The following is a 57,671-nucleotide window of genomic DNA, read 5'->3' as shown; positions in this document are numbered from 1 at the left end:
GTAACCCAGTTTAATAAAGGACAACTCAATACAGCTCTTGAAGCCTTTACGCAAGCATTTAGGGTTATGCCCAAAAATGCCAGCATCGCACTTAATTTATTACAATGTTTGTTCGATACTAATAATCAAGGCCAGTCTTTTAATTTATCACTTGCTAGAAAATGCTTTACTTTACTTGCTAGCCAAGAGCTCGAATATGAGCAAGCAATACGATTTGAAAAAATTAAAGCACAAGCTGATAAGTTAAATATTAAGTTAACGGAGTAACCGAAAGATGGCACCGCGTTTGTCAAAACTTATCAAGCCTTTTATTACAGCAGCGATTTTTTTTTACAGTGCCAACAGTTTTGCTTCCTCTACACTGCATTACTGGCAACAAGCAAACATAGATTGGCGCAGTGAAGCCGGAAGTCATATAAATATTCTTGCAGACGAACAACCAGCATTCACAGCGTTAAAGCCTTATATACCATTATTTGAACAGCTAACGGGGATCTCGGTTGGCTTTCATGCCTTAGAACAATCACAAATGCGAGCGCGCCGCCATCAAGATTTGAGTGAGGGCTTAGGCTTGTACGATGTATTGCCTATGGGAATTACTTTTTTAGGAGAAGCGCAAAGCCAAGGTTGGATAGAGCCTCTTCAACCCTATTTAGATAATCCCAAGATAACTGATAAAACATGGTATCAGCTAGACGACATTAGCGATCGAAGCTTAGCACTATGTAAGATCAATGATATTTTGTATTCATTGCCCTTTGATTTTTCGGCGCCAATCTATTTTTACAGAAAAGATCTATTTGAACGGTTTAACCTTAAAGTACCTGATACTTATGAAGAGCTCTACGCTACAAAGATAAAGTTACAACGCGCTATTGATGCAACGCCAGATCTTATTGGAATGCATGCATTTGCGGCGCGCACATTGCCAGGTGCGGGGCTAAACACCTGGACAGTTTTGCCAGTAATGCGTGCATACGGGGCACAAGTTATCGATGAGCAAAATATGTCTGTGTTTAATAGCACTGAAACAGCGCAGAGTCTAAGAGTGTACCGAGATTTAGCGACAGGGTAAGGAAATCCTGATAATAGCCGCTTGCTGCACTTTTATGAAATCCGCCGCTTATTTAAACAAGGTAAGCTGGCATCCGCATTTTTAGCTTCCCATTTTTACAATGAAATAGACACAGCTGAAGAGTCTAATATTTGGAATAAATGGGAAGCAGCCCCTTTGCCCAAAGGTCCCATAGCAAGAGAAACCTCCCCTTGGGCATGGGCGTTTGCTATAAATAGCAAGTCCAACAAAAAAACTGCGGCTTGGCTTTTTATTCAATGGGCGACAAGCGAGCAAACGTCATCGCTACTTAGTACTGGCGGCTCCCCTCCCAGAAAAAAAGTGTGGCACGAAAAGTTGTTTACCTTGGTAAATAAACCCGGGTTTAATACTACAATGTTGTGGGTATTTGATCATGCCACAGCTGATCGCCTACAAGCTGGAATGGTAGAGTTCCCTGTCATTGGTGAAATTATCTCGCAAGCATTTAGCCAAATATTCTATGGTGCAGATATAAACCAGACAATTAAAACAACTGATAAAAAAATTAATGAAACAATGCACACATTCAAGTCAAGGAGTGAAAACTAGCAATGAGGATAAGCATTGCCCACAAAATTCTGATGATAATCGGATTCACCATTACCCTCATTTTAGGGGCGAGTACCTCATTGCATGTGATGGAGTTAAAAGAACAAACACTTCTAAACATGAGTGAAAAAGCAGATGCTATTGTGTCCCCTATGCTGTCAGAGATAAAAAAGCTAACGAAAGATAATAGTGTCGGTAGTTGGGTGATGAAAGTTCAAGGTATCTCCTTAAAAAATATTCTAAAAAATAATACATTTGATGATCTCAAAACTATTTACTTTATCGATCAAAATAACTTTATTGCTGCACACCCTGATAACAGTAAGGTTGATACTTTAGAAACTAACCAGCAAATCCTGAAGCAATTGAACCCTGCACTAAACACAATCATTCCACTGGATGAACAATATGTAGTTTCGGTCCCCATTAATAGTTACCAAAACGAAAATATTGGCTACGTGATTGTTAGTTTTTCAGATACTGACTTAGCTGCAAAGACAAAAGCTATCATCAGCAATGCTGTTTCATTATTTGCGATATACTTACTCACAGCGCTCATCATTGCTTACATCATTATTCGAAGAATCATTTTGCAGCCCATTGAGCAGCTAGTCGAGTTTTCGCATGCAGTGACCACAGGTGATTTAAATTGCCCTATAAATATTAAAAGCCAAGACGAAATTGGTACTCTTGCAAGTGGTTTTAAAATGATGCGTGCTGCAGTTAGGCAACAAATCAATAGTATGCATGAGCAACATAGCTTACTTGAAGAAACCGTTGCTAAACGCACCCAAGAGTATCTTGATGCTAAAGAGCAAGCTGAGCAATCGAATCAAGCTAAGAGCCGCTTTTTAGCTAATATGTCGCATGAATTAAGAACACCACTTAATGCCGTATTGGGCTTTAGCCAATTATTACAAGACAGTGAAACTGATAAAAATAAGCGTCGTTATCTAGAAGCTATTTCAATATCGGGTAACTCATTACTTAACGTATTGAACGATATTCTTGATTTATCAAAAGTGGATGCCGGTAAAATGCAACTTGATATTGATCGAGTTGAGATCCCTACCATGTGTCACGAACTCAACATGATGTTCTTACAATTAAGCGCTCAGAAAGATCTTGAGTTACAAGTTACTGCTCATCCTGATCTAACAACACCTGTGCTGCTAGACAGTAATAAACTTCGTCAAGTACTAACAAACTTAATCGGTAATGCTATTAAATTCACCTCGCAAGGTAGTGTAAAAGTGTTTTTTGATTTTAAAGCGCATAATGACAATAGCCATATTGATATTAAAGTACATGTTAAAGACACAGGTAAAGGCATTCCTAGTGATCAACAAGAGCTCATTTTTAATGATTTTGAGCAAGTACAAGGGCAACGTAGCTCTGAGTTTGGTGGCACAGGACTTGGCTTAGCTATTTCATTGCGCTTTATCAAGTTAATGGGTGGAGAGTTATCGGTGATCAGCGAAAAAGATCGAGGCAGTGAATTTATTGTGTCGATACCGAATGTTGAATTAGCCGAATCTAAAAACGAAGTTGAACATCGTAATTACCCTGCTATATCAAGCTATCATTTTAATCCAGCGCGCATTTTGATTGTTGATGATATTCCTTACAACCGGGAATATTTAGAATCCTTCTTATCACGCTGGAGCTTTACAATAGATACAGCTATTAATGGTGAAGATGCTCTAATGAAAATTGAGCAAAACCAACCTGACCTTATCATAATGGATTTAAAAATGCCGGTAATGGGTGGATTAGAGGCAAGCCAGTTAATTCGCAGTGATGATCGTTTTAAACATATTCCAATAATCGCGGTAACGGCTTCAGCGATAAGGGATGATAAGGTGCAATCAAGTATTTTGACTGACTACATTATTAGCAAGCCAATTTACCGTGAGCACCTTATTTTTATCATCGCACAGTATTTAGATTAATCACGTTTTTTCATCGCTATGGCATTCATGCAATAGCGCAGACCACTAGGCGCTGGGCCATCAGGAAATACATGGCCCAAATGCGCGTCACAGACATTGCAAATCGCTTCAATACGCTGCATACCATGGCTAGAGTCAGCTACATAAGCAATGCTTTCAACACTGCTAGGCTGAGTAAATGACGGCCAACCAGTGCCACTGTCGAACTTTTCATCACCATCAAATAATAAATTGTCGCAACAGACGCAGGCATATTGACCAGGTTCAAATATCGTACATGAATCAGAGCTGTGCGGACGCTCAGTCCCTTTTAAACGAGTAACATAGAATGCATCTTGTTCGAGCTCAGCTTGCCACTCAGATGGTGACTTTTCGACTCGACGCGGAGGTGTTGGGTTACCGTTATGGGCAAACTCTAAAATATCTTGCCAAGTTAACATAGTGCTCCCTCAAGGTTGAATACAACTATTGCACAGTACATCACAAGCACAGCCAAGAGCAAGTGGCATTAATTCGCTTGTAAACGGATATCTATTTGCGCACGTTCGCGCTCAGAAAGCAGTTGCGATAAATGGCTATTAATTTTGTCACTACTAACACTCAATACTGCTGTGCTTTTTTGTCCGTTGACGTCAGTAATATGGATAATACCTTCACCCACTTCAATCTGCTTAATTTGACCAATTAACACAAACTCAGCCTTGCGTTTAAAATCAAACAGCCCAGAAAGGCTAATGAGTGCTAGCTGATTAACATCGCGTTTTAATAAGTCAGTAATGGGGTTACGCGCTACAAATAGCGGCGTCACTCGATAAATGCTTGATAGTGTTATAAAGCCCCATAACATCACAAACAGTGAAAATGCAGCACTGTGCCAAAGTGGCGTAAATACCCATATAGCGATTAATACGAATGCGATAGTAAATGAGATTTTTGCTAAAAGCTTATTAATTGCCAACATATTGCTGCCCTATTTTTTTGTTATTGGATCTGGCCAATCATTGAAAAAGACAGACAAGTATCTGCTTTTTAATAAATATAACAGTACCCATAACACCAGTACCATTTGGCAAGCTAAGAACAACGAAAACTGATAGTGGCTGTGAGCAGCCTGATAGGTTAACCAACTTAAATCTGTGATTGCACATAGAATTAATGGCCAGCGCATATAACGCCAAATCGACGCAAAACGTTTTGCACTATCTGGGTTTTCTTGTGGCCGGCGCAAGCAAAAGATCACCGCAGGTAATAAAGCAATCGCAGCAATGGCAATAGCGATAAAAAAATCAGCTTTAGATTTAAAGAACAACGACATGATATCTAGATCAGGGCGACGACTCAGCGCCGCCATCAGCCAAATAAAATAACTACGCAAAAGCACAAGTAAGGTTAAGTGGAACGCCACAGGCGTCCGGTAAGTGCCGTGTTTATCCCAGTATTCTGGGCCGTAGCGATTCATATTTGGTTCTTCTTATCAGCAATGATGCCAAGTACCAAAAAGGCTGCTGTAAGTGTAAGCGCCAGCCATTTAACACCGAGTAGCATTAGCAATTTACTTAAAAAAGGCGTCACAAACACCACAAGTAAGCCCATACCAAACCCTGTGACCAGCACAAAGCAAAGCACACGAATAATAAAGTGACGACGCGCCACAAAGCGCTTGGTCACTTTAATAATATCGTTTGCATACAAGGATATAAAACACACCACCAGCAATAATGAAATATTGTAAAGGTGTGGTTGTAGCCAACTGCCGATTGTTAAAGCAACTGACGACAATGCCTGCAATAAACTATCCATTGTGCTCACTTAAAAGCGCAATGAGGTCTGCCTCTGTTAATACATCAATGCCTAAATCTTGTGCTTTGGTTAATTTTGAGCCCGCTTTTTCGCCCGCGATCAGTGCATCTGTTTTCGCCGAAACACTGCCCGACACTTTCGCACCTAACGCTTGTAAACGTGCTTTTGCATCATTACGGTTAAGCTCACTCAATGTGCCGGTCAGTACGTAGGTTAAACCCGCTAATGGCTGCGCATCGGCACTTGGGGCTGTTAGCGCGGGCCAGTTAATACCTTGCTCAATTAGCGCGTTAACCACGTCCATATTATGCTCTTCAGTAAAAAAGCCACGAACGTGCTTGGCAACAATTTCACCTACGTCGCTTACTTCAGTTAACGCATCAACACTTGCTTGGGTGATTTTTTCTAGGGTTAAAAAATGGTTTGCTAGGTTTTGCGCTGTTGCTTCACCAACCTCGCGAATACCTAACGAATATAAGAATTTAGCTAATGTTGTTTGCTTAGCTTCTTGCAGCGCGTTAACTAAGTTCTTAGCAGACTTAGGGCCCATTCGCTCAAGTGATTCAAAATGACCTTGTTTAAGGGTAAATAAATCAGCAGGTGTTTTGATAAGCTCACGATCAACAAGCTGATCAACAATCTTGTCGCCTAGCCCATCAATATCAAGCGCTTTACGTGACGCAAAGTGCTTAATGGCTTGCTTACGCTGCGCTTGGCAAACTAAGCCACCTGTACAACGGGCAACCGCTTCACCTTCAATGCGTTCCACATGTGACTCACAAATTGGGCATGTAGCAGGGAAAACAATATCTTTGGCGTCTTCAGGACGGCGCTCAAGCACAACTTGGGTAATTTGCGGGATAACATCACCTGCTCGGCGAATAATTACTGTATCGCCAATTTTAACGCCTAAACGGGCAATTTCATCGCCGTTATGAAGCGTTGCGTTAGACACGGTCACGCCTCCCACAAATACCGGCTCTAAACGTGCAACAGGCGTAATTGCGCCAGTACGGCCTACCTGAAACTCAACATCAAGTAATTGTGTGATTTCTTCTTGTGCAGGAAATTTAAAGGCAATAGCCCAGCGCGGCGCACGTGCCACAAAGCCTAAACGCTCTTGCAGCTTTTTGTCGTTTACTTTAATTACCACACCGTCAATTTCGTAAGCCAGCTCACTACGACGTGCTAAAATGTCTTGGTAATAATCAAGTGCAGCTTGCTGTCCTTCAACCAGTTTAGTTTCTGGGCAAAGTGGTAAACCCCAATCTGTCAGTTTAGCAAGCTGTTGGTAATGATCTTCTGGTAACTGACCATCCGCAACAAGCCCTGTACTGTAAGCGTAAAACATCAGCGGGCGTTTTGCTGTTACTTTAGAATCAAGCTGGCGTAAGCTACCTGCAGCAGCATTGCGCGGGTTTACAAATACTTTCTCGCCACGTTTGTCGGCTTCACTGTTAAGCTTGGCAAACCCGGCACTATCCATAAATACTTCACCGCGCACTTCAAGCTCTGCCGGGAAGTCATTGCCACGTAACTTAAGCGGCACATTACGTATTGTTTTCACGTTTTGGGTGATGTTTTCACCCACCATGCCATCACCACGGGTAGCTGCTTGCACTAACACACCGTCACGGTAAATAATCGATACTGCAAGACCATCAAGCTTTGGCTCACAACAAAAAGTTAACTCACTGCTGTTCATTAAACGTTCTTTAATACGGCGATTAAAGGCAGCAAACTCCTCTTCAGAAAACGCATTATCAAGTGACAGCATAGGTACTTGGTGAGTGACTTGCTCAAACTTATCAAGTGCAGCACCACCAACTTTTTGTGATGGCGAGTCAGGGCTTTGGAACTCTGGATTAGCTTGCTCAAGAGCGCTTAATTCACGCATTAAACGGTCATATTCAGCATCAGGAATGCTTGGTGCATCCAGCACATAATAATTATGGTTATGCTCTTCTAACTGGGCTCGAAGTTGGCTAATTTGCTCAAAGATAGGGCTGGACATGAAAACCTCAAAAATCTACATAAAAAAGCCACTTAGACGACTTAACGCCAAGTGGCCTAAAACTTATTATCTGTGCGTGCGATTAAGCTGAGAAGCTGCGAACTTTCTCAACATATTCACGTACGCTTTCAACCGTCATCTCTTCACGGTTGCTATCTAAAATAGTCGCACCAAATTCATCAGCTAGCTTTTTAGCTGCACTGTGCAACATATTAAATGCACTTAAACCGTCACCATCACATGGTAAGGTCATAAATAAACTGATACCCGCTGTACTAAACTGCTCCATGTTATCGATATCAAACGTACCTGGGTTATACATATTCACTAAACGAAATAACACCGGACCTGTACCAGCAGGGTCTAAATGGCGGTTAAAGAAGCCCTCTTCAGAATACTTAAAGCCTAACATATTAACGGCTGGCAATAGCTGGCTGCCATTCATAACTGCATCTTCAGGCATCTGCAAATGCACAATAATGAAGTCAGTTGGAGCTTGTGCTTCTTGCTCTTCGTCAGTTTCAGTCTGCTCTGCTTCAGGTGATTCTGAAATCTCATCTGAAACAACGGGTTCATCATTATGTTGCGCGGAAAAGCTTAAATCTCCAAACTCAGGCTCGTCACGTTCTTGCGACTGAACTGGAGCAGGCTCTGATATCTCAGAAGTTGTTTCATTCGGTTCGACCCGTTCTTGCGCTGGCGCATCTGGACTGTCCTTTTTACGCACCGACCATAAGCCGTGAATTAATAAACCACCAATGACAAATACACTGATTACGATTAAAGCCCATCTTAATTCTTCGGCCATCCCCTCACCTTTATTATTTGATATGCCTAACTAAATTTATGCATGTGCCATTTGCACAGCTTGTTCTATATCTACAGCAACCATTCGTGAAACACCCGGTTCAGCCATAGTTACACCGGTCAATCTGCCTGCCATTTCCATGGCAATCTTGTTATGACTGATATAAATAAATTGTACTGATTGTGACATCTCTTCTACCAAACGGCAAAAACGACCCACATTTGCATCATCCAATGGCGCATCCACTTCATCAAGCATACAGAATGGAGCTGGATTGAGCCTGAATATTGAAAACACTAATGATAATGCGGTCAGCGCTTTTTCTCCACCACTAAGCAGGTGAATTGTCGAATTTTTCTTGCCTGGTGGCCTTGCCATGATGCTTACCCCACTTTCGAGTAGATCATCACTGGTCAATTCAAGGTAGGCACTACCACCGCCAAACACTTTCGGGAATAATTCCCCAAAGTCTGTATTTACTTGTTCAAACGTGGCCTTAAAACGATTTTTTGTTTCTCGGTCAATTTTTTGAATCGCCCCTTCAAGGGTATTTAACGCTTGTGTTAAATCATCAAGCTGCTGATTTAAATAATCACTACGCTGCTTGGCCTGCTCAAATTCATCAATTGCTGCTAAGTTTACTGCGCCAAGCTCATTTAAAGCTTGGGTGGTTTTAGTCAACATAGCTTGCATACTATTTAAATTGGCACTGTCAGGCAGTTCTTCAAGTACTGTTTTTAAATTTTGTTCCAGTTCTTCAAGTGGCTCTAACGCAGCTTGTGCTTTAACGATTAAACTTTGCTCATCCAGTGCCAATGCTTGCAACTGCTCTTGTAATGTAACCAACTCAGATTGCGACGATTTCAGCGCTGTTTGCTTATCAGCAAGCTCCTTTTTAGCTTGACTCAAGGCCGCTTGCAAGTTTTTCAGCTCAACGTCACTTTGTTGATGCTTTTCAAGCAATAGCATGATTTGCTCTGCCACCTCTTCAAGCGGGATCACTAACTCTTCTAGTTGCTCATTAAGTTCTAACACAGCCTCACTTGCAGCACTTTGGGCTGCATTGGCGTGTTGCAATTTGGTTTCGCTAAGTTGACACTCACTGCGAGCTTTTTGCTCAGCCAAATTTGCTTGGTGAGCCTGCGTTTTATATTGCTCAAGCTGAGACGCAACTTGGCGATAGTTGTTATTTGCCTCAGTTTGTCGTTGTTTAGCCTGCTCGAGTTCTGTTTCCAGCGTTAATTGCTGTTCTAGCAATTGCTCAAGTAAACTCTGCTGGGCTTGTTGCTGCTCATCGGCATTTTGCTTTTGCTCAGCCAGTAAGGTTTCACGCTGTTGTAACTTAACAAGCTGGTTTTGCCACTGCGTTTGCTGCTCAAGCAACATATCGCGTCGAGTGCTAGCCGATGCAATCTGCTGAGCCGCTTGGTGAATTCGCTCTCTGTGTTGCTCTTTGTCAACGATGAGCGTTTTCTTATATGCCAGATGCTCGTTTAGCAATTGTTGCTTGGTTTCTAATTGCTCGTTGAGCTCTTCATCTAACTGCTGTGCATCGCTAAGCTGAGCATGCTTTAAAAGCAAAGAATTGTCGGCGTCTTTATTGGCATCGGTGTGAAAGTTACGACCATGAATACAGCCTTCTTCATCAATCACTGCCAGCCAATATGGATCCGCCAAAATAGCGTCATCAAAACAAGGTTGAAATGCAAACCGTGCTAATAAATCAGGGTAAGCACCCGATTCGATATAATTAGCTAATGACTCTTTTGGTAACTCATCATCAGATGCAGGCCAAACACTGTTAGCCTCTTTATGTTGACTGACCTTTAGATGCTCAAGGCCAAGTAGGGCTTGTTCAACTAACGGCTCAAAGCCTGGTGTCACTTTTAGCTGCGCTAATAAAGAAACACTCCCGCTATCAGCTTGCTCTGATAACAAAGAGTTAAGCGCTGCAATACTGGCTTTGTTTTCATTACTATGCTGTTGAACCCGTCTAAAATCTTGCTCTAAATGCTGTTGCTCTTTATCAGCTTGTTCTAGATTCTGAGTGAGCTTATTAAGCGCACTTTGCTGCTGAGCAAGCTCTTTAGTCAGTGTTTGAATATGCTGTTGTTGCTCAGCAATTTGCGCTGCAACAGGAGTTGCTTCAAGCTCACTAATTTCAGCGGCAAGTTGTGCCTGCTGAGATTCAAGTTGCGCAAGAGTCTGTGCAAAGTGAGCCTGTTGACTCTTTGCAACGGTAATATCACTAGCATGAGTTTGATTCTTTTGTAAGGTGCTTTGGTATTGCTCATCAGCACTTTGTTTAAACTGATGTTGTTCAGCAACTTGTTGCTCTACTTCTGCAACTTGCTCAGTGCACAGTAAACTTTGCTCAATCGCTTCTTGTAGCAGCTCTTGTAACATTACAGCCGATGCATGTTGCTCTTCTTGCAGCTCTTTGTTTTGTAACTGCAGTTGTTGCTGTTTGATAAGGTTTTGGCTAAGTGTTTGCTGTTGCTGCTTTAGGCTAATATGTTGCTGCTCTTTGCGCGTTAACTCAGTGTGTGTTTGATGCTGAGTCTGCTGGGCGTCTTGCAATTTTTGCTGCTCAAGCTGCACCTGATTTTCAAGACTTGCTAACACATCATCATGGCCAGAATGCGCTTCTTTAAAGAACTGGATTTGCTCTTTAAGTTTATTGATTTGCTCGGCTTTATCGATTTGTTGTTGGTGTAGCTTCTGCCACTTTAAGACCGCAATTTGTCCTTTTAAGGTGCGCTCAGTGGCTTTTAACTCTCGGTACTTTTTTGCATCGACTGATTGCACTGCAAGCTTATCGAGCTGTGTTTGTAACTCTTGCCTTACATCGAGCAAACGTTCAAGGTTTTCGCGGGTACTTTTAATGCGGGTTTGTGTCTCACGACGACGCTCTTTGTATTTTGAAACGCCTGCGGCTTCTTCTAAAAAAACTCGTAAATCAGCCGGTTTACTCTCAATTAAACGCGAGATCATACCCTGCTCTATAATCGCATAGCTGCGCGGGCCAAGACCTGTGCCTAAAAAGATATCGGTAATATCACGCTTACGGCATTTACTACCATTTAGAAAATAAATTGACTGGCCATCACGGGTCACTAAGCGCTTAATCGCCACTTGGTTTCGATCAGCAAAGGTATTCGGAAGATGGCCACTGGTGTTATCAAACACCAACTCAACAGAGGCTTGCGAAATAGGTTTTCGATTAGTAGAGCCATTAAAAATAACATCGGTCATGGCATCGCCACGTAAGTTTTTAGCTGAGCTTTCACCTAGCACCCAACGCACTGCATCGATGACATTTGATTTGCCACAGCCGTTCGGGCCGACAACACATGTCATCTGATCAGGAAATGGGATCTTAGTGGGTTCAACAAACGATTTGAAACCCGCTAATTTTATGGTGCTTAAGCGCATCTAATTGTTTTACCGATTTTTATTGTTATTCTTCAATTTAACCCATTTTAGGGTAAAAGGTTAAGCGTGGCGCTTAAAATTATCTAAAATAATACCCGTTGCCATGGCTACATTAAGCGATTCTGCTTGGCCATAAGCCGGAATGGTTATTTTATCAGTAACTAAGCTTTCGCAATCAGCACGTATACCGTGGGATTCACTGCCCATAAGTAATACGGCATCTTGCTTAAGAGCAGTTTTGTGAATGTTCTCACCTTCTAAAAATGCACCATACACAGGAAGATTTAAGCTAGGTAAGTAACTGGTTAAGTCGGTTTGTGAGACACACACGCGAGCAAATGAGCCCATGGTTGCGCTGATGGTTTTCGGGTTATAAGCATCCGCACTGTCTGTGCTGGTAACAATATGCTTAATACCATACCAATCTGCAACACGAATAATGGTACCTAAATTACCCGGATCCGACACACCATCAAGGGCTAAAATAAGCCCTGATGTTGGTAATGCTTGCTGGCTTGGCATATCAACAACAGCAATGGCTGCGTTGTTACTAATAAGCGTACTGGCTTTAGTTAGGCTTTCTTCGTCTGCTTCAATGACTTGATGGGCTGCAAGCGCTGTTTGATGCGCAGAAATAAATGCAGGAGTCGCAAAAATATGAGCAATACTTAAACCACTGTTTAGTAATTCAAGTACATTTTTTTCGCCTTGAACAAGGTACTGGTTATATTGTTTTCGGTACTTCTTTTGACCTAATGCACGAATTAGTTTCAGTTGGTTTTTTGAAATCATAACAGCCTCATAAAATGATGGTTTAGTATATCAGATTCTGTACTCGAAAAACCAAGGGGAAAGTGCCAATTGCTTATTCAATCAGCACTTTTAAGAGACACTAGCTAATAAGAGTTATTAACTAATTTTCGTCAGCCATTCATTTAACCATGGCTCAGTAACAGGCCAAGGCTCAAAATCTTCGCAAGCATCAATTTCTAAACGATGACCAACAGGTTTTGCCTGTAAATCGCGAAATAGCTCATCAAAGCTGCGACCTGCACCACAAAACGTATCGCCATAACTGCGGTCGCCCATAGCAATAATGCCGTATTGCTTGCCTGTTAACATAGGGAATTGATCGTTTAATTGGCTATATAAAGCGACTAAGTTATCAGGAATATCACCCTGACCCGTCGTTGATGTGATCACCAAAATATGTGATGCAGCCAGCATGTCATCGACCGTGCCATTTTCAACTAGTTGCGCTTGATGCTCTGACTTTTCAATAACTTCAATAACCTGTTCGCTTAAACGCTCAGCACCGCCGTAGACACTGCCGACAAAAATACTAATGGTTGCCATAATAATCCTTTTCTTCTGTTGGCCAGCCAAGTTGCTGGCAAATCGTTAACATTGCATCGCCTAATGGCGCTCTAATTGTTATTGGTTGCTTGCTATAAGGGTGCACAAACTTTAATTCAGAGGCAAATAACATTAAACGACGAAGCTGAAAATGCTCTCTAAAAAATTGATTATGCTGATTATCACCATGATTTACATCACCAATAATAGGCAATGATAAATGTTTTAAATGACGACGAATTTGATGCTTGCGACCAGTTTTTGGAAAACACTCCACCAGCGAGTAACGAACTGTTGGGTATTTACCAATTGGAATAGGTAGGCTTGCTTGGTGCAGGCAATGAAATTGCGTTTGTGCTTCTTGTGGTGCTTTATCTTGATCAGCAAACTTATCAGCAATTTTATCAAGCTCTTCTTTTAAAGGTTTATCTAAGAAGATTGATTCGTTTAAAAAGCCTCTTACTAAAGCCAAGTAACGTTTTTCAATTTGCCCATCAATAAATATCTGGTTCATGTCACGGGCTGCTTCTGAACTTAACGCAAACAGTAATACGCCTGAGGTTGGTCTATCTAAACGATGTACAGGAAACACGTGTTGACCAATTTGGTCACGCAGCATCTGCATCGCAAATTGGGTTTCGTGTTTATCTAAAAACGAACGGTGAACCAATAAACCAGATGGTTTATCAATCGCAACGTAATTTTCATCGCGGTACAGAATCGTTAACTCGTCAAATTGTGGCTTAACAATCTCTTGCATGTTAGTTATCACTTAAAAGTTGATCGAGTTTTTCTAAAACGGTAATCACATCATTTCCGCCACTATGTTGTGCCAGCATCATTTCAGCCATAGGCGCAATTGCAAAATTACGGGGTAAAGGCTGAGCATGTGCTATGAGGGCGTGCATTTTTTCAAGAAAAACAAATTGCAGCCATTGCTCAAAAGCCATAGTGTCGTGGCAAAACGGTACACTAGAATTGAGCGCACTTGGGTCAATAGCTGTTGTTTGCCAAAGTGAATGGCGTTGTAATGTGGATTCTAATTCGCGCAGCAGCGCCAAAGTCTGTTGATGCATTGTAAAACTCTTAATACCTTTTTACTTAGGGAAGGTAAACAGACCCTAGTATACCCTGTTCCAAGGCGCCATGGTATGGCGTATAATTCGCGGCTGATATAGATTAATAACGGTAATTGAGATTTTATGACTGAGCAGATCGCCACACTAGGGCAACTTCTGGATGCAGCAGGTACCACTTGGCGTGCCTTCGATATTGGCAGACACATCACGAAATTAGACAAAAAACAATTTCTTGCCATTGAAGAAACAAAAATCCCTTACCCATACCCGCTTGCTGGTCATGCTTGGCTTGCTATTCAATTTTGGGATGTAAAAGCATCTAAAGAACCTTATGTATGGTTTTTAAAATTCCCACTTGATGAGCAAAGCCGTCTTGTAAGCGCAAGCCGCGACCATTTCGCTAATATGGTTATTGAAGCACTTGGTACAGAAATTACCGGCGAAAATGCCGAAGGCAAACTTGATAACAACCCGTATGTATTTACGCCAAACGCTAACAAGCTAGCAGCATTTAATGCGCAGGTTAAATGTTTACTTAAGCAAAGTGCTTCACAGTATTACGAATATGCTCAGCTGTATTTTTCAGGCAAACTGGGTTTTGATAATTGGCAAAGTGTTGCAGTACAAGGTATTGCTGACTTTGCGATGCGTTTAGATAACGACACCAATTTAGCAAATCTACAAGCCGCTTGGGGGCAATTACCAGTCGAAGTATTACAGCCGCTGAGTGCAATGCTTGAACATGTGGCAATCGAACCCGTGTTTGCAGAGCAATTGTTAGCCTATGGTTTAAATGCGATAGAGCAAAAAGATGACATCGCCCTTGTTGCAGCCCTCAGAAGTTTATCAAAAACACCAGCGCAAGGTTTAACTGCGCAACTGGTTGATGCTGTATTGCGCTCTGATATGAACACCCAGTCAGATGTACTATTAACGATTGCAGGGCGTTGTTTTAGCACCCTTGAAGACCCAGAACGCTTACATGTGTTTATGGATTGCTGTGCGCACCATACTGAGATTGAACAACTGTTTGTGAGTATTTTCACCGATTTAGTTGCAATTCCTAGTATTCGCCCTCACCTACTAGGTATATTAAGAAAAGAAAATCGTAGCGAAACACTCGCTCGCGCAATTGGAAGGTTATTCTCGTAAATGGCAGGCTTGTGGACACTCATCATCATTGGCAGCATCATCTACTTTTTTTGGTTAAACAGAAAAGTAGCCGAAGCAGCTAACCTTCATGCACAAAGACAAATTGAGCAATTGAATGTGCAATTGATGAGTGTTGCTTGCAATAAACGCAGAGTGGGCATTTTAAAAAGCGGTAAACCTGGTATTAAAAGCGAGTTTATTTTTGAGTTCTCAAGTGATGGGCAAAGCGTGTATCAAGGCGTTTTGATCATGGAAAATGAATTACTTAAAAGCGTAGTAATACCGCCGCACAAAATTTAAGTTGCGAGTTGCGAGTTGCGAGTTGCGAGTTGCGAGTTGCGAGTTGCGAGTTGCGAGTTGCGAGTTGCGAGTTTTACAAAGTAATTGTTGGTGCGAGAAGTACAACCCCCAGAAAGAACTAAGGCGTAGCTATTAGCCACGCCCCAATCTTGCTACTTCCATGATTAAGTATCCGTACTTATGCCGAAGCTGCCTTTTTATCTATCCCCTGAACGGGTATACATCCGATACACCCACCATGCTACATCTTGTAACATTTAACACATCCTAGTGCCGTCCTCTTGCCATCAATGGCTATCCACTTCGTTTTCCAAACGCTCCTTTAGCTTCCTGCTAAATCATCCTTTGGTCAGTCCTTTTCAATCGCTCCGCGATCGTACTGCATCCTGGCAGTGTCCTTGTTCATCCTTGCTTCCCTAGCACTTGTCCCTTTGCTTCCTGCTAAGCATCTTGCTTTGTTGCCATAATCCTAATCCTTGGCATCAGTTCAATCATTGAACCTGTGTCTTCTTGACATGATTGAGTTTAGAGAAAAGAGGAAATCTTGATAGGCATAAAAATGAATTTTTTCTTAGTCACAAAAATGCAAAAAAATAATAAATCGTTTAAAATCATTAGAATAAGCTTTTTTGGGTACAGATTTAAAGGCATTAAACTGACAAAGCGCACAGCAATGTGAGACTTATCTCACATTGCTATTTCCAAAACGTCCTTTCGTCAATTTACTGCTTTAAACATTAAGTCTCCTTCGACTTGGTTAAAGCTTAGGGCTTTGAATACCTCAAACCCTTCAGAACTAAAGAATTCGCGCTGCTCAGGGCGAGTAACAAATACTGCTAAACCACTTGTTTGACTGCTTGACTCAACTAAATCATCAAGACCTCGTAGCAGATATCTGCCGAAACCTTGCCCCTGAAAATGTGGATCAACGGCAATGAAGGCTAAAAACAAATAATGGCCCTTGCTCGAAAGCGCTTCACGGATAGTTCGCTCTTTTTCTATAAGCTGATTAGTCTGCAGATAACCCGCACTGAGCATTAATTTTAAGCGCCAATGCCAATATCGTTCAGCTTGTAGTTCACTTGCAGAATCAAATACACAGGCAATCGCTTTTAATCTACTTTGCGAGTAAAGGCCTATTAATGGCTGTTTTTCTTGCCAGAAACTTGCTAGCTCTTCACGTACCAAAGCACGTAATTTAGTTTCATATTTACTTGGGTTATCTTGTTGAAAACCTAGTACATTCTGAAGAACAGGGTCGTCATGATAGGCTTGATAAATAAGGCTTGCGGCAGTGCTGATGTCTTCAGCACTAAGGTATTGCACACTTAAGGTTTCGGGTTCAGCAACTGTCAAAATACTCATCCTTTTATTTGTTTTATTATTTTCGTACTAGACTATAAGGTATATACCTAACAGCGATTAAAGACAAATTCAGCGTAAGTTAAACTGCGGTTCATCATCATTAAGTTCAAGCAGTAATAAATATCGCCATACACAAGGAGCAGAACTATGGATACGACAAAACATGACATTTCGACCTTATTTGCACAACTTGGTTTACCAAGCAAAGAAAGTGAAATAGATGCTTTCATAGCATCGCATCAACTGTCAGATACCACCCTCTTACAGGATGCTCCATTCTGGGATGAATCTCAGCAGCATTTTTTAGCTGAATCGCTAGCTGAAGATGGGGCTTGGAGTGAGGTGATTGATGAATTAGACGCGCGACTGCGTCAATAAAAACATGAATGCTTATTTGTGGCCTAAATTGCATCTGCTTTTCGGCCACAAATAAGGAAAGTAATTTCACAACACCTCTATTATTGCTACCATACGCGCGCATCGCAGCCATACACTGTGATGTATTTTATGCTTGCTCGTTTATTTCATTATGTATTTTTACGAGTTGGTATTAGTCTTTATTAAAGAGTTTATACAAAAATGAATGCCGTTGTATTTGATGCAATTAAAACCCTTCTTGATGAAGGTAAAACCCCAACAGTTGCCTTAACCAAAAGTAAGCTAACACAACCTATGCCGATGCCTGTGATCATCGCCGCGGTTAGCCAATATAAAAACAATCCGGATTCAATTAATAACTTCATCAATAACCCGTCAAATGAACAACTGAGTACACCAAAAGAAAGTCAATTGGACCGTATTGAAGCTAAATTAGACAGGTTATTAGCACTGCTTGAGAAAAAATAATGTTTGTTGTCGATCTGACTTTTGATTGCTACCAAGATACTACCCTAGAGCTTGCTGAGCAGGCAATAAACCGCCTAGTTAATGCACTTCGTTTTAACGGCCAAATCATTGGTGATGAATTTCCAACGGTTTTAAAAGATGGATTTTTCATTACCCGTGTGATGTGCCCGACCGAAGATGCGATGCATCCGCTCAATCATAGTCCGTTTGTAAAGCACAGTATTGAGCAATTACACACCGCGGGCTTACTTGCACCAAAAGTTAAAGTGGTCGGCCAAGATATTCACTCAAATGGCGCTGACATGTGCCATGATCCGTCGTGCTATATCTTATACACTACGTATGTGCATACCTGTAGCCCGCTCTATTGTGGTGATGACTTTTTACCTGTGCCGTTATTTCGCATTCCGGCCATTGCCAATGGCGATTATAAAACACTAATAAAATGGCAAGAAGACTGGCAAGCGTGCGATCAAATTCAGATCAATGGTGCAACCCGTTGTGAATTTCCTGCGCTTGAAGAGCTAACTAGTATCAATAGTGACTTATATCGCCGTGGTCGCGATATCACTAAGCGTATTAGTTTTCTAACCAAGAAGCCGGTTTATTACTATTTATACCGTGTTGGTGGCGTTGATAAAGAGTCAGAGCTTAAACGTCGCTGCCCAAGTTGCGATGGCGAGTGGAAATTACCTGAGCCATGGTTTGGCTTATTTGATTTTCGTTGTGAGCCTTGTGGGATTGTTTCGAATATCTCGTGGGACTTTCAATAACCAAATATAGGCAATAACCAGATACACGAAAGGGGCAATCGCCCCTTTTTACTTATTAAGTTTATACCGTTACTTTGTCTAAAAACTCACTGATGCTATTTGCTAATACATGATGCGGTTTTTTACCCACGTACTCTAAGCAAACCTCACCGCTTTCGACTAATACAGTAATAAGCAGATCATCTTGCTCTGTTAGGCCTATAAACACGGTTTCTGGCTGCTTTAACTTACGCTTCATCAGTACGTGACCCGTAATATTTTGCTGTAAGCGGCTAAAATCATCTTCATTCCATGCTTGTAGCAATTCAATGTGATGATCATCAACATTCAATAACAAGTTACCCGCATAAAGATGACCAAATAAGGGGTTTAAGTCTTCAGGAAAAGATAACTCGAGCGCCTTGGCTAGGTCATCTAAACTGCCAGCAGGTTGTTGTGGGACTGGACACCACTGAATAAGCCCCTGCTCATCAACTTCGCCCTGCTCACATGGACTTGGCCATGCTGTATCATGTTCAATAACAGGAAGTTTTCCTGTGCGTTCTAGGCATTTTTCACTAAATGCTTGATGTAACTTATCTAGTTTTATAGAAACAGACATACTGCGAAACTCATTGGCTTTAGGTATAATGCCAACATTGTAACTACAAAAGTGTAAAGATGACAGATTACAGCAACTCACCCGAACTAAAAGACAGTGTTCTTGGTAAAAGCACAGAATATGTTGATACCTATACGCCAAGTTTGTTGTTTCCTATTGCCCGCAAACTAAACCGTGATGCTTTAGGTGTTAGCGAAGATAACTTACCGTTTAAAGGCCAAGATATTTGGACTGGCTATGAATTATCGTGGCTAAATAGCAAGGGTAAGCCAATGGTCGCTGTGGCTACTTTTGTATTTCCTTGCCAAAGCAGTCACATCATTGAGTCTAAGTCATTCAAGTTGTATCTGAATAGCTTTAATCAGACACGCTTTGAGACGCTAGAAGACGTACATCAAGCGCTTAGCAAAGACTTATCAGATGCGGTAAATGCACAGGTGTTAGTTACATTATACCAAGCAGACGATTTCAACTGTTTACCTTTTACAGCGTTACCGGGTGAGTGTATTGATGATCTTGATATCGAAATCACCAGCTATGATATTGATGCAAGCTCACTTCGCCATAATGGTGATGAGGTTGTCTCAGAAACCTTACACAGCCATTTACTAAAATCGAACTGTTTGATCACTTCACAGCCTGATTGGGCGAGTGTGATTATTCGTTATAAAGGCCAAGCTATTTGCCATGAAGCCTTATTAAAATATTTAATTTCGTTTCGTACTCATAACGAATTTCATGAGCAATGTGTAGAGCGTATCTACTGCGATTTAATGCAGCAGTTAAACCTCGAAGAGTTAGAAGTATATGCGCGTTACACACGCCGTGGCGGTTTAGATATCAACCCTTATCGCTCAACTAATCAAGATGAAACTCCCTTCAAGGTGAAAATTAATCGGCAATAACGTTGGTGACAATAAAAAACCGAGTTCAACTCGGTTTATTATTGTCTGAAGATTCATTACTCGTCTTTAAAAATCCCCACATACGTTGGTGATGTATTTGATTTACTCGCACGATACATACCAGCGGTGTTAAACGGCAAGCTGATGTTCCCTTTAGCATCAATGATGATCACACCGCCTGTGCCACCTATAGGCATTAATACATCGTGGATCACTTCGTTACCCGCTTCAACAATGGTTTTACCTTGGTATTTTACGCGAGCACAAATATCAGCTGCCACATTGTAGCGAATAAAATACTCACCATGCCCTGTCGCAGATACTGCACATGATTCATTTTCAGCAAACGTACCTGCACCAATCACGGGTGAATCGCCCACACGGCCAAAGCGTTTTGCAGTCATACCACCTGTTGAAGTACCTGCAGCAATATTGCCGTTTTTATCAAGTGCAACTGCACCAACGGTGCCCATTTTGTAATTAACAGGCAGGGCTTTATGTGCTGCTTGGTAGTCTTTGCTAGTTACTTTTTGTTTATCGAGTTTTTCTTTGGCTTTTAATAATGCCTTGTAGCGATGATCTGTATCGAATAGATTGTTTTCAACCAGCGGCATACCTTGGGTTTTTGCAAACTCTTCGGCACCTTGACCGCTGAGCATGACATGCACTGATTTTTCCATCACTAGGCGTGCCAGATTAATAGGGTTTTCAATATGTTTAACCCCTGCAACAGCACCTGCTTGACGTGTACGGCCATCCATAATTGATGCGTCAAGCTCATGAGCACCATCATAAGTATACACAGCACCGCGACCTGCGTTGAAATACGGTGAGTTCTCAAGCACATTAATTGCCGCAGTGATGGCATCTAAGCTCTCGCCGCCCTTTTCGAGTACCGCATAGCCGGTTTCAACGGCTTCTTTTAGTTTTTCACGATAGGCTTTTTCTTGTTCTGGTGTGAAGCGACTCTTTTCTATGGTGCCTGCACCACCATGAATAGCGATAGCAAAAGGTTGATCACTACTGTGGCTTAGGGTACTAAATGATAATGCGCTAAGCGCAATAGCTGAGGTAAGTAATGTTTTTAGCATAAGGGCACTTATATTTATTTTAGTTTGTAAGCCCAATGTGAATAATTCAGCGCTGTATTTCAAGCTTTAACCGATAAAAGAAACAAAAAAAGCGCCTAATGGCGCTTTTTTCAGCAGTTTAAAATTAAGCTTGCGCTGCTTTTAAACGTGCTAAACGAGCTACTTGGTGAGTAGACGTTAAGAAAGAGTAGATAGGTGCTAGGTAGCCACGTTTACGAAGTTCTAAGAACTCTTCATCGCTTAGTGAGTTAAGTTTTTTCTCATCAACAAGGTAGATACCGTTGATGTCTTTTTTCTCACCTTTAATTTCTACTGTTAGCGTTTGCGCTACTAATAATTCTTTGTCTGCTAAGAATTTAGTAAATGCTTCTGTTACTTGCGAAAACTCAATGTAAGAAACAAGTGCTTCTTTACGACGCTTAAGATAATCGGTCTCTTCACCGTTTTCGAAAAGTGCGTTACCCGCTTCTTCACTTACTAATGGGCTTGCTTCGTCAATTACGATACCAAATTGATCAGCTTCTGGGTGCTTAACAAGACCAAGTGGATAACGAGTCATTGCCATTGGAGCAAATGCCGCAGTCCATTTGCCATCTTGGATGAAAAGGTTTTCGCCTGGCTCTAGACCAAATAACGCAACTGCTTGGAATTGACCTGATTCGTTGTTTTTAACAAATGCCATTGGGAATTCATTTGCGATGCGTGCAAATTCGTGTGCAACCACAGGTACTAAGTGCTGAGTTTTCATAAACTCGATATTGATGCCATTTTGGATTTTAGTGTTGGCATGTTTTTCGTTATGTAAAGGCTGTACTTGTTGCTCCGCCATGATACTGCTCCATTAATTTTATAATATGTTTTTGCTGTTAGTGCCCAAAGCCTATAGGTTTTGGCAACAAAAAGGAAGTGAAAATTTTGTGGCAGTTTGTACATTATAGATTAACAAAACTACCCACCTTACCAATCAATCCCAAATGATGAAAAAACAAACTATAAACAAGTAAATATTATCACGCATAAGCCACTATTTTTGTTAGTATATTCAACAATTATGGAAATAATGAGGCAAACAATGGAAGGCTATCATTTAAATAAAGACTATAAAATAAGCAGCGTTTTCATTGCTGAAATTAATGAAACTGTCATTATTATTGATGACTTTTTACACAGCCTTGAGCCTATTTATCAATTTGCTACAGAAACAGCTTATTTCCAGCCTTTCGGTAGTGATGGAACGCTCTACCCCGGCAAGCGTGATGAAATGCCAGCGCCTTACTATCGTGCTTTTGAGCAGTTAATTAATGAGCTTTTAGAGCAAGGGATAATTACAAGCGGTGAAAATAATTTATATCTTCACCGCTGCAAGCTTTCATTAGTTACACAAAATGCGGACGAACTAAATACCTTACAGCGTATGCCACATATTGACTCGACGGACGATAAAACATTTGCAGCAGTGCATTATTTATCTGCTAAAGAATGGGGTGGTACGGGCATTTACAAATACCGCCCTGACAACATCATTAAAGTGACAGCTGATAATCAAAATAGCGTACATAAAATGATTGCTGATACTAAAAAGCACAGCGCAACTCATCAGGGCTATTTAAATGAAACAACAGAGCTCTTTGAAAAAGTGGTGAATATTGAAGCAAAGGTAAATAGGTTAGTAATTTATAAGAGCAACCTACTGCATAGCGCAGCTCTTTTTAATAACAAAAAGTACAACAATGATATTAACAACAGCCGTTTATCTATCTCCTCATTTTTTAGAATTAACTGAACTGGCTAGTGGTTTTTAGCCAGCTCAGTTAATGAAAACTAGTTTTTCTGTAAGCCAAATTTCTTTATTTTATCTAGCAGCTCTCTGTGCTTAGGTAGCTCATTTAATAACTGCTTGACGCGCTGCTGTTTAAATTCAGCAACGTGTTGATTGTCGTTCTGCTTAGATTGCTGCTTGACTGGTACATAATGCATACCAAACAGTACATATAAGTAGTTTTCTAAGTCGAATAAATCGAACTTACTGGCAAAGTCTTCTCGTACCGGTGTAAAGCGCTGCCAACGTGCTAGGTTATTTTTTAGTTTTTCTGATAGCTGCTCGGTTTTTTTGTTATCACGCCAAAAGGCCGAATCGGTTCTATCCGAAATACAGTAATGCATTTTTATAAAATCAAAGGTTTGCTGCCATACATAATTCACGTGCTGATTGTAATCATCAGCAACTAATTTAATGTCATCGCGGCTGCGCGGAAAACGTTTAGCTAATAACCCTGCAGAAAAGTCCGCAATTAAAATGGCTGTGGCTTCGAGTGGCTCAACAAAGCCTTGCGATAACCCTATAGCAACACAGTTTTTGTGCCACATTTTTTCTCTATGCCCTACTTTCATCGGGATTTTTCTTGGCGTTAAATGCTCAAATTTATTACCTAAGTAACGATGTAATTTTTCGTGAGCTTGCTCATCGCTCATATACTTAGATGAATAAACAAACCCCACTCCTCTTCGCTCTGTAAGCGCAATATCCCAGATCCAGCCAGCTTGGTGTGCTGTGGCGATAGTATAAGGCGGTATTTCATCATCACTTTGTGTAGGCACTTGCAAGGTGATTGCTGTGTCGGTTAATAAGCTATCTGATTTATCGACAAAACCGACCCCTAGTTTTTGCCCGATAAAGGCAGCCGAAAAACCAGAACAATCAATAATAAAGTCAAACTCTAAGGCGTTACCTTCTGAGTCAATTAGATGTGTAATAAAGCCTTGCTGATCACAGGTTATATCTTTAATTTCAGTAAAAAGGTGTTTTACGGAAAAATGTTGCGTGGCATGACTTCCTAAGAATGAAGCAAACTTTTTAGCGTCAAAATGATAAGCATAACCGTTGATACCGGCATATTGCGGTGTTGCGATTGTTTTTGGCGCTAGATTATTTTCACAGCACACATGCTGTTTAGAAACAAATTCAGCGTAGTCATTGCCGTTACCGTCAGCAAGCCACTGCAGCGTTAATTGCTCACCAAAAATATGTGGATGATCAAATAAATGATGGTAAAAGTTAGCACCATGTTTGTGTTTATCTAGCCAATTTACAAACTTGATTGACTGCTTAAAAGTAACATCACATTCGTTGATAAAGTCACTTTCACTGATACCAAACTTTTGCAATGAGTTGCGCATCGAAGGAACAGTTCCTTCACCGACACCTATGCTGGCAATATTTGGTGACTCGATTAACGTGATCTCAATGCCACTATTTAAAAGCGCATGCCCCAAATGGTTAGCAGTTAACCAACCTGCTGTTCCGCCACCAACAATTGCGATTTTTTTTATCATTTTTACTCGCCCACTTTTTACTCACAAAAAAGCCCAGTACAAGCTGGGCTTTCTTAATTTCGTTATCTAAATCAACTTAGAAACGTAGTGATACACCTAGCTTGTAGCGTGCTTCACCTTCAAAGCTCCATGCTGGATAGCCGTTACGAAGCTCTGGTTTAACCTCAGCATCACCTGTAGCAGTACCAATTTGGATACTATCTTCTTCAGTGATATTAACCGCTTCAAATGTTAAGTCTAGGTAGTCAGTTACAGCAAACTTAGCTGTTAGATCGAGCGTACCATAGTCTTGATGCTCGCGGTTACCATAGAAGTAAGGTGCTTCACGAACCATATACTCTGAGCGCCAGTTATACGCTAAACGTACGCTATAGAAATCTGCTTCATAGTAACCAACTAAGTTAACCGTATGCTCTGAAGAGTCAGAGAATAATTCGATGCGGTCAGGGAAGTTCTCTGCAGGCGCTTCTGAATCAACCCAAGTATAGTTTGCTTGATAACCAAAGCCATTATCAAAACCATCTTGAATTTGCAGCTCGATACCTTGAATTTCACCACCTGAACCAGTTCCTTTAGTAGCAACTGTCCAGTTATCAACACCTGAATCTGGGTCTACAATGCCTATGCTTTGATTCAGAATTTGGTCAACTTTAGTAAATGAAGAAATATCCTTGATAAAGTAAGCCGCACTTATCATGCCGTCGCCATCAAAGTAATATTCAATACCGAAATCAGCTTGTGTTGCCTTAAACGGTTCAAGACCGATATTACCTGTAGTAATTACCTCATTACCAATTGTGCCATCTTCGTAACCAGACAACGAAGATGCTGCAAACATGTCCGCATAATTAGCACGAGAGATAACTTGTGCGGCAGAGAAGCGCAGAATCATATCTTCAGTTAGGTCAAACGCAACGTTAACACTTGGTAATACTTCACTGTAGTCTGCTTTTTCAGTGCTAAGGCCGTTACCATAGTCACCATTAGCATTTAATGCATAATAATCAGACTCTGCATCTGTAGAAACATATCTTAGGCCAAAGTTACCGCGAATACCTTCTGCTGAAAAATCAGCCATTGCGTATAGCGAGATATTTTCTTCTTGAATCGTACCGTAGCCAGATTTATAAGCGATAGATGTATTATCGAAGCTGGTAATAGCAGCGTAACCATCACTAATCATTTGATCAAGCTTTGGCTCTGGTAATGTATAGCCTGCACCAGAAGAAACCGTACCTGAGTAATAACGAGATGCATCGTATGCAGCGATTGAGTCAACTAAGTTTGCAGTATAAGTTTCTTGCTTAACTTCATGATCAGCCCAACGGAAACCTGTTTTAATAGCTGTAATTGCGCCAAAATCTACAGGGATAGTTAAATCAAACTGTGCATAAGTCTCTTCGTCCGTATTCGGCTGTTTCTTAAGAGCCCAACCTGCTGAAGATAATTGTCCTTGGAAGTCATCTGGCGTGAATGATTTATTTGCAACATTAATATCAATAACATCGCCTGTCGCATCATAGGTGCCGGCATAGTCTGCTGGAGTGCCTAACCAGAAACCATAGTTTGCTGTTAAATCTGTACCACCTTCAGATTGGGTATTACCAACTCGACCTTTAAGTTCGAAGTTTTCACCTGAATACTTAAAGTCGAAGTCAAAAGTATCTGAAGTCATTGAACCTGCACGAGCCCAAGTTTGTGCCCAACCTGGATTTGCGCCATCACCTGAACGGCGATAGAAAGTACATGTTCCATCAACATTAACTTGCTCACAAGCTGCATCTTTGTCATCAGGGAACATAACAAATAATGACGTGTTAGCATTATCAGCTGATAAGTCTAAAGTCATTATGTTAAGACCTAACTCTAGTTCATCAGTCGGGCGGTATTGGAACACTGCGTTAATAGCTGTACGTTCACGTTGTTGTTGGAATGTTGAAGGAACAATGTCACCCCAACCTACTAAAGACTCAATACCATTGCGTTGATAATTTGTTTCAGAAAATGCTGCTGATACAAGCGCACCAAACGTTTCTTCATCATTTTTCCAGCTATAAAGACCAGAGATTTCAGGATCTGTTTCTTCTGAGATCGTACCGTAGTCAGCTTTTACACTTCCAAAAAGAGTATTAGAGTCAAGATCTAAAGGTTTGCGAGTGTTTACGATTACCGTACCACCGATACCACCTTCAACGAGATTCGCTTGAGATGACTTATAAACTTCAATACCACCGACCATTTCAGGTGGAAGTAATGTGTAGTTAAAGCTTCTATCGATAGACTGTTGATCATACCACCCTGTTGAAGCAACTGAGTGTCCATTTAGTAAAGTACGCGTTAATTGTGCAGATGCACCACGAATAGACACTTGCTGGCCTTGCCCAAAAGCACGGTTAACAGCAACACCTGAAATACGACCAAGTGCTTCACCTACATCGCTATCAGGAAACTTACCGACATCTTCTGCAGAAACAGCATCGACAACGCTGTCAGCAAAGCGCTTAGTATTCATTGAAGCTTCAAGTGAACGGCGAATACCGCGAACTTCAATTACTTCAACATCTTCTTGAACTTTAGTTTCTTCTGCTGCGTATGCAGCGCCAGTGAACCCAGCACTCATTACGAGGCCGATATTAACTGCTAATAAGCTTTTCTTAAAATTTTTAGCTAACACAGGATTCCCCTTGAATCATTTTGTTGGTTTTTTATATCACTTCTGCCCAGTGATGATGACAACGCTGTCATCTAGTAACAAACCATACACTCTAAATTACATTTGTGCTACATCTTTTTGGTTAATTTGTGCAAAAAATTTACAACGAAATAATCAAGTAATTGATATAACTAATATTTAATATTGAGTTTTTAAGAATTGTTACAAATAAACGGCGCAAATATAGCATGAGTGATATTACAGATGAAAAGACCAAAAGGATGAGTTTTTGAAAACAGCTAAAAATAACGTGTAATTTTGTAAGCTTAAGTTGCCACTGTACAACTATTAACCATAACTAAAAGTTATATAAAAACTGTTATCTAACAGTTGATTAGCTTAAGAAACTAGCCTGTTTCTAAAAGCACTCTGTCATGTACAATTTATTTTTAACTTTTTCTGGGCAGAGTAAGCTAAAGGGGTTTGAGAATAACAATCAATAACAATGACAGCGTTGTCATTTTTAATTATATAGGGCCATTTTGTACTTGTCTAACACTTTATGGCGCTATTTTAAGAAAGTGCGTTGATACGAAATGGTTTGTTTAAAGTGAATATTTAACAACAAAAAAGCGAGCCTAAGCTCGCTTTAGATAAGTTGGTTTGATTAGGCGATTAAGGTGCCCAATAAACTTCAATATTGATATGTGGGTGATTTAATACTGCACGCAAAGGCATGTCAGCAACTGCACCGCCCTCTTTAGCCTGTTTATATACTGCAAGTTTTTCTTCACCGCTAATTAATAGCTTAACAACTTTAGAATCTGCGATTGCAGATAAAGTTAGCGTCATACGCTCAGTGATCTTGCCAGTTACATCACTTTCAATGGCGTTAATTGCACACACTAAATCATCTGTGGCTAAACCATGTTCAAGGCCTTCGGCGTGTGGGAAAAGTGATGCTGTGTGGCCATCAGGACCCATACCTAAAATCGTCACATCAAAAGGACGCTTTAATGCTTTATAGGCAGCTTCACAATCAGCTACACCATTTTGAGCCGTTAATGCGTCATTTTTCATCGTTACGAAATTAGCTGCAGCGCCATAGTTTTGTAACAGCGTGCTTTTGATAAATGCTTCATTACTTTTTTCATGATCAGCATCAACCCAACGCTCATCAACCATAGCTACATCAATGTTTGCCCAGTCAAGTTCAAGGTTTGATAAATGCTTATAAGCTGGTGCCGGCGATGAGCCACCCGATACCATCAGTACCGCGCGACCATCTTCTTTAATACCAGCAACAAGGCTTTGTTCAAGGCTTGAAGAAAGCTCAGCTGTTAATTCGTCTTTGTTTGCAAAGAATTTTTCAACAATTGTTGCCATCTTAATTACGCCTTATCGCCTGTGTTAAACCATACATGATTGTTTTCTTCTAACAATTCATCAGCATCGTCCGGTCCCCAAGTACCTGCTCGGTATAACGAAGGGGCGCCTTTTTCTTGCCAGCGCTCAATAATTGGATCAATCCATTTCCAAGCTTGGCGCACTTCATCACGGTGAATAAACAGTGATGGGTTATTTGCCGCAGCATCTAACATTAAGCGCTTATAAGCATCTGAATGGAAACCATTACTATAAGCCTGAGATAACTCAATGTTCATTGTTACTGGCTCTAACTGCATTTCAAGGTTATCAAGACGCTTAGACATCAATGTTAATTGAATTGTTTCTTCAGGTTGCAGACGAATAACGAGACGGTTTGGCTCAATATTGCCTACGTTGTCTGTATAAACATTGTGTGAAACCTTTTTATATTCAACAACGATTTCAGCACAACGCTTTTTCATACGTTTACCAGTACGAAGATAGAAAGGAACACCTGCCCAACGCCAGTTATCGATGTGCGCACGAATAGCAACAAAAGTTTCTGTTTTACTCGCACCTTCGTTTAATTCTTCTAAATAACCTGGGACGATTTTACCGTCTAAGTTACCTGGTACATACTGACCACGTACAATGTTTGCATCAACATCTTCAGCCACTAACGGACGTAACGACTCTAGTACTTTTAATTTTTCAGTACGGATGCTGTTTGCGTTTAATTTGTTTGGAGATTCCATTGCCACTAAGCAAAGTAATTGTAGCAAGTGGTTTTGTACCATATCGCGTAATGCACCCGCTTTATCGTAGAAACCAGCGCGGCTTTCTAGGCCTACGGTTTCTGATAAGCTGATTTGGATGTTATCGATTGATTTAGCATCCCAAAGGTTTTCAAACAGTGAGTTTGAAAAACGCAGTGCCATTAAGTTTTGTACGGTTTCTTTACCTAAGTAATGGTCAATACGGAAAATCTGTTCTTCATTAAAGTATTCAGCAATTTTCGCATTGATTGCTTCTGCTGACTCACCACAGTAACCAATTGGCTTTTCAACCACTACACGTGATGTTTCTGTGATTAACCCCTTTGAAGATAAAATTTCACAGCAGCTACCGTATACTGCAGGTGGTAATGAAAGGTAAAAAACACGAGACTTATCAGCATCGTGTTCATTTAAAATATCTCTTAGCTTATCCCAGTCATCATCGGCTTCAGTAACATTTGAAACAACAGGAACTAAGTAAGATGCAAACGCTTTCCAATCTTTTGCGTTGTATTCGCCTTTACCTAAAAATTCTTGCAAAGCTTTATGAGCCGTCTCGATATATTCTTTGCATTTGTTTTGGTCACGTACCGTAGGAAGGATGCGCGAACCTTGAGGTAAATTACCTTCTTGATAAGCGCGATACATTGCAGGAAGCAATTTGCGTAACGCAAGATCACCACCGCCCCCAAAAATTACGATATCAAATGGATTTAGCATATATCACTCTCTACATTGGCAATGCCGAATAAATAAACTCCATGACTCTCATGAAATTTGGCAATGCTCGTTGTTATCTGGTTGATCTGGCTTTGTTTGATAGTTCCATTAACAAAACCTGTTGAATTTGTTTTGTGAGTAGCTTACTCATTATTCTTGTATTGGCTGAAGTAAATGAGTCTTAGGGGCTCTGTAAATCCTCTCACAAAAATACAGGCCCTAAGAACTCCAGCGCTACCCGTTCAAAGGTATCCGTTTTGCAGCTATTGCTGCGAATCAGTTACTGCTTACGATGCGTTTTATAGTAAGCGATCAGTCCATTCGTTGAACTGTCATGCGGATGACTTACTGTGTCATCAAATAATTCAGCTTCAATTTTAGAAGCAAGCCCTTTACCTAGCTCTACACCCCACTGATCAAAAGAACAGATTTCTAAGATGATGCCTTGGCAGAAAATCTTGTGCTCATAAAGTGCAATTAAACGACCAACTGTTTTTGCATCAACCTTGTCTAATAACATTGAGGTTGTTGGGCGATTACCCTGATGAATCTTGTGATTCAATAATTCTGCAATTTCTGCTTCAGATTTACCTTTTGCGGTTAAATCAGCAGTTACTTGCTCTGCATCAACACCAGCCATCATTGCTTCGGTTTGTGCAAAGAAGTTTGATAATAAGATATCATGGTGCTTACCAACATTTACTTGCGGCTCAATTGAGGCAATAAAGTCAGCTGGTACAATTACATTACCTTGGTGCAGACATTGGTAAAATGCGTGTTGGCCGTTAATACCAGTCATACCCCAAATAATAGGTACTGTTGTGTAAGACACTGTTTCACCATCAAAAGTAACGTGCTTGCCGTTACTTTCCATCTCACCTTGCTGTAAATATGCAGGTAACATGTGTAATGCTTGGTCGTAAGGTAAAATAGCTTGCGCCGTATAATCTAAGAAACTCGTATTCCAAACACTTAAAAGCGCCATTAATAATGGTACGTTGTTTTCAAATTCAGCATTTTTAAAATGCTCATCAATTTCAAACGCACCCTCTAAGATTTCTTCAAATGCTTCAAAGCCTAAATACAAGGCAATTGGTAAGCCTATCGCACTCCATAATGAAAAGCGACCGCCTACCCAATCCCACATTGTGAATACGTTTTCATCAGCGATGCCAAAAGCTGCTGTTTTCTCTAAATTTGTACTAACAGCAACAAAGTGCTTAGCAATGTGCTCTTGATCCGGTGCTGTTTGCAAAAACCATTCAACCGCTGATTTAGCATTAGTCATGGTTTCTGATGTTGTAAACGTTTTAGATGAAATAACAAATAACGTCGTTTCAGCGTCTAAACCTTGTAAAACTGATGCAATCTGAACACCATCAACATTTGATACGTAATGAACATTTAATGTGTCATCAGCGTAGGCTGCAAGCGCCTCAGTTGCCATTTGCGGGCCTAAATTTGAACCGCCTACACCAATTGCAACGACATCTTTCACCGCTTTACCTGTGTAGCCTAACCACTCGCCACTGCGAACCTTGCTAACGAACGCTTTCATTTTAGCAAGCTCAGCGTTTACTGCGTCTGTTACGTTTTCACCATCAACTATTATAGCTGTATTAGCACGGTTACGAAGTGCAGTATGAAGTACAGCACGGTCTTCAGTAATGTTAATTTTTTCACCACTGAACATTTTTTCGCGCCATGCGCTAATGTCACACTCTTTCGCTAAAGAGATTAATTGTTCAAAAACTGTTTTATCAATTTGTTGCTTCGAGTAATCGAATAATACGCCTGGGATCTGAGCTGAGAATTGCTCGAAACGCGTGCTATCTTTGGCAAATAAATCTTTAAGATGAATTTGTTTCATCTTCTTGGCACTTTCAGATAGTGCTTGCCAACTAGCTAATTGCGAACGGCTGCTCATATATATAATCCCCTCAAAACTTGCAACAAACTGATTTTTAACTATCTTTTTATTAATGTTGAATAAAGACAGCAATTAAAAACACGATGAAAATTAACACTAAGTTAAAATGACAACGCTGTCAATGTTCTACTTTTACATTTTATAGTCGAGATAATAGCGCAATTTTTCTCTTTTGACACCGGTATCATAAAAATTATCTCAATTATTTTACTGCTAATTTGGTAGAACATTAGATACACTAACTAACTTATATTAAATATTAATGTACCTATTAAGAAAAAGCGCTCTGGTGAACACTTTTCGATATTATTATAATACAAATATAACTAACTATAAAGTAACTGTATGAAAGTAACCATAAATGATGTAGCCAAACTCGCTGGTGTTTCAATGAAAACTGTTTCGCGAGTGATCAATAAAGAGCCATCTGTCAGAAAAAAAACGTACGACATAGTGATGGACGCTGTAAACACGTTGAACTATCAGCCAAACCTTGCAGCTCGTAACCTTGCAGGCACATCGTCTTTTACTGTTGGTCTGGTATATGACAACCCCAATGCATACTATGTTATCGACATGCAAAATGGGGTGCTATCACGCTGCAAAGAAGAAGGCTATGAGTTGGTTATTCATCCATGCAGCTATCTTGATGCGAATATGCAAGAAGACTTTAAAACTATGATCAAGCGCTCGCGTTTGGCAGGCCTTGTATTAACGCCACCTCTTTCAGAGCAAAACAGTATCATAGAAATGCTTGACGAAATGGGCATTCATTATGTGCGTGTGCTTTCTGGTCGTCCTACAGAGGAAGATCAAGACACCTGTATTTATGTAAATGACTACGCGGCAGCGTACGAAATTACTGCTCACCTACTCTCGCTTGGTCATAAAAATATCGGCTTTTTATGCGGCGACAAAGAACATAAGTCAACAACCGAACGCTTAGAGGGTTATCAGGCTGCGCTAAGGGATCACAACATCCCATTGAATGATGCTCTGATCTACGAAGGCCAATATTCTTTTGAATCTGGTGTTGAAGGTGCAAAAGCATTGCTTGGTGAGAATAACCCGAAAAACATTACAGCCTTACTTGGCGGAAACGATGAGATGGCTGCGGGTGCGTTATTTGCTTCACGATTAATGGGCATTGAAATTCCACAGCAACTCTCTATCACTGGTTTCGAAGACTCGCCATTCTCGCGTCAAACTTGGCCGAAACTAACAACAGCCCATCAAGCGAGTGATGTGATTTCACAGCATGCCGCTCGGTTATTGTTTAGAAAAACCCGTGGTGCACGTAATCAAGATAAAGACATCATCACGACCTTTACCCCTTCATTAGTGGTACGGGAAAGCTCAGGCCCAACCTCAGCTTAATTTATTCAAGTTACGAAAAAGCCGCTATTTAGCGGCTTTTTTGTTTGATGACTGAATTGTTCTGATATCAATCAAAACAATGCTAAACCACCATTTAAGTTATACACATTTTCAAAACCTAACTGCGACAAATTGTTTGCGGCTTGTTTTGAACGGTTACCACTACGACACACCAAAATGTAGTTATGTGCTTTATCAAGCTGCCCTTGGACTATAGCATTAGCCATACGGCTTAATGGAATGTTGATCACTTTGCTATCAGCAACTGTAAATAACTCAGCTAAATTATTCGCACCATGTTCATAAGGTTCGCGCGTATCGATAAGGTAAGTTGCCTTGTCGTCTAACATTGCTTTAGCGTCGGTTGCTGCTAGCTGTTTCATCGGCGCACTTTCAAGTGTTTCAACATAGCCACATAAAGAGTGACTCTCTGCATGCTTTTGTTCATCCGCTTGTTGCTTTAACTCAACAAACTGAACATCTGATACTTGCTCATTTAATAGTTTTGCTAATAATGGCGTCGTTGCTTTTTGTGCGTGCCAATCCATTGCAAAGCATTGTTGATAATCATGACCTGAACAAATCACTGTTGAATCTGTGATTGCCATTGCAAGCTGTTTTAGTGATTGTGCCATTTTTGCTGCATCGCCACCGCTAATTGCCGTGTTACCTAAGCCACCTGGTAAGATTAAATCACCACAGAAACAATAGCTGACCTCACCACTTTGCGTATCTGACAATAAATAGCTAACACTATCGTCACTATGACCCGGTGTCGCTACTTTAGTTAAGCGTGCATCGCTTAATTCGATGGTTGCTGAATCTTTAGGCCAGCCAAGTTCATCTATCTCATTGGCAACATAACGCTCTGCGAGCTCTTTGGTTAGTAAACAACGAGCTGATAAACGCTCTTGGTGATTATGCGTATCTAAAATCGCTTTTACTGTTAGACCTTGTGTCGCGACAATTTTTGCCATGCGCGGGATAAGCTCAATGATAGGATCAATCACCACTGCGTTTTTATCGCAATCAACATACAACCAACAACATGCCGCTTGATGACGTAGCTGTGTTAAGCCAATCGCGCAGACTTCTTGCTGAGGCGATGTGCTATCAGAGACAACTAGGCAGTTAGCTTCTAGAATCGGTTTTAAAGAACGGATTTTTTCACAGGCAAAGTCAATTTCTTGTTGGCTTGCAGCTGGGCCAAACGACATACGAATCGCATTTTCACTTTGCCAATTACTAGCGCCCATTGCATCAAGAACAAAGCTACGATTAGCACCAGAGCTACATGCAGAGCCACCGCTTACTCGGATGCCCGCAGCATCAAATAAGTCCATCACTTCTTTACTGGTTAGTTCATCAACTGCAAAGTTTAACGTAGTGGGCACTGAATGCTCAAAACTATGGTTAAAAGTAATGCTACCAAACGTATCTAAGAGAGCTGCATGTAACTGCTTACGATAATCATGCAACTGCTCAAGAGGCTTAAATGTCTGGTTTTGTTTATCAAGTAATAGTGAGAACAGTTTATTTAAACCAGCAATACCTGGTAAGTTCTCGGTGCCTGAGCGCATTCCGCTTTCTTGGCCGCCACCCGCTATAAATGGTGTGTACGCACTGCCTTTACGAATATACAGCACACCGATACCTTTCGGTGCATACAATTTATGACCAGAAAATGGCGCATAATCTATCGTTGTTTCGCTAAGTGCTAAATTGGTTTTTCCTAATGCTTGAACACAATCTACCATCCAGGCTACATTATTGTTCTCACTGCGAATTACTCGCTCAATGGCGGTTAAATCTTGGAACACACCGGTCTCGTTATTTACTGCCATAGTACAGATCATCAATGCATTAGCAGCATGTTCACGAATAAACTCAAGATCTAAAATACCGTTTTTATCAACTGGAATAGCTAAAACGCGTGCGTTGATATCAAGCACATTATTCCAATGCTTTAAGGTATTAGGCACCGCTTTATGTTCTGTAGCCCCATAAAGTAATACAGGGTTCTCGATTTGGTGATTTTTAGCAGCAATAAGCGTTGAAACAACCGCCGTTTGAATACCTTCGGTCGCACCTGAGGTAAATAAAATATCGCCATCGGTAGCACCTATCACTTCGCGTGCTTTGGTGCGTGTTTGTTCTAATAGGTGTTTAGCTTGAATACCTGTAATGTGAGAGCTCGATGGATTACCAAAGCAAACTTGCATCGTGTGCGAAACAACATCGGCAATGTCAGAAAGTACAGGAGTCGTTGCATTCGCATCTAAATAAATTTGTTGATTAGCATCGTCAGAAAGGAAAAAACTTGCCATGAAAAACGCACCATATTACTAAAAGATATATCTTATAACCTATTTTACAGTTTTCACGGCTAAATTATAATAATCAATTAGTCAGTAAAGTGCGTTTTCTATACTTTTTAAGACTAAGCTAGCGCTCAATCAACTCTTCTTTTTTAGATGACCATGCATTTATAAGTGCTTTTACTAATGAAGCTAGCGGGATTGCGAAGAACACCCCCCAAAACCCCCATAAACCACCAAAAAACAACACTGCAACAATTATAAACACCGGATTTAAGTCAACAGCTTCAGAGAAAAGTAAAGGCACTAACACATTGCCATCAAGTGCTTGAATTACACCATAGATGATTAGAATGGTCCAAAACTGCGTTTCTAAACCAAATTGGAACAACGCCACCGCAGCCACAGGAATAGTCACCAGTGCCGCCCCCACAAAGGGTATCAATACAGATAGACCAACCAAAACACCTAACAAGGCCGCGTAACGCAGATCTAAAACGGCAAAGGCGATAAAAGAAGCTGTACCAACAATTAAAATTTCAAATACCTTGCCGCGAATATAATTCATTATTTGCTGATTCATTTCTTGCCAAACTTGAATGATTAAGCGGCGCTGCTTAGGTAATAAACGTTCAGCACTTTGTGTAAGTTCTAACTTATCTTTAAGCATAAAGAACACCAGGAGCGGTACTAAAATCAAATAAATCAACCAAGCTGCCACATCTTTTATAGACGTTAATGACACTGATAGTACTAACTGACCAAACTCAATAGCTTTGGTTTCAACACTGGTAACAATTGATTTAACCTGATCTTCAGTGATCAAACTTGGGTAATCCTCAGGAAGATGTAAAAGCAGCGCTTTACCTTTTTCAATCATATAAGGGGTTTCTTGCACAAGGTTACTGGTTTGCTGCCAAAGCACAGGGCCCATGCCGACGATAATGGTGATCATTAAGCCACTAAACACTAACATGACAATAATTGTGGCAGTGAAGCGTTTTAAACCTAGCCTTTCTAAATGCGCTACAGGCCAATCCAGTAAATAAGCAATTACCAGTGCGACTAAAACAGGTACCAGTAAAGAGCCAAAAAAATAGAAAAATGCAAAGGTTGCAATTAACAGCAACAATAAGGTTACTGAATGGGGATCAGAAAATTTATTTTCGTACCAAGCTTTTACATATTCAAACACAAACGGGCTCCACGGTTAACACACCTAATTCTAGGTCAATTTCAAAATGGTAATGATGTTTTTCTAAAAAGCGCTGCATATCATCACTAGAATGTGCAGCATTAAATGTAAAAGTGACGGGTTGATTTACAGATTGTGCCTTATTTAACCCTAATTTAAACTGAATAAATTGTTGTGGGCACTTATAGTCCCTCAAATCAACCATTAACATAGCGAATCAACTGCGTTATTAATATGAATAATAAGTATAAGATGACATCATCTTGGAAAAATAATCCTTTATAGTGAGAAGAGCTCATTTTTTTCTTAAAACACGCAAAACAATAGTTTATCCTTAATCAATAACTGGTAGTAAAGGAAACACGATGCCTGGCTCGCATAATAAAGCGCAATTGCCTGCGAATCCAACTCTTAAAGAGATTAATTGGTATAAAAAACAAATAAACTGGGGGGAGTTGCCGCCATTTTACCATTTGGTAGCATCGTCAGTGAGTGAATCTGAAGGTATTTTAGATCATGGCTTTGACAATGCGGTAAAAAGATTAATAGATCCTAGAAATTGGAACCTTGAGCTACTAGGAGGCTACGAAACCGACATGGGTGAAATTGTCTGTGAGCAAAAGCCACGCATCGCATTGCACCAGAGCTTTACCGATCGAGGTTTCGAATTATGGGCCTACCCCTTTGCTAAAGATGTCACTGTTGACCAATACATCAAAGACAATCGATTTATGGAGTTTAGAGTCTGGGATCCGCATTCAATGAGGAACCTTATACGCTTTAATCAACTACACAAATTTATAGCTTTTTATTTTGAACGTGGCGATAAAGCTGATAAAGCCTTAATCTTACACGCACACAAAGTCGTACATAAAATCATAACTTTTTTACAACGGGAGTTGAACGTTGTTAAGCTAGACGGAGTCACAATAAAAGATTTCTATCAATTGTGTGAAAAAGATAGCCGAGCATGCAGCGACGAAATAGACATAGCAAAAGTCATGTTAGGTGAGCAAATCAACAAGGAATAAGATGCGACTAAAATCAGCCTTTATAACACTATGCAGTGCTTTACTAACATTTTCGATACTGCATAGTGAGCCGTTGAAGGCGCAAACTAATTTTAAGCTGCCCGATTTAGGGACCTCGGCTTTACAAGCCTTGCCTATTGAAAAAGAGCAAGCAATAGGCGAAGTAATGATGATGCAAATTCGTGGCTCATCACCCGTCGTCAATGATCCTGTGCTTGATGAATACCTAACGACATTAGGTCGTCGATTAGTTGCTAACGCAAACGATGTGCGTTTTCCCTTTTCATTTTTTTGGATAAACAACCCAGAGATAAATGCTTTTGCATTTTACGGGGGTCATGTGGGTGTTCACACAGGCCTCATCGCTCAAGCAGACAACGAAAGTCAGTTTGCCTCAGTGCTCGGCCATGAAATTGCCCACGTCACACAGCGCCATTTAGCGCGTCGTATTCAGCAGCAGCAAGATAACAGCGCACTTACTATTGCAGGCATGATTGCGGGGATATTAGCAACCGTTGTTGCTCCAGATGCTGGGATAGCGATTATTTCAGCAAACCAGACTCAAGCCGCATTTAGTCAGCTTACTCATAGCCGTGCAGCTGAACAAGAAGCTGACCGCATCGGCATGCAAACTCTCAACAATGCAGGGTTTGATCCGCGCCAATCAAGCGAGTTTTTAACCAAGCTCGCTGCGCAAATTCGCTATAAATATAAGCCACCTGCATTTTTGCTTACCCACCCACTACCCGAAAGCCGGGTATCAGATGTGCGGTTACGTGCAGAGCAATACCCAAAGAGACATTACTCAGACAGTCTCGACTTCAACTTAGCCAAAAGCAGAGTTATAGCAAGGTATCACCAAAAACCTAAAGCGGCAGAAGATCTTTTCCGTAAGCTGATGCGTGATAATAGCGTACATAACGACACCGCCTTAAAATATGGATTGGGTATTAGTTTATTGGATCAAAAAAAGCTAGATGAAGCAGCCAGCATTCTTAATCCTCTGCTTGAGCAAGATCCAAAGAATTTATTTTACATCGATACCCACACCGACTTATTAATTGCCCAAGGTAAAGCCGATGAAGCGGTAGAGTTTTTAGCTAAGTTAGATATCGACAGACCTAACAATCAGGTTATCGCCCTTAACTACGCTAATGCCGCCATTGAAGCAAAACAATTTGATGTTGCTGAGCGTATTTTAAAGTCTTACTTACTCGCAAAGCCTGATCACAACCTTGCTAAAGAGCTCATTGCTGATGTGTACAAAAAACAAGAAAACATGGCCTCCTACCATGAAGCCCATGCAGATGTACTGGCCCAATATGGCGCTTATTTAAAAGCGGCCGATGAAATTCAAAAAGCGCTGAATTTTGTTGAACCCGAAGAGTTAGTAAAACAGCAGCGCTTAAAAGCCCTACTCACGCAATACCGACAGTTACAAAAAGAGCTTGCGAGACTTTAAGTCTTGCACTGCTTGCCCTAAAATAAGCCAAATTATTAAAATCAGAGACCACGCTATGTCTGTAACTATTTACCACAACCCTCGTTGTTCTAAATCACGTGAAACCCTTGCCCTATTAGAAAGCAATAATGTGCAGCCAAGTGTTGTTGAATACCTTAAAACACCACTTAATGAACAACAAATTGCAACGCTTGTGACACAGCTAGGCTTTACCTCAGCGCGTGAGTTAATGCGCACAAAGGAAGATATCTACAAAGAGCTTGAACTGAAAAACGAGCAAGACGAGAACAAGTTAATTGCTGCGATGGTGGCCAATCCAAAACTAATCGAGCGCCCTATTGTTGAGAACAATGGCAAAGCTGCTCTAGGTCGTCCACCAGAAAACGTATTAAGCGTACTTTAATGGCTATAAACATTGTTGTGCTATACCACTCAAGCCATGGCTCTTTGGAAGCTATGGCACATGAGATAGCCGAGTCAATTGAGCAGCAAGGTGCTACAGCCCTACTACGCACATTTGTGCAGCGTCAGCCGCATGATATTGTGATCAGCAAAGATGATCTAATTAATTGCGATGGTTTGGCATTTGGCACCCCGACACGATTTGGCATGATGGCCTCACAAGCAAAGAGCTTCTGGGAAACCACCAGCGACTTATGGTTAAAAGGTCAATTAATCGACAAACCAGCTTGTGTGTTTTCGTCATCCAGTAGTATGCATGGTGGTAATGAAGCCACTTTATTAAATCTATCGCTGCCATTATTACACCACGGCATGATGTTGCTCGGTGTGCCTTATGAGGTGCCTGAATTACTCGCAACTGAAACTGGTGGAACGCCTTACGGGGCCAGTCATGTTGCTGGTAGCAACAACAGCAATGTATTAAGTAAAGACGAAATTAAAATATGCCAAAGTGTTGGAAAACGTTTGGCGCAAATTGCGAGTAAATTACAATGAGCGTGGACACTGAATTAAAACAGCCCGTAGCCAAAAAGCCTATCACTAAACGATTTCAACGTTTTGCGTTAATAGGTTATGTTGGCTTATTAGTTTTGATGCCGATTTGGTTGTTTTTAATTGCCCCAAGAGAAGGACATAGCAATGCCTTTATCTTTGTAGTTTATATACTTCCCCTGCTGCTGCCACTTAAAGGCATTATTCAAGATAAACCTTATACCTATGCATGGGCCAACTTTATCGTAATGTTCTATTTTATCCATGGTTTTACATTACTGTGGGTGGCACAAGAGCAGCTAATTTGGGTGTTACTTGAGTTAATCTTTGCTAGTTTGATGTTTATTGGCTGTACCTACTATGCACGCCACCGTGGACAAGAGCTTGGTCTTAAGATACGTAAATTAAAAGAAGAGCTGGCTGAAGAAAAAGCCGCTCACGAGCACGATAAATAATACCGATTCTTTTATCTAAAGATGAAACAAAAAACGGCAACCAAGGTTGCCGTTTTTTATGTCATATTTGCTAATCGTTAACTAATCACACTAACTCAGCTAAGGTAGCTAAAGCGACGATACTTGCCAGACCAACTTGCCCGATTAAGCTAAGTAACGAGAACATTCTTAATAAGAAAAGTCCCCATGGATGGCGTATATGTGGGTAAAGTGCGCATCGCTTCAAACTGGTAGCAAAGAAAAAGCACAGAATAGAAACCAGCGTAAAGCTAAGTGTTAACTCACTTTTAATGGCAATACTGTCATCAAAGAAGAAAAACAATTGCACAGGAAATAGCAAGGTAACTATGGCGTGCAAGAGGTGCACTTTTTTAACGCGGTCAAACTGCCCTTCAGGCGAAAGCTCTTTAATCCCGAAGTCATGTTCAAGAACCTTGACTAAATTATCAGCTTTAATACTCACAGCTAACCGATAACAACTTAAGCCATCTTTATTACGTACTCTGAAGTCAAAACCATTTTTGAGTAACAAAACGAGTAAAGGCGCATTTTCAGCGAACACTGCGTAATGAAGAGCTGTGTTGCCTTTATTGTCTTGAATGGTTTTATCTTGGTGCTCAAGCAGGGTTTCAACAACATTGACATACCCTTTCTCTGTTGCCCACATAAAAGCTGTTTTACCATTCTCATCAGCTAGGGTGCCAGTAGCCCCTTGTTCAATAAAGCGCTTAGCCATGGTTTGTTTGGCGCTTTCATGGCTTAAGTGAGCAAGCAATGCTTGTTCTAAAAGAGACACCGAATCAACATCCGGAGAGATCAACTTAAGTAACGTGAAATAATCCTCACCGTGCGCAACTTTTTCAGCGGCTAACGCAGTTAACTGCTCTAAATCAGCCACAGAGTCAGGGATAAATCCGCTAAAACGTTCTCTAAAGTCTACTTCGGTCCAAAGAGTCAGCACATCTTCTGCAGACATTTTAGCCCCTTGCTCCAAGACATGCTCAATCACCGTAAAGTATCGGCGATTAAATAACTGTTGAATCAATGTAATGGGCGTTTTTACCGCTGATTGGGCAAATGCACTTGCGTATTTTTCTAAACGCTGGCACAACATCAGCACTAAGCTCTCAGGAGTATATTCATTTTCTAAAAAGTGCTGTTTCATCGCATTGATATAGTTCAATGCAGCTTCGTCAAACTCAGAAATATGTTGAAAATAGCACTCTTCGAATGGATCTAGTGGAGTTAACCAAGAAAGATAATAAATAGGCGGAAGGACTGTTGCACAGACACCATCATCTTCATTGGTTGAACGACATGCAGGCCAAGCTTCTAAAGCGTCTAAAATATAAGCCCCGTTTTGCTCAGCTAATCCTTTGATCAGTAACGGGTACTCCTTTGGCCAAATTAGTACATTTTCCATTAAAACAACACAACTCCGCTCACGCATTATTAGGTGACTTATTAAGCTCTACGTTATAGCAAAAACTAACTGACACTGAGCTTAATAATGAAACAAAACAACGAGTATCTAATTCGATACTTCAAGATGAAAAAACTAGCTTGATTCTACCACAGAGGGCAATTGGTGCTAGCGCAAAGTAGGTGATTTTTAAAGAAAATAGAAAAGCAGTGGTACATTGGTAATACTCACTGCTTGGTTGGAGACTGCTACTTACTTGCTAACTCTTGAGTCACTTTATCAATGCCCACTTGGCTGATACGTTGAAGTACTTCTTTTTGCTTAGCACTTAATAAAGAAATACCTTCAGCAACAATATCGTATACCTTCCATTGCTTGTCTTTACCTTGGCGAAGTTTAAAGTGTAAATCAATAGTCGGCGCATTATCATCAATGATCTGAGTTTTTACCGTTGCATATCCGTCATCTATCAACTGTGATGGATCGAACACTACTTTTTGCCCAGTGTATTTCATCAATGCACCCGCATAAGTTACTGTTAAGTAATGCTCTACAGCTGCGATAAAATCGATTGCTTGCTCACGGCGTAACCCTTTTATGTGTTTACCCAACAACTTATATGATACGAACTTGGTATCCATATGGGGCAGCAAACGTTTTTCAACAATACTAGCCATTGCCTCAGTGCTAGCGTCACCTTTGGAGTTTACATTAGCAATATCAACAAATAAGTCTGCTGTGACTGACTCTAACAATTGCTTTGGCGAACGGTCTTCGCTAGCAAACACGCTTGTAGTAAGTAACGTTGCAATTAGCAAAAGTGAGTTAACTAATTTGGTCATCATCGTATTCGCTTGTGATTGAAAATTTCCGCCAATATACCGATATTGAAACCACAAAAAAAGAAACAATACGTCAACGTTTTAATGCCAAATTGGCATCAATCGGTTTTTACCAAGTTTTTCAATGGATTGCTTAAAAAAGCGAGAATATGCACAAGTTCTGTGTGTTTACGCACATTGAAAAAGCAATGTCACCACCCCTATCTACTTGCTCAAAGTCATAGTAAGAATTACCGATATGAAATTAAAACACCCACTAAAAGCACTTGCACTAAGCACAGCATTACTATTAGCACCATCGATTGATGCCGCCCAAAATCATGGCTATGCCATTGATTATATTCAAGGTGAAGGCGATGTGAAAGGGTTAAAGCTTGCCTATCAATACCATTTACCAAACGAAAAACTGCCTTTTGAACATGCTCGGGTATACTTCGAATCAAGCTTTAATGTTTGGCAGTATGGCAAAGACAACAGACATCAAACGAATATCGTGTTAGCTATCTCTCCAGTGATCCAATACCCGGCGTTTAATGTGAAAAACATACCTGTTCATGTGGAGTTTGGTATTGGGGTTTCACTGTTGGATGACACCCATTTTGCAGGCAAAAATGTTAGTACTCACTACCAGTTTGAGGACAGATTAGGATTAGTGGCAGACCTAGGAAACAACACAAGCTTAGCACTCAGGTATTTACACTATTCCAACGCCGGATTTAAAAGCCCTAACCCTGGACTTGATTTTATTTCACTGTCTTATGCCAAACGATTTTAAGTGCTACTATTGTGCTGCATATATTTACAGGATTTCAAGATGGAAACATGGCAAATTATAGGCATTTTTGTTGCAGTATTTGGTGTAGTAATTGGTAACCTTATGTTGCTAAAACATGCTGCGAAAATGGACTTCAAGGTACCTAAAGATGACACTGGTAAAGATAAAAAAAGCCCTGATGAATAATCAGGGCTTTTTTAAAAAGGCTTAGCTTATTTATACTAGCCAATGCGCCATTAAGACAATAACCGGTAATGTCACTAAGGTTCTCAAAATAAAGATGAAGAATAGCTCAATAATATTTACCGGAATTTTACTTCCTAAAAGCAAAGCACCGACTTCAGACATATAAATCAATTGGGTTACACTCATTGCTGCAATAATAAAACGTGTAACGTCACTTTCGATACTGCCTGCAGCAAGAATTGATGGAATAAACATATCTGCAAAACCAACCATAATAGTTTGTGCTGCAGCTTCGGCTTCAGGTACTTGAAGAAGCTCTAAAAATGGTACAAATGGTTTACCCATATACTCAAATATCGGCGTGTATTCAGCAATGATCAGAGCAAATGTGCCCACCGCCATAACCACAGGTAATACTGCGAATACCATATCAAATGCGTTGTGCAGACCTTCTTTAACTGTACCAACAAAGCCCGGTGCAGTGCGCGCTTTAGCAAATGCGACATCTAACGAATGCGAAATTAAGGTTTTACCTTCAGGTACCAACTCAGCATCTTTATCGGGCTCGCTTCCATCAAAATATAAATCTTTCTTAAAACGTAATGGTGGTAAACGAGGCACAATTAGTGCTGCCACTAAACCGGCTAAACACACAGTTAAATAAAACGGTGCAAATAAGTGCTCAAGCTTTACTTGACCAATAACAACTAAACAAAAGGTAATTGATACAGCTGAGAAAGTGGTACCAATAATGGCAGCTTCGCGTTGTGTATAGTGTTTATCTTCATACTGACGAGCGGTCATCAAAATACCCACACTACCGTCACCTAACCAAGATGCCACACAGTTGACTGCACTTCGACCTGGCACACCAAAAAGTGGGCGCATCACTTTAGTTAATAAGGTACCCACTAGCTCAAGTAGACCGAAGTTTAATAATAACGGTAATAATAATCCCGCTAAAACAAACACAGAAAACAACACGGGCAATAAGTCGTTTAACACCAATGCACCGGTATTACCGGAAATAATCATTTCTGGCCCTTGTTTTGTATAGGTCAGAATAATAAATACCATCCCCAGTAATCGAACACTCAGCCAAAGCCAACTAACATCAAATAAATGTTTAATTATAAAGTACTTAAGTAATGGCTGTGGTTTAAACAGCTTTATCACTAAAGATAAAATACCGGTGATACAAACAATACTGGTAATCAAACCCAGTGCAAAAGGTGCAATCCATTGTTGCACTGCTTTTGCCATAACAGCAATTGGGATGGTCATTGCTTCACCTATGGGTACCGGCGTCATGAATAAGAAGACACCTATAAGTGAAGGAACGAAAAAGGTGAACAAGGTTCGCATGTCGATGCGATTTGTTGCGTTTAAGTTAGACATATTTTCAACCTGTAGAAACCACAAAAAGAGCGGCTAGGCTCTTTTTGTGGTGGTTTAATTTTTTTAATTATTAAATATTAATTCCACGCTGACGCAGCGCGTTTTCTAATGCTTGTTGTAGGTCATTCATTGTACCAGGCTCTAGCGTAGCACCTTGCGAATCCATCCAAGTTAAACTTGTACCGCCATCATTAGTGCGGCTAACGAGAATTTGGTACTGGCCATCTTCAATTGGTAACTCAGCAACTTCTTCGCCCCAAATTGAATCCCAAACACTTGACTCTGGCTTTTTATAATCAGCAGTGATCAAACCACGCTCTTGGTCAATCTCAACAATTGTGAAAGATAAACGCTCTAAGAAACCAGAAAAACGATCGAATACCATGCTGTATTCTTGCTCAGTTACAAGCGCAGCGTTGCCTTTATTATCAAAGCCCATTTCAAGAGAAATAATGCCTTGTTGCTTACGCATTTCCACTTCTAACTGACGGTAGCGGTAATCAAACTCAGCAATAATCTGGTTAAGAGCACGCACTTCTAGTTGTTGCTGTAAAAGTGGCGTCAATTGTTGTGAACCGCTTTTATAATCAACAAGTTTTGAGGTTAAAGAAGCTGTACGTTGATGCGACTTCTCTTCAATTGTAAATAAAAAGCGTTGTTGAGATACTTCTTTTTCACTTTCCCAAAACCAACCATCTTCAGGTTTAATAATTGTATACCAGCCTGTTTCGATGCTATTTGTTGCTTTGTCAGCTTTTTCTACAGAAGTGTTTTTCTCTGCTAATACCGCTTTTATAGAGTCCCAAATGAATGTATCTAGATCTTCAATACCATCATTTTTATCAAAATAAACCCGAGCTAATTTATCACCTTCTTCCACCCAAGTTCCTTGCGCGATGGTAATAACCTGTGCTGGCGGACGATAATTTTTTGCTTCAGGGTTGTTGTCGTATTGTGCAACATCCATTTTGTAAGTCGGATCTTGAGTCGGTTGCGCAAGGCCAGCTGGCGCTTTGACCGGTTCATTTGCACGATAATTACGCTTATGGTGTGCTTCATCAGTGAACACACTGCATCCTGTTAAACTTACCATTACGCTTACAGCAAGCGCCTTTGAGATCCAATACTGCACAGATATTTCTCCTTAGCAAACCCTTAATTTTTTAACAAATATATGAGTGGGTAATGCCGATTTGGTTCACTGTAAAATCATTTATAACTTTACATTTATTGTTTTTATGCAAATAACCCGAGCAATTTGGGTTAACGCGTCATGTATATGTTTACTTATCGCCTTGCAAAATTTTAACTATGGTACTTTCTGATGCCCCTAAAAACAAGAAAGAGCACACTTTATTAACGGCTTAATTAATCGCAGCTACCGTTAACGATGTTAATTATGGTAAACTTCGCCGCCGTGCAGTATTAAACTCACGTGAAATCAAGGCTTATTGGCTTATACCCATTGGTATTATTTAATTACTAGGTACTTAAAATTCCATGACTGCTTTTTCAAATCATCAGATAGTGCTCACAGCGATTGGCGAAGACAGGCCCGGTATCGTTAGCGAATTAACTCAGCTAGTGAGTGATTGTCATTGCAATATTATTGACAGTCGCATTGCTATCTTGGGTAATGAATTTACTTTTATTATGTTATTAGCAGGCGATATGTCTGCAATTAGCCGAATCGAGCATACCTTGCCAACTAAAGGAATGGAACTTGGTTTATTAACCATGATGAAACGCACAGCAAGTCATATTGCATGTGAATTTTGTGCCGGTTACACCCTTGAATATACGGGTATCGACACTCCGGGTACATTAAGCAAAGTTACTCGTTTTTTTGCTGACAACAACATCAGCATTTGTTCACTTAAGTCAGACACTTATGAAGAAGACAATGAACTAAAAATGCGCTGTGAACTGGAGTTTAATATTCCTGTCGACGTTGATATTGATAATTTTAAAGTGAGCTTTGAAGATCTTTCTCGTAGTTTGAACGTAGATTATATCTTTAGACGCATTCGTTAAGGAGCACAGTATGAAGAAAATTAATCCTCTACAAGCAGGTGACACAGCCCCTGCTTTTAGTCTACAAAATCAAAACGATGAAACAATCGTGTTAGCCGATTTATTAAAAGAGCAGCAAGTACTGGTTTATTTTTACCCGAAGGCATCAACACCAGGTTGTACTGTACAAGCAGAGAACTTACGTGACGAAAAAGCTGAGCTTGCTAAATTTAACACCCGTATCGTTGGTATAAGTCCAGACCCAATCAAGCGTTTAAAAAACTTTGAAACCAAAAAAGAGCTGAACTTTGATTTATTAGCTGATGAAGATCATGCCATTGCAGATGCTTTTGGTATTTGGGGCTATAAGAAGTTTATGGGTAAAGAATACGAAGGAATTCATCGTATTAGCTTCCTTGTAGGTCAAGACGGTAAAATCAAACACGTGTTTGATAAGTTCAAAACCAAAGACCATCATCAGGTTGTTTTAGATTATCTCGCGCAAAACTAATTTTTAAACAAAAAGCGTTACCTTTGGTAACGCTTTTTGCTAAAAATACTATCTTCACGTACAAAAAACCCAGCAATCGAGCTGGGTTTGTAATTTTAAAGCAGCAAAACAGATTATTAATCCATGATGTCTTCAGGCATATCGCCACGAATTTGCTGCCAAATCTCACCTGTTTGATGACCATATTTACGCATCATCGAAATTGCACCATCATGTTCACGTCGCTCAGCAAGTTCTGTTAGGTCTTTATAGAACTGACGTGCTAATTCGCGTGTACGTGAGTCAGAGAAGTAGTGACAGCCAATTTTAGAGTAAAAACCTTTAAAGCCATTTAGTATCAACACGTAAATACGGTTATTACCAGCCACAGCAAGCTCATGGTGAACTTTGTAATCATAATCAGCAAATGCCTGAGCGCTGTCTTCTAGCTCTTCGCTCTGCGAAAGAATTTCAATTACACGCTCAGGTGCTAATTTAATAGCTGCACGCGTGTAAATAGCACTGATATTGGTTCGTGCCGAAAGAAGTTGATCGGTAAGCTCTGGCATTTTATCTTCATCAAGACGTGCGAGTGTCTCTAAGATATTAAGACCAGAAGTCTCCCAGAAATTATTAACACGTGTTGGTTTACCGTGTTGGATCGTTAGCCAGCCATCACGCGCTAAACGCTGAAGTACTTCACGTAAGGTTGTACGTGTTACACCAATCAGCTCTGACAATTCACGTTCTGCCGGAAGAATCGATCCCGGCGGAAAGTCACCATTCCAAATAGATTCAACAATGTATTCTTCAGCAAAACCTGCTGGGCTTTTCGCTTTAAAAATTCTCATTCATTTTCCACTTGAGTTAGCAACTTTTATTATCGCAATGTGCGAACAACCCACTGATTGTACCAGATGATCCGCAACTAACAAGTAAACTAAGTCCGGTGTGCATAAAAATCTATTATTTATAGCTAAATAAAAGCCCTTTCGGCCCAATAAGACACCAAAAGAATAATACTTTAAGTATAGTAAATATACCTAGTTAACAATTCAAATAAGCTCTAAGCTTAGTTAACTTGAAATAACAACAAGCACAAATAATAAGGTACAGCGATGCAGCAGCGGATTTTACCAGCGATCTTTAAAAATTTTTTGGGGACCTCGCCTCAATGGTATAAATACACCATTGTCGCCTTTTTACTAATAAACCCTATATTATTTCAACTTAACCCCTATCTTGCGGGTTGGGTTTTAGTGTTAGAGTTTATTTTTACTCTTGCTATGGCTTTAAAGTGTTACCCTCTTCAGCCTGGAGGCTTACTTGCCATTGAAGCCATGTTCATTGGGATGACGTCGGCTGGGCAAGTTGAGCATGAAATAGTACAAAATATTGATGTTATTTTGCTGCTTATCTTTATGGTGGCAGGTATTTACTTTATGAAAGACTTGCTTCTGTATATCTTCACAAAGCTTGTTGTTTCAGTGCGAAGTAAAACTGTATTGTCGCTGTCGTTCACGATTGCTGCAGCTTTTTTGTCTGCTTTCTTAGATGCGCTAACTGTTATGGCTGTTGTCATTGCTGTAGCGATGGGTTTTTACAGCATTTATCATAAAGTTGCTTCGGGAAAGGACTCGAGTAGTGAACATGATATTAATGATGATAATCAAGTACGACCGGTCAATCGTCAAGAGCTTGAAGAATTCCGTGCTTTTCTCCGTAACTTATTAATGCATGCTTCTATAGGCACCGCTTTAGGAGGAGTGTGTACGATGGTAGGCGAACCACAAAACTTAATTATTGCTGAGCGAGCTGGCTGGCTATTCGGCGAGTTTTTCTTTCGCATGTTACCAATCACCCTGCCGGTTATGATTGCGGGTATATCCACAACTATTTTATTGGAAAAAACCAAAGCGTTTGGTTACGGTGCGAAACTGCCCGCCCCGATCCACACTATTTTATCTGATCATGCGAAGAAGCTTGAGAAAAAACGCACAACACGCGATAAGGTAAACCTAGCTATTCAAGCTGTTATTGCAGTTTGGCTTATCATTGGCCTTGCTTTACACCTTGCCACTGTTGGTCTAATTGGCTTGTCTGTGATTATTTTTGCCACAGCCAGTGCAGGAATTATAGAAGAGCATCAACTTGGCAAAGCCTTTGAAGAAGCATTGCCATTTACTGCTTTGTTGTGCGTATTCTTTTCTATTGTTGCCGTCATCATTGACCAACATTTATTTACCCCCGTAATTGCTTGGGTTCTGACCTTTGAAGGCCAATTGCAACTTGTTATGTTTTTTATTGCCAACGGTATTCTGTCGATGGTCAGTGATAATGTGTTTGTGGGTACTGTTTATATAAATGAAGTTGCAGCTGCACTCGAAGCTGGTCAAATTACTCGTGACCAGTTTGATTTATTAGCTGTAGCAATTAATACCGGCACCAACCTTCCAAGTGTTGCCACACCAAATGGACAAGCTGCGTTCTTATTCTTACTTACTTCAACGTTAGCCCCTGTGTTGAGGCTATCTTATGGGCGCATGGTTTATATGGCGCTACCTTATACCATAGTGTTGACAGTTGTCGGTTTAAGCATGACCTTATTCAGCCTTTCTGATATGACTGATTTACTGTATCAATGGGGTTTAATTAATCACCACACAGGTGCGTTACCAGGCTCCTTAGGTGGCCATTAGGGCAATTATTGCCAACAACACATTTGAAACTAAAAAGCCCGCTTGATGCGGGCTTTTGGTTTAATTAAACAAAATTATTAATCTAACACTTTCGCATCGTTTGCTTTATTAAGTAAGCTTCGGCTTTGTGTTAAGAAATGTGCAGTTGCATCAGAGAAATATTCTTTTGCGTTAGCAAAGGCATTTATTAATGACTCTTTATCACCAGCTTTTAGCTTCTCAAGAGTGTCTGCAAAGGTGTCTTGATAACTCGCAAGTAACGGCTCTACATCATCAAATTGCGCCAGCATGATGTCAGAGTACAACTCTGGTGACTGGGCAAATAAACGCCCTACCATCATTAACTCTAACTGATAAATAGGTGAAGAGCAGCTACGTAGCTCTGCTAACGTATGGCTTTGTTTAGCTAAGAATTGTCCGTACACAAACGTTGTTAAGTGGCGCATTACTTGGATGATTTGCATCGCTTCATCATGCTTTTTGGCATCCATTTCAACTACTTGACAACCCCAGATCTGTAATTGTGCCATTAGCCCTTTTGCTACTTCATGATTTCGCCCTTCACACACGACGACCGTTTGTTTTACCCAGTGCGAAATATCTGGACCAAACATTGGGTGTAAACCTACCACAGGGCCGCTGTGAGCTGCCATGAGGGCTTTTAAAGGCTTTTGTTTAACTGAGGTAATATCAACTAATAAACAGTCATCATCAAGTGTTGGTAATGCAGCAACGACTTGCTCAAGTGCATTAATTGGCACACTTACAAGTACAAGTTTTGCACCGGCTAATATCGCTTCGCTGTCGGCTTGTTGCTCTTTATCTAAAATTCGTACATCGTATCCTGAGCGAATGAATTGTTGTGCAAACAATTGACCCATCGCACCTTGCCCACCGACAATCACAATAGGAGATAACTGAGGAGCTGAACAAGCCAAACTCCCTTGTTGATTTTGATATGCTTCACGCATCATACGACGCAGAATATCTTCAACTAACTCAGGGTTAACTCCTTGTGCAATCGCTTCTTGTCTTCGCGCTTCAAGTAAATCAGCTTCGCGATCCGGCGCATGCAAAGGGGCGCCAATTTGCTGCTTAATTGCACCAATTTTAGCCGTTATACTGTTTCTTTTTGCCAACAAGGAAACTAACTGCGCATCGCATTCGTCAATTCCTGTCCTTAATTCATCAAGCTCATTCACTGTTACCACGTTAATACACCTCAAACCCAAAAAACGTACAAAAATATATACAAAAAAGTAAAGCTTTCAATACGAATTATAGTAACAGGATAAACAGCAAAGCACAAAGCCCTAACACTTCTACACGGCTTGAATCACAAGGGAATATTTAAATTAGAAAGAGATATTAAGAAGTGCTGACAACTAAGTTTGAAAGTCGTAACTAGATATTTTTTGCTATAAAAACCAAAACGGGTTGCAACCTAAGGCTGCAACCCGTTTTATTTTGCGTTGTAAAACAGCGCGTATTAGTTAAGTTTTTCTCTAATACGTGCAGATTTACCAGAACGCTCACGTAGATAGTAAAGCTTCGCACGGCGAACAGCACCGCGACGTTTAACTGAGATACTATCGATAAGAGGGCTGTGCGTTTGGAATACACGCTCAACACCTTCACCGCTCGAAATTTTACGAACTGTGAATGCTGAGTGAAGACCACGATTACGCTTAGCGATTACAACACCTTCAAAGGCCTGTAGACGCTCTTTGTTACCTTCTTTTACACGTACCTGTACAACAACTGTATCACCAGCGCCGAATGCTGGTACGTCTGATTTAAGCTGCTCTTCTTCAAGCGCTTTAATAATATTTTGGTTTACTTTTGCCATTATATTTCTCACTTTCCTAGGTGTAACTGTCTTCTAGCCACAAGCTTGTTGGTACTCTTGCTGGAACTCAGCAAGAAGTGCCGCTTGCTCCTCAGTCAGAGCTAGGTTATGCAACAAGTCAGGACGACGTAGCCAAGTTCTGCCAAGTGATTGTTTTAAACGCCACTTTGCAATTTCTTGGTGGTTACCACTGAGTAATACAGCGGGAACCTGCTTATCATCCAATGTCTCTGGCCGTGTATAATGAGGACAATCAAGCAAGCCATCCGAAAATGAATCTTGCTCAGCTGACTGGTTATGCCCTAACACCCCTGGTACTAATCGTGCTACTGCATCAATTAGCGTCATAGCGGGTAGTTCACCACCACTTAATATAAAATCGCCTATTGACCATTCTTCGTCAACGTACGACTCTATAATTCGCTCGTCTATACCTTCATAGCGACCGGCAATTAGAATCAACTTATCTGAGTTGGCAAGCTCGCTTGCCCCTTGTTGATCTAATTTGCGCCCTTGCGGGGACATATAAATTACTTTTGCACCATCACCTGCCGCTTTTTTTGCGTCAAGAATGGCTTGTTTCAATGGTTCAACCATCATTAACATGCCTGGACCACCGCCATAAGGGCGATCATCCACGGTCCTATGCTTATCAGTTGCATAGTCACGTGGGTTCCAGCAATTAAAGTCGATTAGACCATTTTTAACTGCACGACCTGTAACCCCTTGGGTAGTTATCGCATCAAACATGTCCGGGAAAAGGCTAATCACCCCTACCCATAGTGAACTTGTTTGTGACATTAAAACCCTGGATCCCAGTCTACGGTAATTTCTCTTGCATCATGTTTAACTTCTTTGATAACAGAGTCTGTTAAAAAAGGAATCAAACGTTCTGCTTGGCCAAATGCATCTTTTTTGTTTGCTTTCACAACCAAAACATCATTTGACCCTGTCTCCATTAGGTCATCAACAGTGCCTAAGTCGTAGCCTTTATCGGTTACAACTGACATGCCGATGAGATCTCGCCAATAGAATTCACCTTGCGGTAATTCTGGAAGCTGCGCTGCATCCACGGAAATTTCTACATTGGTCAAAGCCATTGCTTCGTCTCTGTCGTTTACTTGCGCAACTTTAGCGATAAAGCCTTTGTTGTGGCGACGCCAGTCGACCACTTCTAAGGTCTGCCATTTACCTTGTTGCCCTATCAACCATGGGCTGAAATCGAAGATCCCTTCGGGATCATCAGTAAATGAATGCACCTTAAGCCAGCCCTTTATACCATACGGGGCACCGAGCTTTCCTACTGTAATATACGAGGTGTTCTCTTGACTCATGGTTACTCTTACGCCTATTAAGCCGCTTTACGAGCGTCTTTAACTAATTTAGCTACGCGATCTGAAAGAGATGCACCTTGACCTACCCAGTGTTCAACACGAGATAAATCTAAACGTACTTTTTCTTCCTGACCAGAAGCGATTGGGTTAAAGAAACCTACTTTCTCGATGAAGCGACCGTCACGCGAGAAACGGCTATCCGCAACCACAATTTGATAGAAAGGGCGTTTTTTAGCGCCACCACGTTGCAAACGAATAGTTACCATACCGTCCTCTACATTAGATTGACTGTTTTCATTAATAAGATTTACTCCCCAGTACGGGAAGCTGGGGAATTGTACGAGTTTTTTGCAACATTGCAAGTAAGAACTGCTGCAAAATGTAAGTTTAGTTGATTAAACACTGATCTGGGCTTTAAATCTTACACTCAGCTAACAACTACGCATAATTTATCTACAAAAAAAGGAGCTATATGCCCCTTTTTTGTACACGCTCAATGATAAGCTCAATTAAAATTTTGGACCGCCACCCATCATACCCGGTGGTAACATACCTTTCATACCGCGCATCATTTTCTTCATGCCGCCCTTGCCTTTCATCTTCTTCATCATTTTTTGCATTTGCGTAAATTGCTTAAGCAGTTTATTGATCTCTTGTACTTGGGTACCAGAACCAGCAGCAATACGTTTTTTACGAGAGCCTTTAATGATTTCAGGACGTGCACGCTCTTTTGGTGTCATTGAGTTAATGATCGCTTCCATTTGCACGAAAGTTTTATCGCCCATTTGACCTTTTACAGCATCTGGAAGGTTTTGCATACCCGGCAGCTTATCAAGCATCGACATCATGCCGCCCATGTTCTTCATCTGACGAAGTTGCTCTGCAAAATCATCTAATGTGAAACCGTCACCTTTAAATACTTTCTCGGCAACTTTAGCAGCTTTCTCTTTATCTACTTTCATCTCGACTTCTTCGATTAATGAAAGTACATCACCCATACCTAGGATACGAGAAGCAATTCGGTCAGGGTGGAATGGTTCAAGTGCATCTGTACGCTCACCCACACCCATAAACTTAATTGGTTTACCGGTAATATGACGAATCGATAAGGCAGCACCACCACGAGCATCACCATCGGTCTTGGTTAAGATCACACCACTTAAAGGCAGTGCTTCATCAAATGCTTTTGCAGTATTTGCCGCATCTTGACCTGTCATCGCATCAACAACGAATAAGGTTTCAATTGGATTAATTGCACTATGAAGTGCTTTGATCTCGTCCATCATGTCGTTATCGACGTGTAAACGACCCGCGGTATCAACTAATACCACATCAATGAATTTCTTCTTCGCGTGCGAAATAGCGCTGTTGGCAATATCTACAGGCTTTTGTGAAATGTCACTTGGGAAGAACTCAACACCCACTTCATCAGCCAGTGTTTCAAGCTGTTTGATTGCTGCCGGACGATAAACGTCGGCACTCACAACTAATACAGATTTCTTTTTACGCTCTTTTAAGAATTTAGCTAGTTTACCAACACTGGTTGTTTTACCCGCACCTTGCAAGCCTGCCATCATCACTACTGCTGGCGGCTGTGCATTAAGGCTAAGCTCTTCGTTGGCTTCGCCCATGGCTTTTTCAAGTTCTTCACGAACAATCTTAATAAAGACTTGGCCTGGGCTTAAGCTTTTCGTTACTTCAACACCAACGGCACGTTCTTTAACTTGCTTAACGAACTCACGAACAACAGGTAAGGCAACGTCCGCTTCCAAAAATGCCATACGGACTTCGCGTAATGTATCTTTAATATTGTCTTCAGTTAGGCGTCCGCGGCCACTGATATTTTTTAAGGTTTTACCTAAGCGTTCTTGGAGATTCTCAAACATGTAAAGTTTCCGATAAAACGAGTTTCACCTAAATTGCTTGTAAAACGTACAGTTTATTCGGCAATAAAGGCAATATTAAAATTTAATTCCTAGCAGTATACCGTAAATGATGGCCGACAATACAGTATTCAAGTGCGCTGTTTGAGTTTCTTTTTACAAACTCTATGCTTTTGCCTTGCTATAAAATACAATGGCATCAATGAGACAAGGATTTATCGAATAAATTAAGTGGCCATAATACGATGATTATTAGTTTAACAATTATTGCTAGTTTGTTTTATGTGTTAGCGACATCGCATGTGCTTTCACGCCTTTTTCACAAACAAGGTCCAAGCCAGAAACTCACCGTGATTTTGAGCACCGTTGCTATTCTTGCTCATATGCTACTGTTGGTGAACTCTGTTTTTCGCGCTGATGGCCAAGACCTAAGCATTGTAAACGTTGCCTTATTGACCTGCTGGGTCATTGTGGTGTCGGTAACGGCCGTGTCACTTAAATTTCCTGCGACCCTTTTATTACCTGTAGTCTACGGTTTTGCAGCCATACTAACGCTCGCCAGCTTATTTATTCCACATCACGTTATTTTACAATCAATAAATGTTGAGCTCGGCTTGGTAACACATATTTCGTTATCTCTATTAGCTTACTGTGTACTAATCATCGCCACTTTATATGCTGTGCAGTTTTATTTTATCGACAAGCGTTTAAAACGCAAAGACTTGGCGATTGTACATAGCCATCTTCCCCCATTAATGGTGGTTGAGCGTCAGCTGTACCAGTTACTGACGTTAGGCACTATCTTACTTACCTTTGCACTGCTTTCTGGGTTTATCTTCTTAGAGGGGATGTTTGCAAGTGAGTTTATCCATAAAACAGTGTTATCGTTAGTAGCCTGGTTGATTTTTACTGTGGTCACTGTTGGACATTTGCGTAAAGGCTGGCGTGGTAAGCCTGTTGTGTTTTCGATCATGATAGCCGCATTTGTCTTGTCACTTGCTTATTTTGGCAGCCGTTTCATTCAAGAAGTGATTCTAAATAAGTTTTAACTTGACTCAGCAAGCTGTCTCTAGCTTAATATGCACTGATTTATAAAAAAAGGATCCATCGTTGGACGACATATCGACTAGTACCCTGTTTATTGTATTGGGATTATTGATACTTATTTCTGCTTATTTTTCTGGTTCTGAAACTGGGATTATGTCAATTAACCGCATTCGCCTGCGTCATCTTGCTAAAGAAGATCACCGTGCAGCGAAGCGCGTCAGCAAACTGTTAAGTCGCCCTGACAGACTTATTGGTCTGATCTTGATTGGTAACAACTTAGTTAATATTGCCGCAGCACAGGTTGCAACAATCATTGGTATTCGCCTGTATGGTGATCTTGGTATCGCAATAGCTACCGGCGCGCTAACGCTGGTTGTTTTAATCTTTGCCGAAGTAACACCAAAGACACTTGCCGCGCTTTATCCAGAGAAAGTCGCTTTTCCAAGCTCAATCGTGCTCAAAGGGCTGTTAAAAATACTTTTCCCATTTGTGGTTATCGTTAACTGGATGACCAACGGCATGTTGCGTTTGTTTGGTATTACCACAGCACAAATTGAAGAACATAGCCTAAGTAAAGAAGAATTAAAAACCGTGGTGAACGAATCAGGTGCTCTTTTACCTGCCCGCCACCAAAGCATGCTAACTTCAATTTTAGATTTAGAACAAGTTACGGTTGAAGATATCATGATCCCACGCAACGAAATCGTTGCGATTGATATTAATGACGATTGGAAACTTATCAGCCGCCAGCTTACTCATGCACAGCACACACGCGTACTGTTATATCGTGACCAAATTGATGATGCTGTTGGCTTTATTCACTCACGTGATGCACTGCGCCTATTAACTAAAGAACAATTTGATAAACCGTCATTGTTACGTGCAGTTCGTGAAATTTACTTCATTCCTGAAGGCACATCACTAAACACGCAACTACTTAAGTTCCAGCAATCGAAAGAACGTATTGGTTTAGTGGTTGATGAATATGGCGATATTCAAGGCTTAGTAACACTTGAAGATATCTTAGAAGAAGTAGTG

Annotated in this window: 55 protein-coding genes and 1 pseudogene (2 of these 56 only partly in view); 23 read left to right on the top strand and 33 right to left on the bottom strand. The window is 40.7% G+C overall.

Annotation, left to right across the window (positions count from 1 at the left end; genetic code table 11):
• From QL229_RS03990 to QL229_RS03980, 3 genes and pseudogenes are all read left to right on the top strand, one after another.
• A protein-coding gene (locus tag QL229_RS03990; RefSeq protein WP_138557820.1) for a tetratricopeptide repeat-containing response regulator crosses the window boundary here: on the top strand, positions 1-267 show its final stretch. The gene continues 1,368 nt to the left of window position 1, outside the view; only the last 267 of its 1,635 coding nucleotides appear in the window; the start codon falls outside the window, past its left edge; its stop codon occupies positions 265-267.
• A 7-nt stretch (positions 268-274) separates the two neighbouring features.
• Positions 275-1,645: pseudogene (locus QL229_RS03985) on the top strand (extracellular solute-binding protein).
• 2 nt (positions 1,646-1,647) lie between these two features.
• Positions 1,648-3,597, top strand: coding sequence for an ATP-binding protein (locus QL229_RS03980; protein WP_135925422.1), 1,950 nt, complete (start codon positions 1,648-1,650; stop codon positions 3,595-3,597).
• Here the strand turns inward: QL229_RS03980 and msrB are convergent.
• The 11 genes from msrB to QL229_RS03925 all read right to left on the bottom strand — a co-directional run bounded on the left by msrB (position 3,594) and on the right by QL229_RS03925 (position 14,086).
• Entirely contained in the window at positions 3,594-4,037 is a 444-nt protein-coding gene (gene msrB / locus QL229_RS03975) for a peptide-methionine (R)-S-oxide reductase MsrB (protein WP_138557822.1), read from the bottom strand. The genes QL229_RS03980 and msrB overlap by 4 nt on opposite strands.
• A gap of 68 nt (positions 4,038-4,105) precedes the next feature.
• Complete coding sequence (locus QL229_RS03970; protein WP_135925427.1) at positions 4,106-4,558, bottom strand: hypothetical protein; 453 nt, start codon at positions 4,556-4,558, stop codon at positions 4,106-4,108.
• A gap of 9 nt (positions 4,559-4,567) precedes the next feature.
• Positions 4,568-5,056, bottom strand: coding sequence for a DUF2919 domain-containing protein (locus QL229_RS03965; protein ID WP_138557823.1), 489 nt, complete (start codon positions 5,054-5,056; stop codon positions 4,568-4,570).
• Positions 5,053-5,397 (bottom strand): DUF3392 family protein, encoded by a 345-nt coding sequence (locus QL229_RS03960; RefSeq protein ID WP_138557824.1) that lies wholly within the window; start codon positions 5,395-5,397, stop codon positions 5,053-5,055. The genes QL229_RS03965 and QL229_RS03960 overlap by 4 nt, the downstream gene beginning before the upstream one ends.
• Positions 5,390-7,411: an NAD-dependent DNA ligase LigA gene (ligA, locus tag QL229_RS03955; RefSeq protein WP_138557825.1), complete on the bottom strand. Its 2,022-nt coding sequence runs from the start codon at positions 7,409-7,411 to the stop codon at positions 5,390-5,392. The genes QL229_RS03960 and ligA overlap by 8 nt, the downstream gene beginning before the upstream one ends.
• Before the next feature lie 82 nt (positions 7,412-7,493).
• Positions 7,494-8,219, bottom strand: a complete 726-nt coding sequence (gene zipA / locus QL229_RS03950) for a cell division protein ZipA (protein WP_135925435.1) — start codon at positions 8,217-8,219, stop codon at positions 7,494-7,496.
• A gap of 36 nt (positions 8,220-8,255) precedes the next feature.
• On the bottom strand, positions 8,256-11,654 hold the full coding sequence (locus QL229_RS03945) for an AAA family ATPase (protein WP_281546496.1): 3,399 nt from the start codon (positions 11,652-11,654) through the stop codon (positions 8,256-8,258).
• A 60-nt stretch (positions 11,655-11,714) separates the two neighbouring features.
• Positions 11,715-12,446: an RNA methyltransferase gene (locus QL229_RS03940; RefSeq protein ID WP_138557827.1), complete on the bottom strand. Its 732-nt coding sequence runs from the start codon at positions 12,444-12,446 to the stop codon at positions 11,715-11,717.
• 117 nt (positions 12,447-12,563) lie between these two features.
• Positions 12,564-13,010 carry a flavodoxin gene (locus QL229_RS03935; RefSeq protein ID WP_130051870.1) on the bottom strand — a complete coding sequence of 149 codons (447 nt, stop codon included), beginning with the start codon at positions 13,008-13,010 and terminating at the stop codon, positions 12,564-12,566.
• Positions 12,997-13,770, bottom strand: coding sequence for a tRNA pseudouridine(65) synthase TruC (gene truC, locus QL229_RS03930; RefSeq protein ID WP_138557828.1), 774 nt, complete (start codon positions 13,768-13,770; stop codon positions 12,997-12,999). The genes QL229_RS03935 and truC overlap by 14 nt, the downstream gene beginning before the upstream one ends.
• A 1-nt stretch (position 13,771) precedes the next feature.
• Positions 13,772-14,086, bottom strand: coding sequence for a YqcC family protein (locus QL229_RS03925; RefSeq protein WP_138557829.1), 315 nt, complete (start codon positions 14,084-14,086; stop codon positions 13,772-13,774).
• 126 nt (positions 14,087-14,212) lie between these two features.
• Between QL229_RS03925 and QL229_RS03920 the strand changes: the two genes are divergently transcribed.
• Complete coding sequence (locus QL229_RS03920) at positions 14,213-15,241, top strand: DUF3549 family protein (RefSeq protein ID WP_138557830.1); 1,029 nt, start codon at positions 14,213-14,215, stop codon at positions 15,239-15,241.
• Complete coding sequence (locus tag QL229_RS03915) at positions 15,242-15,541, top strand: DUF3301 domain-containing protein (RefSeq protein WP_063706982.1); 300 nt, start codon at positions 15,242-15,244, stop codon at positions 15,539-15,541.
• A gap of 717 nt (positions 15,542-16,258) precedes the next feature.
• Here the strand turns inward: QL229_RS03915 and QL229_RS03910 are convergent.
• The gene (locus QL229_RS03910; protein ID WP_135925458.1) at positions 16,259-16,906 is read right to left on the bottom strand and encodes a GNAT family N-acetyltransferase; all 648 of its coding nucleotides are present in this window, start codon (positions 16,904-16,906) and stop codon (positions 16,259-16,261) included.
• Between the two features lie 147 nt (positions 16,907-17,053).
• Here QL229_RS03910 and QL229_RS03905 point away from each other — a divergent pair, with 147 nt between their 5' ends.
• From QL229_RS03905 to QL229_RS03895, 3 genes are all read left to right on the top strand, one after another.
• The gene (locus tag QL229_RS03905) at positions 17,054-17,284 is read left to right on the top strand and encodes a DUF2789 domain-containing protein (RefSeq protein ID WP_135925461.1); all 231 of its coding nucleotides are present in this window, start codon (positions 17,054-17,056) and stop codon (positions 17,282-17,284) included.
• Between the two features lie 201 nt (positions 17,285-17,485).
• Positions 17,486-17,752 (top strand): hypothetical protein, encoded by a 267-nt coding sequence (locus QL229_RS03900; protein WP_054553723.1) that lies wholly within the window; start codon positions 17,486-17,488, stop codon positions 17,750-17,752.
• Complete coding sequence (locus QL229_RS03895) at positions 17,752-18,525, top strand: Zn-ribbon-containing protein (RefSeq protein WP_135925464.1); 774 nt, start codon at positions 17,752-17,754, stop codon at positions 18,523-18,525. Before QL229_RS03900 ends, QL229_RS03895 begins: the two co-directional genes overlap by 1 nt.
• Before the next feature lie 61 nt (positions 18,526-18,586).
• On the opposite strand, the gene syd is transcribed toward QL229_RS03895, so the two are convergent.
• Positions 18,587-19,126 carry a SecY-interacting protein gene (gene syd, locus QL229_RS03890; protein WP_138556855.1) on the bottom strand — a complete coding sequence of 180 codons (540 nt, stop codon included), beginning with the start codon at positions 19,124-19,126 and terminating at the stop codon, positions 18,587-18,589.
• A 59-nt stretch (positions 19,127-19,185) separates the two neighbouring features.
• On the opposite strand from syd, the gene queF reads away from it, so the two are divergent.
• Positions 19,186-20,031: an NADPH-dependent 7-cyano-7-deazaguanine reductase QueF gene (queF, locus tag QL229_RS03885; protein ID WP_138556854.1), complete on the top strand. Its 846-nt coding sequence runs from the start codon at positions 19,186-19,188 to the stop codon at positions 20,029-20,031.
• A 56-nt stretch (positions 20,032-20,087) separates the two neighbouring features.
• Here queF and QL229_RS03880 read toward each other — a convergent pair whose 3' ends face one another.
• Positions 20,088-21,122: an isoaspartyl peptidase/L-asparaginase gene (locus tag QL229_RS03880; RefSeq protein WP_135925470.1), complete on the bottom strand. Its 1,035-nt coding sequence runs from the start codon at positions 21,120-21,122 to the stop codon at positions 20,088-20,090.
• Between the two features lie 124 nt (positions 21,123-21,246).
• Positions 21,247-21,951: a SapC family protein gene (locus QL229_RS03875; protein ID WP_135925472.1), complete on the bottom strand. Its 705-nt coding sequence runs from the start codon at positions 21,949-21,951 to the stop codon at positions 21,247-21,249.
• 243 nt (positions 21,952-22,194) lie between these two features.
• Here QL229_RS03875 and QL229_RS03870 point away from each other — a divergent pair, with 243 nt between their 5' ends.
• On the top strand, positions 22,195-22,905 hold the full coding sequence (locus QL229_RS03870) for a DUF6445 family protein (RefSeq protein ID WP_199527383.1): 711 nt from the start codon (positions 22,195-22,197) through the stop codon (positions 22,903-22,905).
• A 38-nt stretch (positions 22,906-22,943) separates the two neighbouring features.
• Here the strand turns inward: QL229_RS03870 and QL229_RS03865 are convergent, their stop codons facing one another.
• From QL229_RS03865 to pgi, 5 genes are all read right to left on the bottom strand, one after another.
• A complete protein-coding gene (locus tag QL229_RS03865; RefSeq protein ID WP_138556852.1) occupies positions 22,944-24,455 on the bottom strand; it encodes a tryptophan halogenase family protein in 1,512 nt (503 codons plus the stop codon).
• A gap of 76 nt (positions 24,456-24,531) precedes the next feature.
• Positions 24,532-27,129 carry a TonB-dependent receptor gene (locus QL229_RS03860; protein WP_138556851.1) on the bottom strand — a complete coding sequence of 866 codons (2,598 nt, stop codon included), beginning with the start codon at positions 27,127-27,129 and terminating at the stop codon, positions 24,532-24,534.
• Positions 27,130-27,783: 654 nt separating this feature from the next.
• Positions 27,784-28,494: a 6-phosphogluconolactonase gene (gene pgl / locus QL229_RS03855; protein WP_138556850.1), complete on the bottom strand. Its 711-nt coding sequence runs from the start codon at positions 28,492-28,494 to the stop codon at positions 27,784-27,786.
• A gap of 5 nt (positions 28,495-28,499) precedes the next feature.
• Positions 28,500-29,972, bottom strand: a complete 1,473-nt coding sequence (gene zwf / locus QL229_RS03850; protein WP_135925485.1) for a glucose-6-phosphate dehydrogenase — start codon at positions 29,970-29,972, stop codon at positions 28,500-28,502.
• Positions 29,973-30,252: 280 nt separating this feature from the next.
• Positions 30,253-31,899 carry a glucose-6-phosphate isomerase gene (gene pgi / locus QL229_RS03845; protein ID WP_138556849.1) on the bottom strand — a complete coding sequence of 549 codons (1,647 nt, stop codon included), beginning with the start codon at positions 31,897-31,899 and terminating at the stop codon, positions 30,253-30,255.
• A 348-nt stretch (positions 31,900-32,247) separates the two neighbouring features.
• On the opposite strand from pgi, the gene QL229_RS03840 reads away from it, so the two are divergent.
• Complete coding sequence (locus QL229_RS03840) at positions 32,248-33,279, top strand: LacI family DNA-binding transcriptional regulator (RefSeq protein ID WP_281546495.1); 1,032 nt, start codon at positions 32,248-32,250, stop codon at positions 33,277-33,279.
• 71 nt (positions 33,280-33,350) lie between these two features.
• Here QL229_RS03840 and QL229_RS03835 read toward each other — a convergent pair whose 3' ends face one another.
• Both QL229_RS03835 and QL229_RS03830 read right to left on the bottom strand, forming a co-directional pair.
• On the bottom strand, positions 33,351-35,606 hold the full coding sequence (locus QL229_RS03835) for an aminotransferase class V-fold PLP-dependent enzyme (protein ID WP_138556847.1): 2,256 nt from the start codon (positions 35,604-35,606) through the stop codon (positions 33,351-33,353).
• Between the two features lie 118 nt (positions 35,607-35,724).
• Positions 35,725-36,792 carry an AI-2E family transporter gene (locus QL229_RS03830; protein WP_135925495.1) on the bottom strand — a complete coding sequence of 356 codons (1,068 nt, stop codon included), beginning with the start codon at positions 36,790-36,792 and terminating at the stop codon, positions 35,725-35,727.
• A 365-nt stretch (positions 36,793-37,157) separates the two neighbouring features.
• Between QL229_RS03830 and QL229_RS03825 the strand changes: the two genes are divergently transcribed.
• From QL229_RS03825 to QL229_RS03805, 5 genes are read left to right on the top strand one after another with little or no spacing between them, the layout of a single operon-like run.
• A complete protein-coding gene (locus QL229_RS03825; protein ID WP_135925500.1) occupies positions 37,158-37,823 on the top strand; it encodes a hypothetical protein in 666 nt (221 codons plus the stop codon).
• 1 nt (position 37,824) lies between these two features.
• Positions 37,825-39,285 (top strand): M48 family metalloprotease, encoded by a 1,461-nt coding sequence (locus QL229_RS03820; RefSeq protein ID WP_135925502.1) that lies wholly within the window; start codon positions 37,825-37,827, stop codon positions 39,283-39,285.
• A gap of 55 nt (positions 39,286-39,340) precedes the next feature.
• Positions 39,341-39,688, top strand: a complete 348-nt coding sequence (gene arsC, locus QL229_RS03815; protein WP_281546494.1) for an arsenate reductase (glutaredoxin) — start codon at positions 39,341-39,343, stop codon at positions 39,686-39,688.
• A complete protein-coding gene (gene wrbA, locus QL229_RS03810; RefSeq protein ID WP_135925508.1) occupies positions 39,688-40,242 on the top strand; it encodes an NAD(P)H:quinone oxidoreductase in 555 nt (184 codons plus the stop codon). The genes arsC and wrbA overlap by 1 nt, the downstream gene beginning before the upstream one ends.
• Positions 40,239-40,694: a DUF2069 domain-containing protein gene (locus QL229_RS03805; RefSeq protein ID WP_235382261.1), complete on the top strand. Its 456-nt coding sequence runs from the start codon at positions 40,239-40,241 to the stop codon at positions 40,692-40,694. The genes wrbA and QL229_RS03805 overlap by 4 nt, the downstream gene beginning before the upstream one ends.
• An 85-nt stretch (positions 40,695-40,779) precedes the next feature.
• On the opposite strand, the gene QL229_RS03800 is transcribed toward QL229_RS03805, so the two are convergent.
• Entirely contained in the window at positions 40,780-42,117 is a 1,338-nt protein-coding gene (locus tag QL229_RS03800; RefSeq protein ID WP_135925513.1) for an ankyrin repeat domain-containing protein, read from the bottom strand.
• A 248-nt stretch (positions 42,118-42,365) separates the two neighbouring features.
• On the bottom strand, positions 42,366-42,959 hold the full coding sequence (locus QL229_RS03795) for an ABC transporter substrate-binding protein (protein WP_135926296.1): 594 nt from the start codon (positions 42,957-42,959) through the stop codon (positions 42,366-42,368).
• 238 nt (positions 42,960-43,197) lie between these two features.
• On the opposite strand from QL229_RS03795, the gene QL229_RS03790 reads away from it, so the two are divergent.
• Both QL229_RS03790 and QL229_RS03785 read left to right on the top strand, forming a co-directional pair.
• Positions 43,198-43,734, top strand: a complete 537-nt coding sequence (locus tag QL229_RS03790; protein ID WP_135925515.1) for an acyloxyacyl hydrolase — start codon at positions 43,198-43,200, stop codon at positions 43,732-43,734.
• Positions 43,735-43,773: 39 nt separating this feature from the next.
• Complete coding sequence (locus QL229_RS03785) at positions 43,774-43,920, top strand: DUF2897 family protein (RefSeq protein ID WP_138556844.1); 147 nt, start codon at positions 43,774-43,776, stop codon at positions 43,918-43,920.
• A 30-nt stretch (positions 43,921-43,950) separates the two neighbouring features.
• Here the strand turns inward: QL229_RS03785 and QL229_RS03780 are convergent, their stop codons facing one another.
• Both QL229_RS03780 and bamC read right to left on the bottom strand, forming a co-directional pair.
• Positions 43,951-45,318 (bottom strand): YjiH family protein, encoded by a 1,368-nt coding sequence (locus tag QL229_RS03780; RefSeq protein ID WP_135925521.1) that lies wholly within the window; start codon positions 45,316-45,318, stop codon positions 43,951-43,953.
• A 70-nt stretch (positions 45,319-45,388) separates the two neighbouring features.
• Complete coding sequence (bamC, locus tag QL229_RS03775) at positions 45,389-46,450, bottom strand: outer membrane protein assembly factor BamC (RefSeq protein ID WP_135925523.1); 1,062 nt, start codon at positions 46,448-46,450, stop codon at positions 45,389-45,391.
• A gap of 368 nt (positions 46,451-46,818) precedes the next feature.
• On the opposite strand from bamC, the gene QL229_RS03770 reads away from it, so the two are divergent.
• Both QL229_RS03770 and bcp read left to right on the top strand, forming a co-directional pair.
• Positions 46,819-47,352, top strand: coding sequence for an ACT domain-containing protein (locus QL229_RS03770; protein WP_135925526.1), 534 nt, complete (start codon positions 46,819-46,821; stop codon positions 47,350-47,352).
• Between the two features lie 10 nt (positions 47,353-47,362).
• A complete protein-coding gene (bcp, locus tag QL229_RS03765; protein WP_135925528.1) occupies positions 47,363-47,842 on the top strand; it encodes a thioredoxin-dependent thiol peroxidase in 480 nt (159 codons plus the stop codon).
• 116 nt (positions 47,843-47,958) lie between these two features.
• Here the strand turns inward: bcp and fadR are convergent, their stop codons facing one another.
• A complete protein-coding gene (fadR, locus tag QL229_RS03760) occupies positions 47,959-48,672 on the bottom strand; it encodes a fatty acid metabolism transcriptional regulator FadR (protein WP_054561887.1) in 714 nt (237 codons plus the stop codon).
• A 267-nt stretch (positions 48,673-48,939) separates the two neighbouring features.
• On the opposite strand from fadR, the gene nhaB reads away from it, so the two are divergent.
• Complete coding sequence (gene nhaB, locus QL229_RS03755) at positions 48,940-50,520, top strand: sodium/proton antiporter NhaB (RefSeq protein ID WP_135925530.1); 1,581 nt, start codon at positions 48,940-48,942, stop codon at positions 50,518-50,520.
• Between the two features lie 77 nt (positions 50,521-50,597).
• Here the strand turns inward: nhaB and tyrA are convergent, their stop codons facing one another.
• From tyrA to ffh, 6 genes are all read right to left on the bottom strand, one after another.
• Positions 50,598-51,731, bottom strand: coding sequence for a bifunctional chorismate mutase/prephenate dehydrogenase (gene tyrA / locus QL229_RS03750; RefSeq protein ID WP_138556842.1), 1,134 nt, complete (start codon positions 51,729-51,731; stop codon positions 50,598-50,600).
• Between the two features lie 278 nt (positions 51,732-52,009).
• Positions 52,010-52,369 (bottom strand): 50S ribosomal protein L19, encoded by a 360-nt coding sequence (gene rplS, locus QL229_RS03745; RefSeq protein ID WP_130051062.1) that lies wholly within the window; start codon positions 52,367-52,369, stop codon positions 52,010-52,012.
• A 33-nt stretch (positions 52,370-52,402) separates the two neighbouring features.
• Positions 52,403-53,170 (bottom strand): tRNA (guanosine(37)-N1)-methyltransferase TrmD, encoded by a 768-nt coding sequence (gene trmD, locus QL229_RS03740; protein ID WP_135925535.1) that lies wholly within the window; start codon positions 53,168-53,170, stop codon positions 52,403-52,405.
• Positions 53,170-53,703, bottom strand: a complete 534-nt coding sequence (rimM, locus tag QL229_RS03735) for a ribosome maturation factor RimM (protein WP_135925538.1) — start codon at positions 53,701-53,703, stop codon at positions 53,170-53,172. Before rimM ends, trmD begins: the two co-directional genes overlap by 1 nt.
• Before the next feature lie 17 nt (positions 53,704-53,720).
• Positions 53,721-53,969 (bottom strand): 30S ribosomal protein S16, encoded by a 249-nt coding sequence (gene rpsP / locus QL229_RS03730; RefSeq protein WP_036967110.1) that lies wholly within the window; start codon positions 53,967-53,969, stop codon positions 53,721-53,723.
• A 243-nt stretch (positions 53,970-54,212) separates the two neighbouring features.
• On the bottom strand, positions 54,213-55,589 hold the full coding sequence (gene ffh / locus QL229_RS03725) for a signal recognition particle protein (RefSeq protein ID WP_135925540.1): 1,377 nt from the start codon (positions 55,587-55,589) through the stop codon (positions 54,213-54,215).
• 242 nt (positions 55,590-55,831) lie between these two features.
• On the opposite strand from ffh, the gene ccsA reads away from it, so the two are divergent.
• Positions 55,832-56,635: a cytochrome c biogenesis protein CcsA gene (gene ccsA / locus QL229_RS03720; protein ID WP_135925543.1), complete on the top strand. Its 804-nt coding sequence runs from the start codon at positions 55,832-55,834 to the stop codon at positions 56,633-56,635.
• 61 nt (positions 56,636-56,696) lie between these two features.
• Positions 56,697-57,671, top strand: the 5' portion of a protein-coding gene (locus QL229_RS03715) for a CNNM domain-containing protein (protein ID WP_135925545.1). It continues 294 nt past the right edge of the window; the window shows 975 of its 1,269 coding nt (coding positions 1-975); the start codon lies at positions 56,697-56,699; its stop codon lies beyond the right edge, outside the window.

Source organism: Pseudoalteromonas sp. PAR1 (genome assembly GCF_947311895.1).
Classification (GTDB): Bacteria; Pseudomonadota; Gammaproteobacteria; order Enterobacterales; family Alteromonadaceae; genus Pseudoalteromonas; species Pseudoalteromonas lipolytica_C.
This window is presented reverse-complemented; position numbering and strand designations above follow the sequence as displayed.

Bases quoted from the DNA above. Each gene is read 5' to 3' on its own strand.
- arsC (WP_281546494.1), top strand. From the start codon at position 39,341: ATGTCTGTAACTATTTACCACAACCCTCGTTGTTCTAAATCACGTGAA.
- nhaB (WP_135925530.1), top strand. From the start codon at position 48,940: ATGCAGCAGCGGATTTTACCAGCGATCTTTAAAAATTTTTTGGGGACC.
- pgl (WP_138556850.1), bottom strand. From the start codon at position 28,494: ATGGCAACAATTGTTGAAAAATTCTTTGCAAACAAAGACGAATTAACA.
- rpsP (WP_036967110.1), bottom strand. From the start codon at position 53,969: ATGGTAACTATTCGTTTGCAACGTGGTGGCGCTAAAAAACGCCCTTTC.
- QL229_RS03865 (WP_138556852.1), bottom strand. From the start codon at position 24,455: ATGATAAAAAAAATCGCAATTGTTGGTGGCGGAACAGCAGGTTGGTTA.
- QL229_RS03835 (WP_138556847.1), bottom strand. From the start codon at position 35,606: ATGGCAAGTTTTTTCCTTTCTGACGATGCTAATCAACAAATTTATTTA.
- QL229_RS03770 (WP_135925526.1), top strand. From the start codon at position 46,819: ATGACTGCTTTTTCAAATCATCAGATAGTGCTCACAGCGATTGGCGAA.
- QL229_RS03945 (WP_281546496.1), bottom strand. From the start codon at position 11,654: ATGCGCTTAAGCACCATAAAATTAGCGGGTTTCAAATCGTTTGTTGAA.
- ccsA (WP_135925543.1), top strand. From the start codon at position 55,832: ATGATTATTAGTTTAACAATTATTGCTAGTTTGTTTTATGTGTTAGCG.
- QL229_RS03790 (WP_135925515.1), top strand. From the start codon at position 43,198: ATGAAATTAAAACACCCACTAAAAGCACTTGCACTAAGCACAGCATTA.
- syd (WP_138556855.1), bottom strand. From the start codon at position 19,126: ATGTCTGTTTCTATAAAACTAGATAAGTTACATCAAGCATTTAGTGAA.
- QL229_RS03800 (WP_135925513.1), bottom strand. From the start codon at position 42,117: ATGGAAAATGTACTAATTTGGCCAAAGGAGTACCCGTTACTGATCAAA.
- ligA (WP_138557825.1), bottom strand. From the start codon at position 7,411: ATGTCCAGCCCTATCTTTGAGCAAATTAGCCAACTTCGAGCCCAGTTA.
- QL229_RS03900 (WP_054553723.1), top strand. From the start codon at position 17,486: ATGAATGCCGTTGTATTTGATGCAATTAAAACCCTTCTTGATGAAGGT.
- pgi (WP_138556849.1), bottom strand. From the start codon at position 31,899: ATGAGCAGCCGTTCGCAATTAGCTAGTTGGCAAGCACTATCTGAAAGT.
- rimM (WP_135925538.1), bottom strand. From the start codon at position 53,703: ATGAGTCAAGAGAACACCTCGTATATTACAGTAGGAAAGCTCGGTGCC.
- QL229_RS03910 (WP_135925458.1), bottom strand. From the start codon at position 16,906: ATGAGTATTTTGACAGTTGCTGAACCCGAAACCTTAAGTGTGCAATAC.
- wrbA (WP_135925508.1), top strand. From the start codon at position 39,688: ATGGCTATAAACATTGTTGTGCTATACCACTCAAGCCATGGCTCTTTG.
- QL229_RS03980 (WP_135925422.1), top strand. From the start codon at position 1,648: ATGAGGATAAGCATTGCCCACAAAATTCTGATGATAATCGGATTCACC.
- QL229_RS03780 (WP_135925521.1), bottom strand. From the start codon at position 45,318: ATGTCTAACTTAAACGCAACAAATCGCATCGACATGCGAACCTTGTTC.
- QL229_RS03925 (WP_138557829.1), bottom strand. From the start codon at position 14,086: ATGCATCAACAGACTTTGGCGCTGCTGCGCGAATTAGAATCCACATTA.
- QL229_RS03825 (WP_135925500.1), top strand. From the start codon at position 37,158: ATGCCTGGCTCGCATAATAAAGCGCAATTGCCTGCGAATCCAACTCTT.
- QL229_RS03785 (WP_138556844.1), top strand. From the start codon at position 43,774: ATGGAAACATGGCAAATTATAGGCATTTTTGTTGCAGTATTTGGTGTA.
- zwf (WP_135925485.1), bottom strand. From the start codon at position 29,972: ATGCTAAATCCATTTGATATCGTAATTTTTGGGGGCGGTGGTGATCTT.
- QL229_RS03875 (WP_135925472.1), bottom strand. From the start codon at position 21,951: ATGGCGGAGCAACAAGTACAGCCTTTACATAACGAAAAACATGCCAAC.
- QL229_RS03870 (WP_199527383.1), top strand. From the start codon at position 22,195: ATGGAAGGCTATCATTTAAATAAAGACTATAAAATAAGCAGCGTTTTC.
- rplS (WP_130051062.1), bottom strand. From the start codon at position 52,369: ATGGCAAAAGTAAACCAAAATATTATTAAAGCGCTTGAAGAAGAGCAG.
- QL229_RS03820 (WP_135925502.1), top strand. From the start codon at position 37,825: ATGCGACTAAAATCAGCCTTTATAACACTATGCAGTGCTTTACTAACA.
- bcp (WP_135925528.1), top strand. From the start codon at position 47,363: ATGAAGAAAATTAATCCTCTACAAGCAGGTGACACAGCCCCTGCTTTT.
- QL229_RS03920 (WP_138557830.1), top strand. From the start codon at position 14,213: ATGACTGAGCAGATCGCCACACTAGGGCAACTTCTGGATGCAGCAGGT.
- QL229_RS03970 (WP_135925427.1), bottom strand. From the start codon at position 4,558: ATGTTGGCAATTAATAAGCTTTTAGCAAAAATCTCATTTACTATCGCA.
- ffh (WP_135925540.1), bottom strand. From the start codon at position 55,589: ATGTTTGAGAATCTCCAAGAACGCTTAGGTAAAACCTTAAAAAATATC.
- QL229_RS03795 (WP_135926296.1), bottom strand. From the start codon at position 42,959: ATGACCAAATTAGTTAACTCACTTTTGCTAATTGCAACGTTACTTACT.
- QL229_RS03960 (WP_138557824.1), bottom strand. From the start codon at position 5,397: ATGGATAGTTTATTGCAGGCATTGTCGTCAGTTGCTTTAACAATCGGC.
- zipA (WP_135925435.1), bottom strand. From the start codon at position 8,219: ATGGCCGAAGAATTAAGATGGGCTTTAATCGTAATCAGTGTATTTGTC.
- queF (WP_138556854.1), top strand. From the start codon at position 19,186: ATGACAGATTACAGCAACTCACCCGAACTAAAAGACAGTGTTCTTGGT.
- QL229_RS03895 (WP_135925464.1), top strand. From the start codon at position 17,752: ATGTTTGTTGTCGATCTGACTTTTGATTGCTACCAAGATACTACCCTA.
- QL229_RS03915 (WP_063706982.1), top strand. From the start codon at position 15,242: ATGGCAGGCTTGTGGACACTCATCATCATTGGCAGCATCATCTACTTT.
- QL229_RS03935 (WP_130051870.1), bottom strand. From the start codon at position 13,010: ATGGCAACCATTAGTATTTTTGTCGGCAGTGTCTACGGCGGTGCTGAG.
- fadR (WP_054561887.1), bottom strand. From the start codon at position 48,672: ATGAGAATTTTTAAAGCGAAAAGCCCAGCAGGTTTTGCTGAAGAATAC.
- QL229_RS03805 (WP_235382261.1), top strand. From the start codon at position 40,239: ATGAGCGTGGACACTGAATTAAAACAGCCCGTAGCCAAAAAGCCTATC.
- QL229_RS03965 (WP_138557823.1), bottom strand. From the start codon at position 5,056: ATGAATCGCTACGGCCCAGAATACTGGGATAAACACGGCACTTACCGG.
- QL229_RS03840 (WP_281546495.1), top strand. From the start codon at position 32,248: ATGAAAGTAACCATAAATGATGTAGCCAAACTCGCTGGTGTTTCAATG.
- truC (WP_138557828.1), bottom strand. From the start codon at position 13,770: ATGCAAGAGATTGTTAAGCCACAATTTGACGAGTTAACGATTCTGTAC.
- QL229_RS03880 (WP_135925470.1), bottom strand. From the start codon at position 21,122: ATGCTAAAAACATTACTTACCTCAGCTATTGCGCTTAGCGCATTATCA.
- trmD (WP_135925535.1), bottom strand. From the start codon at position 53,170: ATGTCACAAACAAGTTCACTATGGGTAGGGGTGATTAGCCTTTTCCCG.
- QL229_RS03905 (WP_135925461.1), top strand. From the start codon at position 17,054: ATGGATACGACAAAACATGACATTTCGACCTTATTTGCACAACTTGGT.
- msrB (WP_138557822.1), bottom strand. From the start codon at position 4,037: ATGTTAACTTGGCAAGATATTTTAGAGTTTGCCCATAACGGTAACCCA.
- QL229_RS03940 (WP_138557827.1), bottom strand. From the start codon at position 12,446: ATGATTTCAAAAAACCAACTGAAACTAATTCGTGCATTAGGTCAAAAG.